This window comes from Paenibacillus ehimensis NBRC 15659, assembly GCF_004000785.1.
GTDB lineage: Bacteria > Bacillota > Bacilli > Paenibacillales > NBRC-103111 > Paenibacillus_G > Paenibacillus_G ehimensis.
Window position 1 is genome coordinate 1 of the sequence record NZ_BILX01000004.1, and the last position, 54,136, is coordinate 54,136.

The following is a 54,136-nucleotide window of genomic DNA, read 5'->3' on the forward strand; positions in this document are numbered from 1 at the left end:
CTAAATAACAGTAGTGTAGCATAGGGTTAAGCAATGAAGATGTTCAAAAACGGGGCTTCGGCCCCCAAATAATGCGGGAGGTAAGCGGTGGTATGGGGATGTGGAAAGATTTCTGGACAGGCACGTTTAGTTTAGAAGAAGTTGTCATTCTTAAAATGGCACTCGAAGAATCTATAAAAGAGTTTAAAAAAAAGCATTAAAGATATTTCTGAGTCGAAGGCCATGAATCTTACAATCGAAGATAAGGAAAGACTCATAGCCTCTTACACATCGAGAGTGGAAGAATACTCAGCTTTGAGTGAACGGATTGGAAAGGCAACAAAGTGAATAATTAAGGATTTGGGAACCGCCTGACGTGGCCCTAGCAGGCCGAAACCTACCGGTCATGCTGCCGGTTTGCCAATTTCTCACTTTTGAAGAAAAAAAGAAGGAAAAAAAACGGGAATAAGATGTGTTGCTTGGTTTTAGACATGCTATATTTATATCATCGAAGAATTGAGAAACGCCACGGAGCGCCGGAAACGGTATGTCGTGGCGTTTTCTTTTACCACAAATGTGAAAGGGTGCCGCGCAATGAATAAAGATGAATATGTACTCGTTGACTCTGCAGCACTGGTCGATTACATCTACGACCAAATGGTGGATGAAGAATTGGAGCTTAGGGAAGTAATTGAGCGCGTTCTTCAACTGGAGATGGAATATCTCGAAAGTATCGGGCTGGCCGTGAAGGTGGACGAAGCCGACACCGAAACGGATTGCATGTCATGCGGTTCATGTGATACACCTTATTGCCGTCCAGATTGACACGTAAGGGACGCTAGGACCTGATTTAATGGTACGGGTTGGTACGGTGTTTCTAACGTCTTTATACGGGCATTTTGTAGGCCTACCATCGCCAACTAGGGGTGGCATTATGGAGGTAAGGTACAATATCATCATTCATTTGCCGGAGACGGATGATAACCGGCTACAAGACATCATGAACAAACTAGATGAAAGCTATCCAGACAAAAAGGTCAATATAGCAACGATTACGAAACTGGCGCTGGCGAAATTGCTGGAGGCATACGAAACTGACCAAAAAGCGCTTATTAATGAATTCGGCAACTTTAAGGGGTGATCGAGATAAAGACAGCCGATCCATTCTATAAGTCGACACGCTGGAAACGAAAGCGAGAGAAGATACTGAGACGTGATGAATATATGTGCCAAGAGAGCAAAAGGTACGGTAAGACTGAACCGGCGACAACGGTGCATCATATCTATCCTTTGGAGCAATATCCGGAGCTGGCGCTGGTGGACTGGAATCTGCTTTCCCTTTGCGAGAAGCAGCACAATGCCATGCATGACCGGACGACAGGGGAATTGACGGAGCTAGGCAGGAAGTGGCAGGAGAAGGCAAGGGACAAGTTCGAGGAATGGAGGGAGCAGCATGGATGAAAAACAGGGAGAAGGCAATGATCATGGATAAGTGGGAGTTATTAAGAAGGTTCATCAAGCTTGAATTAGTTGAAGCACAAAATAACTACGAATCAACGATAGAAAGGCAGTTGGAACGAATTTTAAAACATATGACTTTATTGGAAGATCAGCGATTTGGAAAAGAAAGAATCACCATCGATCTGTGGAGAGAACAGGATCGAACCATTTTCCAGCAGGTACCCCCCCACCCTCAAGGCTGATTTTGGAGGGCCGTGGGGACCGGGCTGGGGCCCCTCTTCCAATAGTGCGAGGTCTGGAAAACTTTTTTCGGGAGGTGAGAGAGTTGGCGGCGAAAAAGAAATCGGGGATTAAACGCGAAACGATTGCACTCATGAAAACGCTCGGCGTATACAAGGAGCAGTATGATCCGATCATCGAAATTTACGCTGAGCTCCGGGAACAATATGCGGCACTCACGAAGCAGTTTGAGAATAGCGGATATGCTTTCGAAGTCGAGACAATGCAGGGGGGAGCAAAGAAAGCCCCGATCGTTGCGACGCTCGAATCCCTCCGAAAAGACATACTGGCGTACGCAGACCGGCTTTGCCTGAATCCGAAGATCATCGACGGAATCACTGTCGAGACGAAAAAGAAATCCGCGCTGGCTGCAGCGCTGAGTGCCATTGAAAAATGAATCCCCCAACCTCGATGTTGTGCTGGAGTACGCCAGAAGCATTGTCGAGGGCCGGAAGATCGCTGGGAAAGAATTGGTCCAAGCATGCCGACGATTCTTGAAGGATCTTGAGAACCCGGAATATGAGTTTCGGACCAAGGACCCGGAGTTTGTTGTCGGCATCATCGAGCGCACGTTCGTCCATGACAAGGGCGAAACGTTGGACGGCACGCCGCTGCGCGGGAAACCGTTCCTGCTCGAACCGTGGCAAAAATTCATCATCTACAACCTACTGGGCTTCTTCAAGGCCGGGACCAACGAACGCCGATACAAAGAGGCGTTTATTTTTATTCCCCGGAAAAACGGGAAAACCCGGCTTGTCGCCGCGCTGGCTTGGGCGCTCGCGTTACTAAGTCGCCGATCCGGTGCCACGATCTACATCACGGCGCACGCCTTGAAACAGTCCAAGCAGGCTTTCGAGTTCATCCTTTTCAATCTCAAGAGGATGGGCGAAGAAGAAAATTTCCGAATCCTGAACAACAACCAAGAACACAGCATCACCGGCGACCTGGGCGACGGATCGATATACATTGAGGCCCTTGCAGCTAACCCGGACCGGCAGGACTCGCTCAATTGCAACATCGCCATAGCGGACGAACTTCACGCCTACACACGTCCGAAGCAATACAACATCATCAAAGAGTCGATGAAGGCATACACCAATAAGCTCATGATCGGTATCACGACGGCCGGGGACGACATGAGCAGCTTCTGCTACCAGCGGCTGCAGTACTGCCAGAAGATTATGGACGGCACGAACCGGGATGAGGCCTATTTCATCTTCATCGCTAAGGCGGATCAGGACGAGCGCGGGAACGTGGATTATACCAGTGCAGAACAGCACGAAAAGGCGAATCCAAACTACGGCGTCACGATCCGGCCCGAAGACATCATGAACGACGCGCTGCAGGCGCAGAACGATCCACAACAGCGGAAGGACTTCCTTGCCAAGTCGCTCAATATCTACACGTCTGCGATGCTTGCGTACTTCGACATTCACGAGTTCCGGCTGAGCAACAAGAAGCATACATGGACGCTGGAGGAGCTGGCGCGGCTGCCGATCAACTGGTACGGCGGCGCGGACATGGCGAAGCTGCATGACTTGACGGCGGCGGCGCTCTATGGCGAATACGAGGATATCGCAATCGTCATCACGCACGCTTGGTTCCCGATCGTCGCGGCGACGGCCAAGGCGGAGGAAGACGGCATACCGCTCTTCGGCTGGATGGACGACGGTTGGCTGACGATGACCAACACGCCTATCACGAACCATGCGGAGGTTGTCAACTGGTTCGTGGCGATGAAGCGGAAAGGCTTCAAGATCCGGCAGATTGGCTTTGACAGGAAATTCTCAGCCGAGTTCTTCCGCGACGCCAAGAAGGCGGGCTTCAAGCTAGTAGACGAGCCGCAGTACTTTTGGAGGAAAAGCCAAGGCTTCCGCAGGATCGAACAAAAAGTGAAGTCTGGGAAGTTGTACTATTTGAACAGTGAGGCATACGAATACTGTGTTCAAAACGTCCATGCAATTGAAAAAACCGATGACATGATCCAATACGAAAAGGTCGATGAGAAAAAGCGCATCGACCTTTTTGATGCGTCCGTGTTTGCCTGCGTCCGGTATATCGAGGATACAGACAAAGGGAAAGCCAAGGATGATTGGCTCAAAGGAGGTGACACGACAGAGTGAGCAAAAAACGGAGACAAACACGGTCCGATCCGACGCCAATCGGGATTTTTATGGCGGGAGGCGATCCATCCATCTTGGTCCCGGAAGGATATGTACGACTTTCAGACAATCCCGAGGTGCGCATGGCCATCGATCGTATTGCGGACTTGGTCAGCAGCATGACGATTCACCTGATGCGTAACACTGACGAGGGCGACATCCGGGTGCGAAATGAGTTGTCGCGAAAGATCGACATCAATCCGTACAGCTTGATGAGCCGCAAAGAATGGATGTATTACATCGTCCACACGATGCTGCTCGAAGGCGACGGTAACAGTGTCGTCTATCCGACGACCCGCGACGGGCTGATTGACGAACTGATTCCGGTTCCGCCAAGTAGGGTGACATTCCCCACTCTACCTGAAAACGACCTTGGCCTGACAACGCGCTATCAAGTATCGATCCAAGGGCGTCTGTACAATCATGATGAGATCTTACATTTCCGAATCAACCCGGACCCGGACCGGCCTTGGATTGGCCGAGGGTATCGCCTGATTCTCAAGGACGTGGTCGGCAATCTCAAACAGGCCGCAACAACCAAGAAGGCGTTTATGGGCGATAAATGGCGGCCGTCCATCATCGTAAGTGTCGACGCGGATACGTCGGAGTTTCGGGACCAAGCAGCACGCGACAAACTGATCGAGCAATACCTTGGCGACGGCAAAAGCGGAAAACCGTGGATCATCCCGGAAGCGATAATCAAGATTGACCAGATACGGCCGCTCAGCCTGCAGGACATAGCCATACACGAATCGGTTCAAATCGACAAAAGGACGGTCGCCGCTATGCTTGGCGTTCCGGCCTTTTTTGTTGGCGTCGGAAATTTCGATAAGGAAGAGTACAACGCGTTCATTCAAACGCGGATCGGCCCGCTAGCTCTTGGTATAGCGCAGGAGTTGACGCGGAAATTGCTGTTCGCTCCGGACTTGTTCTTCCGGTTTAATGCGCGGTCGCTTTATTCGTACAGTTTGATAGATCTGGTGACGGCTGGAACGTCGCTTGTCGATCGGAACACGCTCCGTCGCAACGAGCTGCGCGACTGGATCGGCATGAGCCCAGACCCGGAGATGCATGAGTTGATCGTACTGGAAAACTATGTTCCTGCGGGTCAACTTGGCGATCAGAAAAAATTAAACCAAGGGGGAGGTGATGGCAATGGATAGGGAAATACGCCAGACTCGCAGCTTGCGGACAAAGTTAGAGACGCGCGCGGCCGATGGCGACGACATGGTCATCGAGGGTTACTTCGCCGTTTTCAACCGGCAAACGGAACTATGGCCGGGAGCCTTCGAGGAAATCGCGCCAGAAGCATTCGAGCGGACGCTCGGCAACGATATCCGGGCTCTCGCGAATCATGAAACGATGTTCGTCCTCGGCAGGAACAAGGCGGGAACGCTGGAGTTGAAAACGGACAGTCACGGCCTTTGGGGCCGGATCAAGATCAACCCAGACGACGTAGATGCCATGAACCTGTACGCGCGGGTGAAACGCGGCGATGTGGACCAATGCAGCTTCGGCTTCAACATCGTTCGAGAAGAAACGGACTGGCGCGACGATGGTACCGTGAAGTGGACGATTCGCGAGATCGACCTACATGAGGTCAGCGTCGTCACGTTCCCGGCGTATGCCGACACTGGCGTTCAGGCCCGGAAGGCCGAGGTTGCACAACACCGCGAGCGGCAACTGGAGCAGCGAAAACACAACTTGAAAGCGAGGTTAAAAGGAAATGGCTCTTAAACAATTGATGCTGGGGAAGAAAATCGAACAGCGGAAGGCGGTGCTTGCCGAACTACTGGAGCAGGAGAACGGACTGAACACCCGTTCGGCCGAACTGGAGGCTGCCGTCGAGGAGGCGAAGACCGACGAGGAAATCGCCGCCGTTGAAGAAGAAGTAACGGCACTCGAAGCTCAGAAGGCCGAGCTGGACGAAAAGAAGTCCAAGCTTGAGGGCGAGATTGCCGAACTTGAAGGCGAGCTTGAGCAACTCAATGCGAATGACCCTAGAGATCAGCAACGCTCTGCAAATACTCAAAGAAGAGGTGGGAACGAAATGACGAAAGAATACCACATCGCACAAGTCCGCAAAATGCTTGAAACTGGGGAATATTATCACCTTCCAGAGGTCCGCGATTTCTACGAGAAATTCAAGAATCTGCGCGTTGTTACCGGCGGAGAGCTCACGATTCCTAATATCGTCATTAATCGGATCATGGATATCGTCGGCGACTACACGACGCTGTATCCGCTGGTCGATAAAATCCGCGTGAGTGGTACCGCTCGTATTTTGATTGATACCGATACTGCTCCGGCGACATGGATGGAAATGAAATCGTCGCTTCCAACGGGCGACGTCGGAACGATTACAAATGTCGACTTCGACGGATTTAAAGTTGGCAAGGTGACGTTCGTCGATAATTACCTGTTGCAGGACAGCATCATCAATCTTGACGATTATGTCGTTCGCAAGATCGCTCGCGCTATTGCCAAGGCGCTGGATCTGGCAATTTTGAAAGGCGAAGGGTCGGCGAATAAGCAACCTACCGGCATCATCCCGGCCATCCCAGCTGGGAACAAGGTAACCGTCGAAGCTGATGCAAAACTGTTGGTTAACCTTCTCAAACAGGTATCGTTGGTTGATACGGGCGATGATAGTGTGGGGGAAATCGTTGCTGTGATGAAACGGCAAACGTATTACAATCGCCTGCTGGAGTATTCGATCAACGTCAATAGCGAAGGTAATGTAGTCGGGAAATTGCCGAATCTGCAACAACCAGATCTTTGTGGTTTGCGTGTCAAGTTTAACCAAAACATGCCGCTAGACGAAGTTATTTTCGGCGAATTTGAACAGTATACACTCGTTGAGCGCGAAGATATCAGCATTGATCGGTCCGAACACGTCAAATTCGTCGAGGACCAAATGGCATTCCGTGGCAAGGGGCGGTTCGACGGCAAGCCAGTGCGCCCAGAAGCGTTCGCCCTTGTCACGATCACAGAGCCGACAAACCCCTAATGGCTTTCAGCAGCCCCGAGACACAGCCCGATCTTGACGCCATGACGAAGGCCGAGCTCTTGAAATTCGCCGAGGACCATGGCGTCACAGGGGTGTCGTCTACCATGCTGAAAGCAGACATCATTTCGACCATCAAGGGGGCGATGGGATGGACGTAGCTTTGATCGTATCTATCGTGAAAGAACGTCTTGGTATCCGCATGGCGATCCGTGACGGATACTTGACCTATATTGTCAATGGGGTTGTTCGAGAGCTTGAAGACGAAAAAGGGATCGTCCTGCAGCCTGACAATGCCAACCATCTCATGTTTTGTGTGGACTTGGCCACATGGCGGTATCAAAGCCGGGACAGCACCGGCGCGATGCCGCGACACCTGCAGTATCGCCTCCATAACCTGATCATCCATTCAGGAACGGGCGGTGCTACACCATGACCTACGACTATGAGGTTACGCTGATCGGGCAGACGTTCGAAGAGGACGAGATCGGCAACCAGATTCCGGTCGAGACAAAGATGGCAATCTTGTGCGACAAGAAGTCAGCCAGCCGGAGCGAGTTCTACAATGCGGCTGCTGCTGGCTTGCGGCCGGAATTCGTGCTGGTCGTCCATGCATACGAATACAGCGGCGAACAGGTAGTCGAATTCGAGGGGAGCCGTTACCGCGTCATTCGCACGTATGCGACCGGCTTTGAGGAACTGGAACTTACCTGCGAGAGGGTGATCGGAAATGGCTGACATATCGGTTGACCAGCTGGCCGACGCGATCACAAAAGCTGTCCGGGAGTATACGGAGGACGTAAGCGAAGCGATCGACCGCAAAGTCGACGAGGTTGCGGAGAACATACGGGCGACCACAACGGCAGAAGCGCCGAAGAGGTCGGGGAAATACGCGAAAGGCTTCAAGGTCACGAAGCAGGGCAACCGCCGGTATGTGTGGAACAAGAAGGACCACCGTCGGGTGCATCTACTTGAATTCGGACATGCCAAGCTCGGCGGCGGGCGTGTTCAGGCGTATCCTCATTTGCGGCCAGCCTATGACAAGCACGTCGGCGAACTGGAGGACGGCGTTAAGCGGATTATACGCAACGGAGGCGGGACATGACGCAAGCGGAATTATACCAATCCTTGAAGTTGCTCGGCATGCCTGTAGCGTACGGCGGCTTTGAAGAACCGGCTCCGACGCCGCCGTTCATCACATACCAATTCGCGTATTCAAGCGACATAGTGGCAGATAATCAGAACTATATGGAGATCGGCAATTTTCAGGTCGAGCTATACACGACCAAGAAGGAGCCGGCTATCGAGAAGCGAGTGCAAGACAAGCTTAAGGAGCTGCGTCTGCCATATTCCAAAGTGGAAGCATGGCTAGATGAAGAGGGTATCCGGCAAATCATTTACGAAATCCAACTCATAGGAGGGTGACAGCATGTCTCAAAACAAGGTAACATTCGGCCTTGAGAAGGTTCATGTCGCATTTGTGGACCCCTCGGCCACGACTCAACCGGCATGGAAGACGCCGACCCCGATTCCAGGAGCTGTGCGCTGGACGCCGTCGACGGTTGGCGAAGAAACCGCGTTCTACGCGGACAACACAAAATATTTCGTGGCGACCGCCAACAACGGGTATACTGCCGAGCTTGAGATGGCACTTGTACCGGATGCGGTCTTGGCCGAAATGCTCGGGTGGGAGATCGACAGCAACGGTATGTTGGTCGAAATTGCGGATGCGATGCCGAAAAAATTTGCCTTACTCGGGCAGATTCAAGGCGACAAGAAGAACCGCCGATTCGTATACTACGACTGCCAAGCGTCCCGCCCGGCGAAGGAGAGGAAAACGAAAGCGGAGAACCTTGAGGTGACCACGGACGTCCTGAATACGACTATTTCCCCGATTGAGATCGGCGGTAAGATGATCGTTAAGGGTGATTTGGAACTAAGCGACACAAATGCGACAGCATATAACAGCTTTTTCAATGCTGTCTACATGCCAACATTTGGTGGAGGGAGCGGAACCTAATGCGCGAATTGAATATTGGTGAAAAAACGGTCAGAGTCAGGGCGACCCCTCTGGCTCTTCTTTTTTACAAGCAGGAATTCAAGTCGGACCTTATTGGCGATCTGCTGAAGCTGGATAAAGTCCGGCGTGATCCTAGTCAATTGGATTCCGTATCGTTCTTGCAGCTCATTTGGGCAATGGCGAAAGCAGATGCTTACGGAAAGTCTTTTCCTTCGTTTGTGGAGTGGATTGCTTCGCTGGATTCTTTCGACCTTTCGGATCAAGATGTCCTTGCTGCGGCCATGGAGGAGGCAACATCGGGCTTTTTTCGTTCCGGAGTCAAGTCCGGAGCAGCCAAGCGACGATGAAGTAAGTGATCAAATTGAGATCGACCTTCTCGCTATCGGCAAAAAGGTTGGTCTAAGTTTCGGTGAAATGAATGAGCTTCGCGTCAGGGATTTGCTTGCACTTGCAAAGGCGTATGCTGGCAATCGAGACAAGGGACCGAGAGAGGCCACGCAAGCGGACATAGACGCATTTTACGGAGGATAGGGGGCGGGACCATGGCCGAAACAATCAAAGGGATTAACGTCGTCATCGGATCGGACACGACCGGGCTATCCGCTGCCCTATCCGATGTGAACAAAAAGAGCAAGGACATTCAATCCGAGCTGAAACAAGTGGAGCAACTGCTCAGACTGGACCCGACAAACACCGAACTGGTTGCGCAGAAGCAAAAACTTCTGAGCGATGCGGTCTCGAATACAAGTGAAAAACTGGACCGCCTGAAAGCAGCGCAACAACAGGTGGCCGATCAATTTGCAAGAGGCGAGATATCCGAAGGGCAGTACCGGGCGTTTCAACGTGAGATTGCCAAAACAACGCAAGAGTTGCAGTCTTTAGAGAATCGTCTGAAAGCGGCCGGACCCGAGTTGAAGTCATTCGGAGACAAAGCTGGTGAAGTGGGGACCAAGCTGAAAGAAAGCTCCGAAAAATTCAGTGGTATCGGGGAAAAATTGTCTCTTGGCTTGACGGCCCCCATAGCCGGAATTGGAATTGCAGCAGGGAAAACGGCCGCTGATGTTGACGCTGCCGCAGGCAAGATGCAGGCCCGTCTTGGACTGACGGCAGAAAAAGCCGCAGAGCTCTCACAAGCTGGCTTGAATATTTGGAAGAACGGCTTCGGGGAATCGCTGGAGGAAGTCAACCACGCGCTAGCGACGACCGGCCAGAATATTCAGGGGTTGGACAACGCTTCGCTATCCCAGTTGACCCAAAGCGCACTCACGCTGCAGCAAGTATTTGACGCTGACGTAAACGAGACAACGCGGACGGCCTCCGTCCTGATGAAAAACTTCGGCGTTGATGGTCAGTCCGCCATGGACCTGATCACGTTGGGATTCCAGAAAGGCGGGGATTTCTCAGGGGAGTTGCTGGATACCCTTAGGGAATACGCGCCACAATTCAAGGCATTGGGGATATCGGCTGACGATGCGCTTGGGATTCTGATCAAGGGAACCGAGTCCGGCGCATTCAACCTCGACAAGGTCGGGGATGCCCTGAAAGAGTTCAACATCCGAATCAAAGACGGCAGCGACAGCACGTCTGAGGCGCTCTCAATGCTTTTTGCCCCGGATAACATCGAAGAGTTTACCCAAGCCCTCATGACCGGATCCAAGAATTCTGCGGAATACATGGAACTACTGCAGAGAGTATCCTCTGAGACTGCAGCTCAATTGGTGGCGGACTTGCAAAGCGGAGGTAAAAAGTCGGAAGATGCCTACCTGGCGCTGCAAAGCATCATGGGGGATGGGACCAAGATCCTGACCGGCCTGTCCAACGGCTCAATAAAAGGGCGGGACGCACTCGTCAGCGTGATCCAGAAACTGCGAGAGATTGAAGACCCGATTCAGCAAAACACGATCGGCGTGGCCCTTTTTGGGACGCAGTGGGAAGACCTCGAAAAAGATGTCGTTCTTGCTCTGGACGGCGGGATCGGCGCGCTTGGGGAATTTCAGGGAGCGACTGAAAAAGCCGGACAGGCCGCCCGGGATAACTTTGGCACCGAGCTTGCAAAATTCTGGCGGGACCTGCAAGCTGACCTCGTTCCCCTCGGGAAATCGATGCTTGATATGGCCCAAATCATTCTCCCACCCCTGATTGCGGCCATTCAGCAGCTGGCAAACTGGTTTTCCGGCCTGTCACCGGCAGCGCAAAGCGTTGTGGCTGTGATTGCCAGCATAGCTGCGGCGATAGGCCCCGCATTGGTCATTATCGGCCAACTCGTCAGCGCGGTCGGATCGATCATGAGTGCATTTTCTGCTGCATCTGGTGCTATAGCGGCGGCGGGCGGTGTCATGGCTGCACTGACTGGTCCAATCGGCATTGCAATCGCCGCTATTGGGGCCTTGGCTGCAGGAGCATATCTCGTCATCAAGAATTGGGACACGATCAAAGAGTTTTTCACTGGTCTTTGGGACTGGATCGACAATTTTTTCGGCGGATGGGGCGCAGAAGTCACGGCTGCCTTGTTCCCTTTTCTGGGTATACCACTCGTTATCGCGAAACATTGGGATGCGATCAAAGAAGGGTTATCCGTTCTTTGGGACTGGATCAAAGATTTCTTTTCCAAATGGGGAGACTTGCTCATTCCTTTACTTGCTCCATTTCTAGCCATCCCGTTAATGGTCGTCAGGCATTGGGAAGATATCAAAGTTGGCCTTGAAGCGGTCTGGAAATGGATCAAGGATACCGGTGTCGAGTGGTTCAATCGCACAAAAGAAGGTTTCGTGCAGATTTGGGACGGCATCAAGACATATTTCAGCGGCGTATGGGATCTGATCAAGAACATATTCGGCGGCGCAATCCTGCTGATTGTTGACCTCGTTACTGGCGATTTTGAAAAGTTAAAGTCCGATTCTGAGGCAATTTGGAACAACCTCAAGGCTGCTCTTGGGCAAATATGGGAAGGCATCAAGAAGGTATTTTCAGGGGCGCTCAGCGTGATTGAGGGGCATGTCACGACCGCTTGGAACGCCATGAAGACGGTATCTACCACGATCTGGGATGCAATCGTTGGGGGAATAGAAAAAGCGATTGAATGGATCAAGAATTTACCTTCCACCATGGTCCAGTTCGGGAAAGACATGATTCAAGGACTGATAGACGGAATCAAAAATATGACGGGCAAAGTCGGAGATGCAATCAGGGGTATCGCGGATCAGATCACCAGCGGAATCCGCAAAGCATTGGACATCCATTCTCCGTCGCGAGTGATGGAAACTCTGGGCGAGTACACCGGAGAGGGTTTTGCGATAGGAATAGGCAATACGGTGTCTGACGTACGACAACGAGCTTCCGATATGGCTGCCGCCGCCTCTGGGGTATTGGCTGGTGTATCGGCCCCGTCAGTGCAAGCCGCTGGCGCATCCACAGCGGGCGGAGGAGGAAGCATTATCAACTTCGAAGGAATGTTTGCAGGGGCTAATATCAACATTCGGAGCGATGACGATATCAGGAAGATGATGCGCGAAATTTGGAGCTTGGCCGGTCAAGCACAGCGCGGGATGGGAGGTGCGACGGTATGACGTCCATGGTCTGGCTTGGCAGCAAGTCGAACGATGATTTAGGGTTTGTCGTGAAAGGCACGTCCAAGCGTCCGGCGCTACCGGGTACCGTGGACCGCACCGTCACCATCCCCGGGCGACATGGAGCTTGGGATTACGGGGCTGATCTTAGTCCGCGTCAATTTGTGCTTGAGTGTGCATTTTTGACTCGCGATGCGTTCGTGCTCCAGCAGAAGGTGGTCGCTCTGGCAGCGCATCTGGTCGATAGCTACGGTCGGCCGCGTGACATGGAGCTACGCTTTCGGGAACGTCCTGATCAGTATTTTATTGCCCGTTTTGTCGGCTCGTTCGACATTGATCGTATCATCGGTACCGGCGTATTCTCGCTTCCCTTCACTGCCTATGATCCGTTTGCATACGGACCCGAAAAGATATACGAAACAACCATTACGACATCGCCGTTTTCGTTTGAAATCGATTCAGGCGGGAATGTTCGGACGCAGCCGGTCATTGTTCTTACAAATGTGGGGACGTCCACGATTAGGACTTTCAAAATTGTCAATGAATACTTGGTTGAATAGGAGGAGGGGCCAACTTGAACGTAAGCGATTATTTAGCCTCAAGGTTGCTTAATGGAGTCTTCCGCAACACAGCCTATACTTTCCCGGACACGGTCTATATCGCCCTGTACACGTCGGACCCGATGGCTGCAGATACGGGGCAGGAAGTGAGCGGCGGGGCTTACGTACGGAAAACTGTTACTTTTACGGCGTCGGCGCTTGAAAACGGAAAGCAAACCATCAAAAACTCGGCCGACATTGAGTTTCCGGTTGCTACGGCCGATTGGGGGACCGTCACACACATTGGGATACGAGACGCCGCCACGGGCGGGAATCTGCTGTACTTCGGCGCGCTGACCGCTCCACGGACGATCCTCTCCGGCGACCGGTTCAAACTGCTTACAAATAGCCTCGTGCTGACGCTGCGATAGGAGGGAGAGGACGATGCCACAACAAACGATGTACCCTGCAGCGGTCAATAGCCTTCAAACCGAGCTGGCCGCCGCTGTCGATGCTACACAGACGACTATCGCGGTCGCTGACGCCTCTCTGTTGCCGGCCGCGCCGAACCTCGCGGTGATCGGCAGCGATGAGACGGCAGAAACGATTCTGTATACGGGGAAGAGCGGGAACAGCCTGACGGGGATCACACGAGGATTCCAAGGCACTGCAAAGGGATGGAGCGCTGGCATAAAGGTTGCGAGGTACTTCACGGCCTATGACCACGATACATTTCGCGGGAATATACAGGACCTTGGGGCGCGTATGGATGCCACTGAATCCGCACTTCCGCTGCGCTCTATTTCACGACAAGCGATTATCAACGGCGGATTCGACGTGGCACAACGCGGGGTATCCGTCACGCAAAATGGGGGCAGTTTCGGTCCTGAAAACGCTTATGGGTATGGATTGGATAGATGGATAGGTCAGGTTTACGCGGGGGTTGGCGGCACAGGGACAGCTAGCTTTACCATGTCGCAGCAACAATTTGCGGCAGGACAAACCGCGGTACCGGGAAATCCCAAATATTTCGGAAGGCTGAGTGTAGTGGCGTTAGGCAATAAGGGCACGTCGTCCGGATTCATTAGATTTTCCCAATTTATTGAGTCCGTGTATACTTTCGCCGGGCAAAAATGTACGGCGAGCTTTTGGGCGAAATCAAGCAGCGCCCGGCAAATCGCTGTCTCTTTACATCAGTACTACGGCGATGGCGGAAGCGCGTCGCCGGCAGTATCTTGTCCCGGAGGTAGAACGATCAACCTGACGACATCGTGGCAGTTTTTTACGATTACCTTCGACGTTCCATCTATTGCTGGAAAAACTCTAGGCACTAATAAGAATGACTACTTAGGGCTTTATTTCATTCCTTACAAACAGGATGACAGCGTCGTCTCCATACCTTCCGGTGAGGTCGGCACATTCGCTACTGGTGATTTTGACTTCGCCCAAGTCCAGCTTTGCGCCGGTGACGTTGCCCTTCCGTTTCAGCCACGGAGTTTTGCGGAGGAGTTAGCGCTGTGTCAGCGGTATTTCGAAAAGAGCTACAACTATGATGTGCTCCCGGGTTCAGCAGTTCCTGAGGGATCTATACACCTTCTCGCAAGCGATAATGCTAATACAAAGTTTGTTATACCAACCGTTGGGTTCAGCGTAAAAAAACGGATTACACCGACAATAACCATTTATGATACCGCTGGAAACATTGGGAAAATAACAACAAGGGATGTTTCGGATAACCCAACACATAACGTAACACCAAGTATTGGGGCTACCAATGTTGGGACATCCGCTTTTAAAGTCAAACACCAGGGCGCGGTTGCGGGTATTTCATTCCAATGGACTGCGGACAGCGAGCTCTAAGGAGGAAAACCATGGACGGATACAAACATTACGTACGGACCGACGCGGCCGGGGTTGTCGTTCACGGCTTTTCGTCCGCGTTCGAATCGCCGGAGCCGACGGATATTTGCATCGACGAAAACGCGGGACGGCATTTTACGCTTCAACTCCGAAACGAGCGCGGCCAACTGAGATACAAGATGCAAAAAGGGAAATTGGTCGAGCGAACGCAAGCCGAACTAGACGCGGAGTGGAATACCCGCCCGGCGGAACCTCCTTCGGCGCTTGAACTGCTCGGCCGTCAATTGGTCGCTTTGGAGTTGCGCCAACTTGAGGGGAGGCAGTAGCCATGACTGATTTCGAGAGAATCAGGCTGTACTACGAATTGAAGTGGGCGACGAAGGAGCAACTGCAAAAATATGTTCAATTCAATGTGATCACACCGGAGGAATACAAAGTGATCACCGGAGAAGCCTATGTTCAATAGAACGCCTTTCAACAGAACGCCGTTCAATCGGCCATTCTCGGTAGACATCTTTGGCAGCATCATCATGAACGGTGTCGGCGGCCTTGAAGCGACGGGGAATATCGAGGTGTACGCGCAGATCGGCCTATCCGGCGTCGGGACCCTTGAAGCCAATGCCATTCGGGAGCTTTTCTTTTCAGCGGCGTTGGAGGGCGTAGGCACGCTTTCTGCTGACGCGATCCGGGAACGTATTACCGCTGCCATCATGAACGGCGTCGGCACGCTGACCGCGCTCGGCAGCCGCTATCATGTCGATTACGTCCAGTTCTCCGGTGAGTTCCGGCCCGGGGATCGGATCATCATCGACTCGAAAAAGCTGAAAATGACGCTCAACGGCGCCAACGCTCTGCACATGATGCAGGGCGATTTTTTTGACCTGAATCTTGGTGAGAACGACCTGACGTATACCGATTCGGAAACAGGCAGATCGGTCCTGATCCGGATCACCTATCGAGACAAATTTGTATAGGAGGACCGCATGCCAAAAGCAGCTGTAACGATATATGACACGAATATGCGCCGCGTGGCGCTGCTGGAGAACGCCTTTTCGATTGGATACGAGATGCCGCTCAATGCCTTGTGGACCGCATCCTTCACCCTGCCAGCGAACGACGAAAAGAATACCGAATGCAGGCCGCTGTACTTCGTTGAAATCTTCGAGGATGATATCAGGATCGATCTTTTCAGGATCACGCCGAACACGGCCCGGCGCAGCAACGACGGCCAGACGATCACGTACCAATGCGAGCACGTGCTTGCTACGCTGCTTGATGACGTGATGTTCCAATACCATACCGTCGGGAACCTGGGCGTATACACGGCCGACGTGCTGCGCTACATCCTGCAGCGCCAATCGACGCAGCGCTGGCAGCTCGGGACGGTCGCTTTCGCAAGGCAGTTTGAATACAACTGGGAAAATGAAAACCTGCTCGGCGCGCTTTTCTCAGTGCCGAAGCCGTTCGTGGAGACGTATCAATGGACATGGGACACGACGGTTTATCCTTGGCGGTTGAACCTTATTGCCCCGTCAGACCAGATTGAGGCTCGCATCCGATACGGCGTGAATCTGAAAGGGATCGAGAAGACGGTGGACCCGACGAACCTATGCACACGGCTGTACGGACTCGGGTACGGTGAGGGCGTTAATCAGCTTACGTTCGCGGAATTGAACGCTGGGAAGCCGTATATCGACGCGGATACGCAGGCCCAGTATGGCGTGATTTCCCGGATCTTCGTAGACCGCCGATTCGAGTTCCCGGACACGCTACTTGCGCGCTGCCAAGCGCTGCTCAACGAAATGAAGACGCCACGGACCACATACCGGGTTCAAGCGGCGGAGTTGTACAGGTTGACGAAAGATCCGATTGACCGGTTTCGAACGGGATCTATGATCCGAATTCAAGACGCTGAGCTGGGCGTCGACGTCACGGCCCGAGTTGTGAACGTGCGAAAAGGGGACCTGTACGGAGCGCCGGGAGACGTTGAAATAGAAATTGCCAACCGCTCGCAGGATATATCGAAAACCATCGCGGACTTGGCAAACCGGCAGCGAATCAATGAGGTGTACGCTCAGGGTGCGACGAACCTTGATTCGCACGACTTCGCGGACAACTGCGATCCACAGCATCCGGCAATCATGCGGTTCTATGTGCCGGAAGAAACCGCAAGGATTAACAAGGTAAGGCTCTCCTATCAAGTTGAGCCGTTCCGGGGATATTCAAAAGGAAACGCTGCAGGCGGTGCAACGACTCGGACTACAAGCAGTGGCGGCGGCGGGGTACAAACGTCATCTGCGGGAGGTGGCACGACGACGACCACGACTTCTGGTGGAGGGAGTACGCCGACAACATCGACCCAACCAATGCAAACGCCGACAACTACAGTAGATAGTCAAAAAATTGTATCGTCTAACCAAGGAATGTGGGGGATCGGCCAAACGTTGGTTCCTTCTGCTCTGAGTGTTGAGGGTAGACATAATCACGGTTTTAACAATGGGGATGTTTTTGTTCTTGCGGATGGAACATACAGAGTCTTCGTGGAATCTGGAGAGCATGCGCATAACATTGTTTCAACACATGATCATACTGTAACAGTACCTGCGCATAGCCATAATGTGACGATACCAGCACATAACCATACTGTAACGATACAGAGCCACAGTCATGATGTGACGATTCCAAGTCACACACACGATGTAACTATACCGGATCATAGCCACCAAGTCGATATACCGAACCATACTCATGAAATAGTACATGGTATTTTCGAAGGTCCCACCCCATCGGCACTAATGGTTCAAGTCGACGGCAACGCTATCCATGGCTTAGGGACGGGCGCAGCGGATGTGGATATCATCCCCTTTCTTGCAAAAGATGAGGGCGGTAAAGTTCGTCGTGGATGGCACGAAATAAAAATCACGCCCAATAATCTCGGGCGTGTCGTGGCTACTGTAGTAGCCCAATTATTTGTACAGTCTCGCGGTGGCGGGGATTATTGAGCGGGAATAAAACCAAGCTTTACAGCGTCCGAGTATCTGAGATAAGCCCTGCCGCTTGTAATCTTTAGCTCTACATCGCTATCGGTGTCACTTTTCAGATAAATAGTGGCAGAAGAATCTTCTACTGTGATGGCTTTTAAAGGGAATGTCAGAGTAGCGTTACCGTTAGTGATAGTTCCTTTTTCTCCATAAGTAGCTTTTACTCCATATTTTTCAGTAAGTTCTTTGATTTCTATCCATTCGTCAGCTTTTGGCGCAGTAGTATTCATATTTTCACCATCCTTTGGTTCTGATACAGCAGGTTGGGGTTCAGTTGTTTTTGTCGGCTCGCCGGTCAGACTGATTTCCCGGGTTGCTTCGTCATACTTAAGCTCGTAACCAAGCAGCCCAGCGACCTCACGGACCGGAAGATAGGACGTGCCATCCACGACAAGCGGGGTAGTTTGGAGTTGCCGTTCTTGGCCGTTCACCTTGAAGACGAATTTTGCGAAGGTAGCTTGGACAGTCTCGTTTGTTGCGGCCAGCGCCGTAGCAGCCGATCCGAGCAGCATGCCTAATGTAAGACCGATCACGAGTTTTTTCATGCTCTATCAATCCTCCTTTATTGGAATTATACACCAATCTACGGAGGTAGGGATAGATTAGTTTCGAAGTCCCGTTCTCTGCGGGACTAATTTTATTTTGTGAAGGAGGATTTTTTTTCGATGGCTCGATACGGAACAGGAAACCCGGGATATGTTGGCGCGAGTAGCGGACCGTCCATGTCACGCCCTCGTGGAAACCGCTTTGCGCTTCTTGGCGACTCAATCACGGCGCAGCATGGTGATGCGATCAGACGCAATGCAAAGGGATACTTCCATTGGGCTGCGGCGTACCTGAACCAACAAATTCGATACGCCGTACATTTTGCGACCGGAGGGTATACGACCGAACAGATCAACACGGTACATCTTCCGGCGCTGCTGGCCGTCAAAGATAAATGGGACTATTGTGCGGTGTTGGCCGGTACGAACGATGTCGGCAACGCCGTCCCGGTTCCGACGATTATCCGCAACCTTTCGAAGACTTACAAAACGATCATAGCGGCCGGACGGGTGCCGGTTGCGTGTACGTTGCCACCTCGGAACGGAGCCAGCGCATTCCAGCAAGGGAACATCATGAACACGAACACAGGCATAAAAATGCTTGCTGCAAAGCTCGGTATTCCGCTTGTTGATTTCCATGCGGCGCTGGTGAACCCCACGACGGCGGACTATACTGCCGGGTACAACGCGGACCAAATTCACCCAAATTCGTTAGGGGCGCGAGTCATGGGGAAAATGTTTGCGGATACCATGACAGGCATCGGCGCTACGGCTCCGTGGAGGGCTCCTCTTTCTGTAGCCGCGAACGATCCAGCAAACTTCCTGTCGAATCCTTTATTCACGCTGGATTCAAATTCAGACGGCGTGCCGGATCGTTGGACGGTTCATGCAGCTTCTGGCGCTACATTTTCCCTGGAAGACCCGGCAGGAGGCGAGCCGGTCGCCGGAAAATGGTTCAAATGCACCCGGGCGACGGACTCGGGCGCGACGACAACCTATCGTGTGGCTACGTTGGCAGGCGTCCAGCCGGGCGACAGGGTTGCGGCTTCCTTCAAGTTCAAGGCCACATTGGAAGGTTCTCCAGCCGGGAAGTTTGGGCTGATGATTTTCAAAGATAAGGATGTCAACACGCCGCTGCTCGGCCTCCTCCATGATTGGGACCGCGATACGCAGCTTTGTACCATATACGGCGAATTCTTGACCCCTGTTGGTGTAACCGGCTTGCAAGTGGACTGCAACTTTTCAGGCGCGGGAACCGTTTGGCTCGGCCAAATGACGTTCCGCAACCTGACGGCTGCTGGATTGAACGATTTATGATGCTCCGAGAAATCGGGGCTATTTGCATTTTCCCAAGCGTTTGGGAATTTGGCGGATAGGGAGGAGTGCGGTATATGGACAAACCAATGTTTTTCAAGACAGGCTTCGGTGTCGCCGGGGCCTTCATCTCTTGGGTCGTCGGCGGGCTTGGACTCGCCTTCACGATTCTTTTGGGCCTTATGCTTGTTGACTACATCACCGGACTTATGGCCGGCTACGTCCGGAAGGAGCTCAGCAGCCGGATAGGCATCACGGGGCTTATCCGGAAGACGTACATCATTATCCTTGTTGGCTGCGTGTATTTGGTGGAAATATCAGTTTTGAAGTCAGACGGAGTGATCGGGGACGGCGTCGTTATTGCGTATAGCGTTATTGAGTTTCTAAGCATAGTGGAAAACGGCGGAAAGCTCGGCGTACCGCTTGGACCGCTGAAAAATGTCATTGCCGCGATCAAAGGAAGAACAGAAGGAAAATGAAAAGGAGAGTGTATAGTCTATGGATTTTCAACCGTATATTTCTGACATAGCCCAAGCCTTTGTCGGGCTTCTTTCTGCTGTAGCAATCACAGCGTTCTTTTGGTTGAAGAAGCATTTCATAAATTGGATTGATTCCAAAACAACCGGCCAGCAGCGGGAGACGCTTCACAAGGTAGCAGAGGAAGCATTTGCCTTCGTGGAAACCACTATGACGGGGCAGAAGGGGGCGGAAAAGCTGAACGTAGCCATTCAATACGCAAGCACGCACTTGGGCGAAATGGGTATCAAAATGGACCCGGCTGCAATCCGCGCCGCGATTGAAAAGGCTGTGCTGTTACACAAGGCGGCGACGGGGCAGGGGGCAAAGACGGAGGCTCCAACAGATCAGCAACAGTCTGCGCCGCTGCCGGATCATGTACAACAATTGCTGGCGGCTGTGAGCGCCTTTGCAATGGCGGAAGGGCAGGGGAATAGTGTGCCGCCGACAGAGGCAGCGACCCCGCAGGCGACGAATCCAGCATCGGAAACTATGATGATACCATAGGGGGTAACAGGCACATGAAAGAGACGAGAGAAATCATCTGGAAGGGAAATGAGCATACAAACTCAAACGATCGGGGCGGCATCGTCCCGGTTGCTATCGTGAACCACATATCCGCCGGTACGATGAGCAGCATGGATAACTGGTTTCGCTCACCCGGAAACCAAGTTAGCTCCGCACATTTTGGAGTGGCGAAGGACGGGCGCATTCACCAGTATGTGAAGATTGAGCGAATGGCATGGGCAAACGGCCTCAAGACAGACCGAATTCCCTTTGCCACGGCACCGATTGTGAAAGACATTGGCATCAACCCGAACCTGTATACGGTATCGATTGAGCATGAAGGCACGGACGGCGAGCTGACGGAGGAGCAGTTCCAAGCTTCCGTTTGGCTGCATCGGTACATTCGCCAGTACGTCCGGGAGACGTGGGGGAAAGAGATTCCTTTCGATGAATATCACGTGATCGGCCATTTTCAGATTGACCCGGTACGGAAACCGAATTGCCCCGGTCCAAAGTTCCCATGGAGCCGGTTATACAAAGCATTGAAAAATGAGGAGGATGAAGACGATATGGCAATCAAAGCGGAGGATTGGTTTTGGAAACAAGCATACAACATTCTTGGTAAAGCATATAACGAAGGGAAAATCGACTGGCAATGGTGCCAGAAGGTTCTGGACAGAACGTTGACGGCCGGAGAGTATACTCATCTGTTGGCTGTGATCAATGCGCGGGCACAAGGCATTGATGTGGATGCAGATAACCCAGCTTCCGTTGCTCCCGACCGGAGGTGATTACTTATGGATCGCCCGTCCCCGTTGGCTTAGGCTGGCGGGGCTATTTTTTGCTAATTTGGAGAAAATAATGGAAATAGTACAAGCAATGTATTATGATTAATCCATATAAATAATATGGGTGGTATGTTGCATGTGGTTAGTTCGAATTCTGATTGTTTTCTTTAGTGCCTCCATAATAGTTACTCCTCCTCCAAAATCAAAAGAGGATTATTATAGAGCACTTGCGGTTTTCACACTTGCCATGACTTATGATTTTTATAAGGAGTACGTAGAGGCAAAAGAAAAAGGCAAGAGAAGATATTCATTGATTATCGGCGCGTGTATTTTTTATAGCATATTTTTTGTATTTATTGGTGTTGGTGGATTATTTGGTGCAGTTTCATTGAGTGACAATTTTGGTGAAGTTATTATCTTTCCTGATTTTTTAAATTGGACGATATCCAGATTTAATATTTCATGCCTTTTATTTATCTACCCAGCTCTAATAGCGATTCAGAATATGTTACCAGTAGATGGTAAAGAGCAAAAGGAGGTATCAACTTAATGAAGATGTTCTTATTGTGTTTATTAGTTACATTTTCATCAATGATACTAGTTGCAAATATCGGACTACTCATTAGACTTATTTATGAGGGCATCTATTCCAAATATTTGATTGCCAAAGTTATAATTATTTTTAACCGATTAATATTCATGTTACCAATATTACCTTTTATTTTTCTATATTTTTTCATGTCCAATAAGTTAAATAACTTGGATGATGAGAAAGAAGTTAAAATTACAATTTTAACTAGACTTATTTTGATTTTTAAAATCCCATCTTTATGCCTAAAAGTTGTTGAAACTTTCCCAGCAAAATACGAAGAGTTGATAAGGGATATGAAGCAAATCGATTATATTGCAAAAAAAATCCTGAACGAGCTTATGGCCGACTATAGACTTGTTGCAAAGGAAACCTATAGATCAGTGCGTATTAGAAATGCATAGTAACCTTCAGGACGCTCCCGGTTTATGCCCGGACGAATGAACACTTTCCCACTGGCTGCGGCTGGTGGGATTTTTTGCATTTCGAAACTTTTTCGCAAATGGAAGCGTACAACAAAATATGCTAGGATAATATTCCCACAAAAGGAGGCTTGCTTCATGAAAAGAAAAATTGTGTCTTGAATTGCGAACGCCCGTTCGTATATAATGGGAACATAATGGAAAACGTCCGATTGAGCCGACATAAAAAAACAACCAGACCAAAGCGGACAGGTTGATTTTTTTCATGATTTTGTTGTCTATATGGCAACAATTACCCCGCGGGAGGGAGCGGAAATTCCCCACTCTACCGCTTGTCCGTTTCGATCCATTCGTACATATCTTCCGCATGGCACCCGAGAATTCTTGCAGCCATGACCGCATGTTCGTATGTCATGTCTCGATCTTTGGATATCCATCGGGATACGGTCGAACGTTCGACTTTCATGCGCCGCGCGAATTCAGCAGGCGACATTTGATTTCCCAGCAATTCGGACAAGCGGCACCTCCCCCGAATTAGGGGCATCGGTGCAATTCCTTTCACAATATTTTTCAATCAACGGGGCGGGTGAGTATCATCGACAGAATAGAGTTAGAAAAGTATCTTGATATGTTGCAAGAAAAAGGGATCGATGTGTCAGCAGCAAAGCAATATCTTGAGCTTATTTCTTCTCGCCAAGCAGCTCCGCAGCCGCCAAAAGAATCTTCATCAAATGTTGTTTCTGCTCCTCGGTCAGTTGATGACCGTTATATGAAAGGTTATGTTTGACCAAATCCTCTATATGAATGTCATGATAAGGCTCCGAATCCGTAATTGGATCGGGGTCTTTTGCGTTTTGCGCAGCAGAATCTCCTTTCACCTTGCCCCCTTCAATGGGGTGCAAAAGCTCCTCTTGATCCCAATATCCCGCCAGAACCATCATTTCAACGAGGGAAACTTCAAGCGCATGAGCTAATTTTTTCACCGTTTCAGGCTTTGGCGTATCCCTCAAACCGTTCTCCAGCCGCGACAATTGAGCGATGCTTATTCCGGATGCCTCGGCAAGTTGAACTAAGGTGTAGCCTCGATCCTCTCTTTTTCTCTTCAAAAAAGAACCAAAATTCTCGTTCACAAGTAAAGCTCCTCTCACTCAAAACTTTATTTTTTCGCTTCTCTTGCACCGACTGAACATTTAGTACCGATGCCGAGAAACTGAAATTTACTTTTATTAACTGTCCCAAGTAATAAATATACACCAAATTTACCGCGAGGTAAAGGAATTTTAAGATAAACATTTACCAGTTGGGAAATTTGAACTAATACACGAAAAGACGCCTAAATACAAGGTTTTTTGCTGGTTTACCTTTGGGGAAATTCGGGTTATTATTTTCCCACAAGGTAAATTTACCTCAAGGGAAAATGAAAGGAGGTGTCAGCTAATGGAGTGCAGCACCCCGACGAATTTCGGTTCTTACCTCAAGGATAAGCGAATTGAAAAAGGATTAAACATTGTCCAGCTTTCTGAAACATCGGGTATGAGTGCCGCCCAAATTTCTCGAATCGAGAACGGTAAGAGGGGGGTTCCGAAACCGGAAAATATAAAAAGCCTTGCCTTGGCACTAGAAGTTCCATATGAGGAGCTTATGCGACAAGCTGGCTACTTGTAGTAGCTCATCCCGGTTAATCTAATACCAAATATGAGGAGGTATGCCATGGAGACCGGAAAATCCCTGAATATGGACATGTTTAAGATTATTGAATTGAAAAGCCGCATTAGATTTTTATTGGAAAAACGTGAACTGATGAAGCGGCTATTCCCCGAGATTCAAAAACCAATCGACGACCGTTGTTTGGAGCGTATCAAGCAATTCAAAGCCGATTATGACGCTGTCATCATTGAACGAAAGAGCCTTGAAGCAGAGCTTGCAGCCCTCGAATATATCCGCGAGGAGGTTCCAAATGAATAAACTTGTGTTCATTGAAAACAACTGTCCAGTTACGGATAGCCTGACGGTAGCGGAAGTGTTTGGGAAGCAGCACGACGATGTTCTTCGCGATGTAAGAAAGCAAATTGAAAAACTTCATGCGGCTGGCGAAATGGAATTTTCACTCCGCAACTTTGCGGAGTCAACTTATACAAATGACCGCGGTAGAGCTTACCCCAAAATAAACCTAACCGAAGACGCATTTGCAATCGTCGCTATGTCGTATGTGACGCCGGAAGCAATGAGAATGAAAGTCCGTTTTCTGGAAGAATTCAAGCGGATGCGTGAAGCTTTGCAAGCTCCTACTGTACCGCAAACCCTGCCGGAAGCTCTACGAATGGCAGCGGACTTGGCGGAGAAAAACGAATCGCTGCGGCTCCAAAGCGCACAGAAGGACCAGATCATCAGCGAACTTCAACCGAAGGCCACGTACTATGATTTGATCCTGCAAAACAAATCGGTGCTGGCAATCAGCAAGATAGCCAAAGACTACGGAATGTCGGCCAAGTCTATGAATGCACTCCTTCATGATCTTGGTGTGCAGTTTAAACAAGGCGATTGCTGGCTGCTGTATCAACGGTTTGCTGACAAGGGATATACGCAAAGCCGGACGCAGGTTATTGACGACGAACGCAGCAGAATGCATACCTATTGGACACAGAAGGGTCGGCTGTTCATCTACGAACTTTTGAAGTCCCGTCGCGGTATTCTGCCGGTGATCGAACGCGAGGAGGTCGTTGGCCAAAATGGACGAACAGCGCATTCGTGAGGTTGTACGGGAAGAGATTTCTACATTGCAAAATGAGAAAGAAGCCACGGATTTGGCGGCTTCTAGGGAATCATTTGAAAGAGAATTGGAAATTGACCGCCTTCGGCATCGGTGGCTAATCAAGAATGGTCTGTGGTTTGGTCGGAAAAGAGACGTTTGATTAATTCAACAGTAAACCGCTCCGAGTGTTTTTTTAGCTGGAGGCTGACAATTCGCAATTTATCTTCGATAGTCGGGTTTGGCATCGGATCATCTTTATTCACAAACCCCATTTCAACTAAAAACGGATCATGCTCATACAATGCACATCGAAGTTCTTCACGATACTGCTCATCTAAGTCAACGGAAAGATGAGCGGCAATTTGATCAATATCCTTTAAAGACATCTTTATCTCTCCTTATTTGTAAGATTTGGTCAGTCTGGACAACTACCAGTTTAGCAGATTAAGGAAAAAAGAGAATTGGGAACCTTTGTTCGATCACGGAGGTACTTATCATGCTTCATATCAGGATGATCGATCTATACGAGATGGCCGTTGACCCGGACGTTGATCTTGACACCCGCTATATATGCTTGAAACTCATGCGGGAAAAGCAGCGGTTAGAGCCACGCAACTATCTCAAGCTTTGGCGAAATGCTGCTTATCTCCGAAAATACAGATCACGCAGAGTTGAATGTCGAAGATGGGACTACGTTAAGAATGGAGGCGGTCAACAGTGACCCAACAAAAGCGGCTCATGAACTGCGCTACGCTGCGGGAATTGGCGCACATGGCAAGCCCGAGAGTAGCGCGAATTGCCAACAAACTATACCACGCTCAATTTGAACGGTATCTCCAGAACAGACAGGAGGCTTGATAGGATGAATGCACTTGTCCACCCTGTACACCGTCGTATGGCCGAATTGACTCTTGAGGCGCAGCGGGGAGGCGGGTTTCTAACTCTCTCTGGCCGGGAGCAGCAAGAACTATTGCATTGCCTGACCGTGAATTTGGATTTCATCGCCCGGCTTGATTCTTTGAAAGCCCTCGCCTTTCACGCTCACCAGATGGGCGACATGGATTGGCAGCAGGATATTTGCGCGAAAATCGACGAGCTTGAAGCAAAATGCAAATGAAAGGTTGATGAACAATGAAACCCGTGAAGCCAAGATACGAATCGGTAGTTCTGGATTCGGCCCACATGATAGTTGCCATTCCAAGCACACAAACGCTCAAGATTTTTGAAGACGACGGCGTCGAAGACGGGGTATACCTCCCAGCTCATAGCATCACGATCAACGGTCGCGCAAAAATCGAAGAGCTGCGGGACTTTCTGAACGAACACTTTCCGAAAGGGGTATCAGCAAATGGTCTTTGAAAACGAATCCGGCCCGGACTTCAACGGCTTTATGCCCGCAGCATCGCCGCAGCCTTCCGTTTCTATCGAGGCGTCCAAGACACGGCAATCCGAGGAAGTCAAGGCTGCTATCTTCATGGCTAAGCAGTTCCCGCGCGACGAAAAGGCGGCATTCAGCAGGATCATGACGGCATGTCAGCGCAAAACGCTTGCTGTGGAAGCTGAATACGAATTCCCACGCGGTGGATCAAAGATAAACGGCCCGTCTATCCGGCTGGCCGAAGTGCTCGCGCAATGCTGGGGCAATATCGACTACGGCGTAAATGAGCTGGAGCAGCGCCCCGGATCGTCGCTTGTCGAAGCGTATGCGTGGGATATCGAGACAAATACGCGCCGTTCTATGCGGTTTACCGTCCGTCATGAGCGCACGGCTGGAAAAACGATTAAGAAGCTTGAAGACTCGCGGGACGTGTACGAGATGGTAGCAAACCTGGGGGCCAGAAGAGTGCGGGCCTGCATCCTCGGTGTAATCCCCGGCGACATTGTTGACGCTGCGCTGGAGCGATGCCGGAAGACGCTCAAGGAGGGGTACGACAAACCGCTCTCGGATCGGATCAGAGAGGCATTGCACCAGTTCAAGGAAAAGTATGGTGTCACAACGGACATGATCGAAAAATATCTCGGCTGCGCTGCGGAATCCTTCACAGAAAACGACTTTCTGCGACTGAGCGGTGTTTGGAGGGCGCTGCGGGACGGCATGGCGAAGCGCGAGGACTACTTCACCATGAAAACCTCCGCTGATTTCGAATCCGAGGCAGCCGCCCAATTTGCCGAGCAGCAGAAGGCCGGAGCCAAGAAGAAGGGAGACGGCGACGGCAATGCAGCTGACAAATGAGAATTATCATTCCCTTGAGGCTGACCGGTACTATATGAGCAATTCCCAGTACAAAGGATTCCTCGAATGCGAGGCCGAGTCCATGGCCTACCTGCGGGGGGAGTGGCAGCGGGAACATTCGGTCGCTATGCTTGTTGGCTCGTACGTTCACGCCTACTTTGAAGGGCCGGAAGCTTTCGAACTGTTCAAGGCCTCACACCCGGAGATCATATCCAGCCGGGGCGCGACGAAAGGCGAGCTTAAAGCCGAATTCCGGTATGCAAACACCATGATCGAGACTATCGAAAACGATCCGCTCTGCATGTTCGTGTTGCAAGGCCGGAAGGAAGTCATCATGACGGCCGAATTCGCGGGTGCCCCGTGGAAGATCAAAATGGACTGCTACAACGTCGAGAACAACCGTTTTGCGGACATCAAGACCACGGACCGCATCCATAAGGAAATATGGCACCCCGGACTTGGTTACGTCAGCTTTGTCGAGGCAATGGGATACCTAACGCAGATGGCGCTATATGCGGAGATCGAGCGCCTGCATGCTGGCCGTGACGGATGGATTGAACCTATCATCGTCGCCGTGTCGAAGGAAGAGCGCCCGGACAAAGCGGTGATCGGCTTCAAGGCGTACGACATCGAGCGGGAGCTGGACGGCATCCGAAGCAACATGCAGCGGATTATAGAGGTTAAGTCCGGCATGGTGGAGCCGACGCGCTGCGAGCGCTGCGACTACTGCCGGGCCACAAAACAGCTAAATCAAATTGTCCACTATACGGACTTAATCGGGAGGTAGCATATGAGCGATATGGCGATAATTCCCTTTGAGACTTACGAAAAATTGAAACATGAGAATGAGCAACTAAAGGCTACTCTTGCCGAGTGCTTCAACAATGATGATGATTTATACGCAGAGATTAAACGATCCCAAGCGCGAATTGAAGTGTTAAAGGGAAAAATTGCAACCAAGATGTTTGAAACATGTGATAACGATAACACAAGTTTATCACGACTACTTAGTGAGTTGAGGTATGAAAAAAAATCGCTATGGAAGTTAATCAAAAGGAAAGAAATGAGAAATTTTAAGGAAATGAGAGGCGAACGTGACAATTTGAGAGGCGGAATCCTTGAAATCGTCAAGGAATGGAACAAAGACGGCGACCGGGATGTACGAAATTTTGACCACCGTTTGGAGCTTGCCGGGAAGATTGGCGAATATATTGGCTCATTGACAACCGAATAAGCGCGGGTGGTGTGGAGTGTCCAGTGAGTTCACACAGGTACCGAACAGCATATTGGAGGTTGCACCGCGCTTTAAATTTTCGGCTGCGCAGTTCTCTATTCTCCTCGTAATATGGCGGTACACGTACGGATTCCATCGGGACGACCACGATTTCGCCATATCGTTTCTAGCGCAAGCAACGGGGATGGACGGACGAAACGTGCGGCGCGAACTAAACGGCTTGCTGGATGCAAGGGTGCTCCTAGTTACACAACAGCAAACGAATAAGCAGGCCCGGAGGATTGGAATTAATCAAAATTACAATGATTGGGTGATCGAAATGCGCGACTCTGGCAAAGGTCTGGAGAGGGCGAATTTGACCTCTCAAATCGAATTTGGAGAGGGTTATTTTGACCTCTCTGGAGGGGGTGAATCTGACCTCTCTGGAGAGGGTGGATTTGACCCCCAAGAAATAAAGTATTTAAAGAAAGATTTAAATAAAAATATATATGTCGAGATTATCGATTATCTCAACATGAAAACCGGCAAGAGATTTTCTCCCAAGGTAAAGAGTAATCGTGATCTAATCAACGGCAGGTTGGCAGAGGGTAGGACCCTTGATGATTTTTTATACGTGATCGACGTGAAGTGCTCCCAGTGGTTGGGGAACGGTGATATGGAGCAATATTTGCGGCCAAGTACATTATTTCGGCCTTCTAATTTTGAAAACTATTTAAATGAACGAATGCCGAGCGACAAAAAGGCAACCGTTGCAAACTCTCGAGATAAGGACGTCGCTTTCCAACAATGGATTGAGGAGGGGAACGACCCGAATGAATTCGATTGGAGTTGACGAGGCGGAACGGTACGTGCTCGGGTCGGTGCTGCTGCGGGCCGATGTTCTGGACGAAGTTGCTTTTCTAGAGCCAAGGGATTTTGTATCGTCCCGGAATCGGATGATTTTTCAGGTCATGCGCTGGCTGTACGATCAGGACCGGCCCGTGGAGATTGCCTCTATTGCGGAGCATTTCCACAAGCGGGGGAAGTTGGAGGAATACGGCGGCGTGTCCTACTTGTCTGGACTCGTTGCAAACGTAGCATCGGCGGCCAACGTGGAATACTACGCAAACCTGCTTCGGTCGATGGCGTTCAGGCGGCGCGGGGCGGAGGCCGGACACAAGATTGCGACCATGTCCCATGAAGACTACGAGACGGACGAGGAATATTTCTCGGCGCTTGAGGCTGTTGTGGACTCCTTGCGACCAGGGCGGCTGGCGCTCATGCGGAGCTTTGCAGAGGCCCGCGACGAATATATCGAGCATTTGAAGTCGAAAGCAGCGAAATTCCTTTCCGGCTTTGGCAAGTTTGACCAATGGGCGTCGATGTGGCGGGGGTGGCTGTATGTACTGGCCGGGAGACCATCCGTAGGGAAAACGGCAAAGGCGCTGCAAATGGCGCTCGGCATTGCCCGGCAGAAGCGAGCAGTTGACGGAGTATTGAAAAACATGAAGGATGCCGGTTGCGTGCTCTTCTTCTCGCAGGAGATGGGCGAGAAAGAGCTGACGGACCGGCTGATATCCAACATGTCCGGCATCTCCTACAACCGGATTATCAGCAAGGGCGGCGAGGGTGGTTTCGAACCCGAGGAATGGGAACGGATCAACAAAGCGTATGACGAGCTTGCAGGCTTGCCATTGTTCATCATGGACAAAGCTGCAATCACGATAGAGGAAGTGCGGTCCATTGCAAGGCGGTTCGAGCGGAAGCACGGCAAGATAGCTGCTATCTTCGTGGACTATCTCCAGATCATGCGGATTGTGCAGCAGAAGGGCGAACAGCGGGACCAAGCAATAGGCCGGGTGACCGGCGCAGCGAAGCAGATGGCACGGCAGTTCGATTGCGTATTCGTCATGCTCTCGCAGATGAAACGGGAGAGCGAGACGGCAGGCGAACCGCTGCTGTCCCACCTCCGGGAGTCCGGGGCCATTGAGCAGGACGCGGACGTGGTTGAATTCCTTTGGCACGACCCCAACGATACGGAGTCCGGGGGCAAGGTGATCCAATCCACGATTGCGAAGGGCCGGAACATCGGCACGAACCGATTCCGCTATCTCTTCCAAGGATGGGTGCAGACGTTCAAGGACTTGGACAAAAAGGAGTCTGCTGCAAATGGGAAAACGAATCGAAAACGATGAGCAGTACAAAAAGGCGCTTGACTGGCTGATTACCACGGCTGCGGAACTGGCCGGACCGCTCGCTGACCCGCTGGCCGACAATACAACCAAGCGTGAACGGGAAAAGAAAATAGCCGTATATGAACGGACATCCGAGCATGTGCGGAGGTATCGGCGCTCCGAAATGGCTCGCATGTTCCCCGGACTGCGCAAGGTATATCGGCAATTGGGATGGGAGATAGACGACCCGGGAGGCACGAGCAATGGCGCGTAACCTCGCAAACGAGTGGAATCCGGCCCCCAAGCCGCAGCATGGGCGCTCCAAAAAGACGGCAAAGGAACGCGGACGCATTACGAAAGAGGTGTACGACGAGGCCGCAGCGCGCTCACAGGGACGTTGCGAATGGTGCGGATGGGCTGCCGGGTGCTTCGATCCAACGGGGCGCAGATGGGGCCTAGAAGCTGCTCATTTGATCCGCAGACGGAATTGCGATGAAACGACGGCACAAGACATAGCGATGCTCTGCGGCCCGTCCGTGAATAGCGGAACGTGTCATAACAAGGTTGATTACACCCGCGAAGGCAGGCAATGGGCCGCAAATTACAGGAAGCAGTTGAAAGCCGGGGAGCCTAGCTCCCCAAGGAGAGGATGAAACGAATGAGCGAGTTGCTAGCACTGGTGAAGTTCAACAGCGAAAAAGCGCTTGTTTTAAGAGATTCACTTCAACTGACCTATAGAAAATACGGTGATTTACTCATTGGCATGGATGAATCTGGAACTTTCATGAATCTGCTCTATTATGAAGCGCCAAATTCAGGGTTCAAGGCATTCGGCGGACGTGAGTTTGACATCACACTGGAAAACGGAGAAGTCATTCATTGCAATGGACAATACTGGCATGGCGGACGAAGAGAAGCAGAGAAAGTTCTGAACGAGGAAATCATCTCTGTGACCGTCAATGACGTTGAATCATTGAAAAAATGCTATGTATTCAGGGGTATGTTTGCAAAGAAAATCAAAGTTGAAAAATTGATCGAAGAATATGCCGGCGAATTGTTCACGTATCGTGATTACGAACTCAGTTTAGGCCCAAGGAGAGGATGAAACGGATGAACCTTCTAGACGCCTATGTAACAAGGGTGCTTGGATACGAAGAAAAGGATTGGGGTAACGGTCCTGTCAAGTTGGTAAAGGTGGAATACGACAGTTGGGGCCGTATATCGGAGACGGCGCTTGTTTTTACCGGGGAAACGAGAGAACAGAAGGCAGCGGAAGTTGTTGAAGGCTATCACTTTTTAGTTTAGGAAGGCAGTTGACACTATTTTGAGGAGAGGATGATACCAGATGAAGGCACTCAGCCTATTCAGCGGAATAGGCGGTATTGATCTGGCTTGCGAATGGGCAGGCATTGAAACTGTAGCCTTCTGCGAACGGGAGCCATTTTGCCAAAGAGTGCTACGTAAACACTGGCCGAATGTCCCCATATACGACGATGTATGTACACTCACGAAAGAGAGGTTAGATGCCGATGGAATCGGGACAATTGACATTGTTCTCTCAGGAGACCCTTGCCAACCTTACAGTCATTCCGGGGAGCGACAAGGCGAGGAAGATGACCGTTTCCTCTGGCCGGAAGTTGACCGCTTATTGGAAACCATCAGACCCCGCTGGGTATTGCGCGAAAATGTTACTGGAAACATCACATTGGGCCTCGATGGTGTGCTTACTGACTTGGAGCGTCACGGCTACACCTGGCAATCGTTTGTTATTCCAGCTGCAGCTGTCGGAGCCTTTCACCGAAGAGACAGGGTATTCGTTGTGGCCCACTCTGGTAGCTTCGGAATGGAAAGGTGTCGCACGAAACAGATACTGGGGAAGTCCAGCTTACAGATCGGACAAATTAGCAAGTCGTTTCAGGAAAATGAAGGACGATTTAACACATTTGAATCCAGATTATGCCGAAGCCTTCATGGGCTTCCCAACGGGGTGGACCGTGTTAAAGCCTTAGGCAACGCGGTGAATCCATACCAGGTATACCCCATCTTAGCGGCCATAAAACAGATCGATGATCTATTGAAGGATACCGGAGAAGGTCAATAAGCCTATTGAGGAGAGGATGATACCGGATGAAGCAAACCGTGAACGTCCTAACCGTTTCAGGCGGCAAGGATAGTACAGCGATGTGGATTTGTGCTGTAAAGGAACTAGGAATCGAGGTGCTTCCAGTGTTCTGCGATACTGGAAACGAGCACCATATCACATATCAATATATAAACTATCTCGAAAAAGAACTCGGGCCAGTAAAACGAATTAAGCCTGACTTTACAGAGCGAATCGCAAAAAAGGCTGAGTATGTCCGGAAACATTGGCCGAAAAAATTACAGCAAGATGTTCCGGGCTGTTGGATGCCGACGTTCGAACTAGATTCTGAAGAGGCTGAAATGCCTACTAGCGAACCACCTGATCCTAGCAAGTCGTACCGTGGTGTTTATGGTTGGGAATGGGTACCGGGAAGAAAGGGAATGACCCCAGAAGAGGCGGAAGCGGCTACCCAGCGGGCCATTGATCACCTAAAGCCAACAGGCAACCCATTCTTAGACCTTTGCATATGGAAGAGTAGGTTTCCATCAACAAAAGTTCGCTTCTGTACCCAATACCTAAAGGCATATCCGATCTTTGACGAGGTTTACGCTCCGCTTCTTGAACAAGGCTATCATGTTGTCAGTTGGCAAGGAGTCCGTGCCGCAGAAAGCCCGGCAAGGGCAAAGCTCCAGGAACGGGAAATGACGCCAGAAGGGTATGAAATATATAGGCCACTTCTTCAATGGAGTGCAAGGGATGTTTTTGCAATGCATAAGAAGCATGGGATTGAACCCAACCCGTTATACCTTCAGGGAATGGGGAGGGTGGGATGTATGCCTTGCATCAATGTTAACAAAGACGAGTTATTTGAAATATCAAGACGGTTCCCAGAAGAAATTGAACGCATAGCAGAGTGGGAAAGAATCGTTTCCGCAGCATCCAAACTTCAGAATAGTTCTTTCCTTCCGGCCCTTGCGTCTGATGACAAAAAAAATATATACGATTGGGTGGAATGGTCGAAAACAGCACATGGCGGCAAACAGTATGACTTGATCAAGGCAATAGAGTTTGACAATGTGCCTGTTTGCTCCAGCCAGTACGGATTGTGTGAATGAATTCGATAACCGGAGAAGGTCAATAAGCCTTCTCCCCATGGGAGGAATGGAACGGATGCGATGCATTGGCTTCGGTCAACATGAAGGAAATTGTGAAAATGAAGCAGGCACGGAAAGAACGGCGCATTGGTGCCAAAGATGCGATGATATGAGAATAGACCACATTTCAAAACGGTTCGATGAAATGGAAAAACGGATGAAAGATAACTTGAGGGAGGAATGGAACGGTGCGAGAAATTAAGTTTCGCGGCAAGCGAATCGATAACGATGAATGGGTTTACGGATATCTGATAGGTAATGACGTAATTGTCGGAAAAATAGTGGAATGGGATAGTGAATTTTTTTGTACAGAGTTTTGGTATAAGGTTGATCCCGAAACAGTAGGCCAATACATCGGACTACGAGACAGCAAGCGAACCAAGGAATACCCGAACGGGCAGGAAATTTATGAAGGGGATGTAACCAGACGTGGGGAAACCACTTACCAAATTGTGTGGATGGAAAATAGGGCTAAATTCGGAGCCAAAGTAATAAGAAGCGAATGTGTATTAGTCCGTAATCTCACGTTTCCTCTTGATCATTATGTCGATGAACACGATAGTTTGCTTGAAGTCATCGGCAACATCTACGAATACCCGGAACTGCTGGCAGGGAGGGCTTGATCAATGATCTTGAAAGAGGGCGACAAGGTGCGGCATGCGAAATATGAAAATTATGGCGTTGGAGAAGTGCGCGGTCTATCGAAGTCAGGCAAGAAGTTGAAAGTACACTGGCCAGATTGTTGGTTCTCCGCATATTACGAACCATCTTCACTCCAAAAGGTAGAGGAGGCCAAAAGCCAATGACCTATACAGAACAACAGAACGGATGGGAAGAAGAGCGTTATTCGCTGCAAGAAAGATTAATTAAGGCCGAAGTCAGCGCTGCCGAAGCATGGAAGGCATACGACAACCTTAAAGCTGAGATGGAGGCGCTGGGGGCTGAACTGAAGCGGAAGGAAAAATCGGAGAGACTAGGAGGATCCAAATTGAAACCAATGACATTTCAAATCGAGGATATTGACGGCTGCGAGTTCGTCAGAAGCACCAGATTGGGAAAAATGTTGATCTCTTGGCACCGTGATTTCGATGGCTATGAAACTGGGAAAGTTCATGTCGTATACCCGGATGCTTCCCACAGAGCAGTTACGGTCGAAGAGGCGCAACGCAAAATCGATATCGGCGAATGGATCATTTTCCGGTTAGCATCACAAGAAACTGAATAGGAGGGATTTAGATGGGAGTAAGTGCAATTGCTTTCAAGGCTAAAAACAAGGAAGGTCGCTATTTGTGTGACGGGATCGAGTGCGGCGATTGGGACGATGAGTGGCTGGATACCCTGGTTCTTTCGGACGCTACGCTGATTATCCGTAATGATTTATCCAAGCCGGATGAGTCGGATATTGAGGACTTTTATAAATTTGTAGCTGCGCTGCCTATGAGCAACGATGTTGATTTTATTAAGCGGAATTATGATCCGGTGGAAGTCGAATTGACTGACGAGCAGCTTGCGATTGTCCGCGAGCGAAACGATTGGTAATGGACAGATTTGATACAGAAATACAAGGAATAGGCGGTGTATATGGATGAAAGAAAAGTCATGGTTAGAAATAGCCATCGAAACACTGAAATCAATCAGAGACTACAGTACAGACAGGGAATCCGCAAGGGCTGCAAGTGAAGCTCTGAAGTTGATATTGAAGCCAGAGAGCGGAGGTAAATGAACATGGCTAAATGCGATTACAGAAAATGCGAGAAAGAAGCAACTGTAAGTGGATATGTATTTGCAAGAGACGGCGAAAGTCTTGCTCCAGTAAAAGTTGATGCGTGTGACACTCACAAAAAGAAAGACGGATTTTTTGAGGAGAGCGGAGGAAGCGAGACATCCGATCCGGTATCCCAAGAGAAAGGGTGAGGGGATGAACCGCGATACAATCAGGTCCTACCAAAAGCGACTGCTCAAGATGTCTCCGAAACAGTTTGTCGAGGAAATGAACATTCTCCATACAAGGGCCTACAAACTGGCCGAGAAGCATTTCATCGAGGCAATGGAGATCGAACTACAGCCAAAACAACGAAATGCCGTGATAGATCGGGCAAAACGCATCCGCGAAGAATGGGACGGCATACACGAGGTGAGCATCGAATGAAATGTCAGTATTGCTACTCTGGACCGGCTGAGGATGCAACCAAAACATGGGCGCTCATACCGTTGTGTGAACCCCACTATCAGGAGATACGGTCCGAAACTATGGACTACTACAAAAAGAGAATCACGTACGAAGATCGCAAAGCGTACCACAGAATTTCACACCGGATACCATGGAGCCGGGTAAACATGGAGGATGATTGGAAATGAGATACGTCGGGATTGACCCAAGCACCAAGACAGGATTCGTGGCGCTGGATGAAAGCGGGAAAGTAGTCGTCCAGAAGGAGCTAACCGGGGTAGGCAATTTTGACCCTAAGCGCATGACTACGCTGATAGATGAGGTTGTCGCTCATGTTAGGCCGGAGGATGCCATTTGCATAGAGGGATTCGGCTTCGCATCACAGCAAGCTATACAGCTCGGCGGCATTGGATGGGGGCTTCGGATGGCATTGTTCCGGCGTCAAACCTCATACATTGAAGCGGCCCCATCTACCGTGAAAAAATTCGCTACGGGCAAGGGAAACACCAAGAAGGAAAATATGATCATGCCAATTTACAAGCGCTGGGGCTTCGAGAATCGGAGTGACAATATCCGGGATGCATTCGTTTTGGCGCAAATCATGCGCGTCGTTCACGGCATCAGAACCGGCCATATTGACATGGACGATCTGCCAAAATACCAAATTGAAGCAATCAAACCAATGATCAAAGGGGCGAATTAACCATGAAACCAATCACTTTGAACATCGACTTTACCGAAATGAAGAAGAACAGCAAGCACCAAGTCATGAAATTCACCTTCAAGGGCGAAGACACAGAGGGCAAAGGCGAATTGCTCTATCGGATGAGCGGAAGCATAGTTGTCATGGCGCTGGAGGGCTGCGGCATTGGTAACTTCAATGGGGACTTTTTCGAGCACAAGAAGACACATCAAGGCTTTGTCAGCCAGTTCCGCATTCGGGGCGACGTGAACGATGCGGCAGCCGGGAAAATCTACTCCATGTCCGGCAGAACGGTACAGCTCTCGCTACAACCGGCGCAAATGAGCATCGATGAGTTTTACGAGGGCGACCACAATATCGAGGATGGAGAAGACGACGAGGATCAAATGACGATCGATGAAGCTGGCGAAGTGGAGGAGCAAGCAGGCGAGCAAGTGCCCAAGGAGCAGCAGGAGACGCCACAGGAATCCGCAGAAGGCCATGAACAACCGCAGGAGGAGGCCAAGCCAGAAGAGGCTCCCAGCACCGGAAAAGGCCGTTCCAGACGCCTGACGAAAAAGGAGAAAGAGGAGCAGGCCAAGGCGGAAGCCGAAGCAGCAGCACAAGCAGAGGCCGAGGCAAAGGAAGAACAGCCAGTTAGCGACGACGACCTACCGTTTTAAGCATAGCGCCCCGCTTCGGCGGGGCAATCCTCCAAACAGAGGTGAACCATGGGAAAGCAGCTTTCTTTTGATTTCCTACCTGAATTAGATCGGAGGCGCACACAGAAGGCCGTTGAGGAGGCGCTGGAAAAATACCGCCTGTACAAGTATTTGACTTTTGAAGAAAGAGAGGCCACCATCACGGCCAGCTATGAGCTTCGGGAAGGCGGCTCCTCTGGAAGAATCAGCGACCAAACGGCCAGTATTGCCACGCACAACGTGGATGCCCGGGAATATCGAAAGAGGTACTGCGAACGGGTCGAGCGGGCCGTCTCCAAGCTGCCGCCGATGGAACGATTCTTGATCAGAGAACGCTACCTCTCCGAAGATGCAGATTACATCACGGACTACAACGTATACGGATTTAAGTTTCAGCCACCGATCAGCGAGAGAAAGTATACCAAGATACGTTGGAAGGCCTTTTACAAGCTCGCGTTCATTCTTGATATTGCCGTGGAGAAAGGAGCGACCAACCTTGACGAATAAGGCAATCGAACAAGCTGTATCCGCATATCCTCGATATGGGGAGTGTGATACTAAGATGCATATAAACTTTATTATCGGAGACTCTAATGACAAAATACGCCGTCAGTGCTATAGTTATTTATTAGAAAAATTTAGGAGGGAGCACATTGATTGCAATATACGCGAGAGTCTCGACGGAAGAGCAAGCGAAGCATGGATACAGTCTCCAAGATCAGATCAGACAATGCAGGAAAAAGGCCGGGACGGCTGATATCCGGGAATATATAGACGATGGGTATTCGGGCGAGTTCTTGGCCCGACCCGGACTTGAACGGCTGCGCCAAGACGTAAGAGACGGCATCATAAAAAAAGTCATTGTATTTGATGCTGACCGCTGGAGCAGAAATCTTATGAACCAGCTCATTATTACCGAAGAGATTGAAAAAAAAGCAACTATCGAATTCGTGAATGGTGAGTATGCAAAAACACCCGAAGGCCGTCTATTTTACCAAATGCGAGGGGCTATTTCGGAGTACGAGAAAGCGAAAATTAACGAACGCACGAGTAGAGGAAGGAGGGAAAAAGCGCGTCAGGGCCGTGTACTCCGTGATTTTAGGATATACGGCTACTCTTTTGACCGTGAAACAGAACAGTTATTTATAAACCAAGCAGAAGCTGCAATCGTCAAGTTAATATTCGATTTATTCACCCAGCCTAATAACTTAGCAGAAGGTATTAACGGTATTGCTAAATACCTAACCGAATCAGGTGTGCCGACCAAACGCGGAGGAAAAGTATGGCATAGACAAGTAGTACGGCAGATTTTAATGAATCGCACTTATACTGGTGAGTTTTACCAAAACAAATGGGATACAGAAGGTATGCACGGAAATAAACAACGACCGCCAGAAGATAAGATACAAATGCGATTGCGTCCTAAAGAAGAATGGATACGCACCGAATGCCCTAGAATTATTAGCGATTATCAGTTTGAACACGCGCAAAAATTGATAGCAGACTCCAAACGGAGGTTTGCCAAAGCTTCTTTAAATCAATATTTACTTTCAGGATTGATGCGTTGTGGAATCTGCGGAAATACGATGACCGGACGGAAGTCAAGAAACTGGGGCAAAACTGTGTTTGAATATACTGATAAAAAAAATACATCTGGAGCCAAGAACAAAGGATGTGGAATGCGCATCCGCTGCGACATGTTGGACGAGCAAGTATGGGAAAGAGTTTCAAAGTTCCTTTCCGCTGGCGGGGCAGATGAATTTGAAGAGGAACAGCGGGAACAGAAGATGTTAGAAGAAGTAGAGTATGACCGAATAAAACAAGAAATAGATAATGTCCGCCTTGCAAGAAAGCGACTGGTTAAACTGTTCGCGTCCGAAGACATCGACGAAAGCGGCCAGAACGAGGTTCGAGAGCAGCTAAGGGAATTGTCTGATAAGGAGAATGCACTTAACGATAAGCTTGCAAACATACAGGAAATTTTAGATCGATCAAAAAAAATAGAGTTCAGTAGGGTGACGGCACAAGATGCGGTAAAGCATTATTTGGAGAAGAAAGATGCTCTAACTTTTGATGACAAAAAGGAACTTATCCGTATGGTAGTTCGAGAAGTACAAGTTTTCAAAGATCGGATCGATATCTATTCTTTTTAGCTACACTACTGTAATTAGACTTGAAATCCTGATGCATCTCCGCTCGCTGAAAAAGACGCGCAAGGACGTATCGCTGCACGACCCGATCGGGACGGACAAGGAGGGAAATGAGATTACGTTAATCGATATCCTCGGCACGGACTCCGACGAGGTGGTGGATAAGGTGCAGCTCAAGATCGAGAAGAGCAAGATTTACAAAAATCTGGATATTCTCGACGAGCGGGAAAAGGAGGTCGTGGTGGGCCGCTTCGGGCTCGAACACGGCGGGGAGGAGCGAACACAGCGGGAAATCGCCAAAGAGCTCGGCATCTCGCGCTCTTACGTGTCGCGGATCGAGAAGCGGGCGCTGATGAAGCTGTACCACGAGTTTTATAAGCAGAAGCGGTAAATCCTTAAGAGCCGCTAAGCACCCGGGACTTGAATCGGAGAATTACAGGCATACCGGTAACTGACACATACCAACATCGTTCAACTGCAGTAGAAGGGCAGACGAAGTTGCATTCGTGCTGCCCTTTTTCGATTGTATTTTTTATGTTAGAAAACCGGGTTTTAGGAAAAAATAACATCGATTCCTTTATCCGGAGAGGTGGGCCTTCATGGAACGCATGCAAGCTTTAATCCAGATCATCCAAGCCTCCTCGAAGGAGCTTTTGGTTCAAGAAATAAAAGCGGCCGCGGAATTCAAGCTGTACTATTATCAATCCGTTTGCGATCAAAATAAAATTGAAAAGGAGCTGATTCGGCCGCTGTTTGCCCTTCCGGAACCGGAGCTCTACGTTCGGTCCTTGTGCAAACGGTATAGGCCGGCCTCCGTTGACGAGCTGCATTCCTATTTGGTAAAGGGAAATGTCTTAGTCTTTTCTCCGTCGGACTATTACTTCTTCGAAGCGAATCAAATTTTAAACAATAAGCCGGGCGATGCGGAAATCGAAACGACGATTCAAGGGCCGCAATCTTCTTTAACCGAGGATATCGGCTCAAATCTCAATTTGATTCGTCACCGCTACAAGAGCCAAGACTTTACCATCGAACCGTACGAGCTTGGCCGCGTTTCGAAAACGCCAGCTTACCTGCTGTACGATGCGGCTTTGGTGGATAGCGCCGTGTTGTCCGAGCTGCAGCGGCGCTTGTCCCTGATTGACGCCTCTATGGTGCTGTCTACGGGCCAACTGGAGAATATGCTGAATACGACGAGGCGCAGCCTGTTCCCGACCATGATGCTGACCAACCGGGCGGACCGCATTGCATTGAATTTGTCCCAAGGCAAAATCGTGATCGTCATTCAAGGCACGCCGTTTGCCTTAATTTTGCCCGCCGTCTTTTTTGATTTCATGTCTTCCATGGACGATTTGTATTTGCCGTACTGGGTCTCGAAAGGTCTCCAGTTTCTACGGTATGTCTCTCTTTTTCTGACGATTACGCTTCCGGCTCTTTACATTGCCGTGATTTCGTTCAATCCGGGTTTTTTCCGCGTCCAGCTCACGCTGTCCATTGCCGGAAGCCGGGCCGATGTACCGTATCCTTCGTATATCGAAGTCATATTTATGCTGTTTATGACGGAGGCGTTGACGGAGGCCAGCATTCGGCTGCCCAAATTTATCGGCGGAACGGCAACGACGGTCGGCGGGCTCATTCTCGGTCAAGCGGCGGAGCAGGCCGGGCTTGTCAGCAGCATCATGATTATTGTGACGTCGGCGGTAACCATCTCGAATTTTGTCATTCCGATCAGCACAATGAGCTTTGCCGTAAGGGTGGTGCGGTATCCGTTGATTTTGCTGTCTACCCTGTACGGGTTAGTCGGGCTGATCGTCGGATTGTTTTGGGTTGCCGGTTTCCTTGTGGATCAACGAAGCTTCGGAAAACCGTACTTTAAGATCTTCTCAGGCGAACCTTCCAAAACTTTCAATACCCCTGTGCCCAAAGGAGAAAAACATCGTTGAACCGCTATTTTTATTACTCCATCCTGATGTGCATGTTGATAAACACCATTATTTATGTTCCCACCATTCTGATTGCCCATCGGAGGGAAGGGGCGATGCTGGGCTTTGGGCTGACCATCGTGGTCGGCTCTCTTCTCTCTTGGATGTTTTCGAAAGCGATGATGACCTTTAAAAGCCGGGGGCTTCCGGAAATTGTGTTGGCGCATCTGCACCCGGCATTCGGGGTGCCGCTTTTGCTTTATGTCGGGTCGATGTTTTTTGCCGCGGGCACAGTCGTTCTGGTATCTTATTCCGGCATTATTAGCCGCAGCATGGGCACGACCAGCCAGCCCGAGGTTTTCCTGATTCTGTTCTTGATCACGGTGTGCTGGTGGGCCTCCAGATCTACAAAAACCATTTTGTACTTGCTGGAGATCATCATGTTAATCAATGTGCCGCTGGCTGCGGTCATTTTTATCAAAGCCGTCACCAGCGAGTATATGAATTGGTATGCCGTATGGGAGACGGCCACCGAGAATGCGCTGAAACTGCCGAAGATGGAATTTATCGCGGCGGCTTCTTATCTTTTTACCGGTTACATCAATATGGGGATCTTGAATCGCGAGTTCCGGCAATTTCGCCCGAAATTGTTGTGGGCGATTCCCTTTTTGGGCCTCGGCGTCCTGTGCACAACGGTGTTTATCCCTGTCGGGTTTCACGGAACGGTCGGTGCCGAACATTACGTCACGGTCTGGGTGTCTACTTCAGATTCGATGCAGATGGAGCTGGGCTTTGTCGAACGCGTGATTTATTTGTACCTGATGCTTTTTTTGAGTCTTTCCCTGCTGTTTGCGTCCGTGGTTTGGCATGTCGGATATGAAATAATTCAAGGGGCGCTGCCCGGCAAATGGGTCGTTAATTCGATTCAGCTGAAACCGGTTCTTATTTTTGGGCTTTTTGCCGCAGTCACCTACGGCTATTTGACCCTTTTCAACGAAAAGCAAACGTTATCCTTGGCCACCGCTTGGTTAAGCATCCGTTTTTGGAGCGAGCTCGCTTTCGTAGTGCTCGTTTATTATTTGAGCCGAAAAGGAACGAATTTGACATGAAGAAGCCAGGGTTGTTTTTCCTCGCATTGCTTCTGCTGACAACAGGCTGCACGACCAGAGCGTTTAAGGATATCGACAAACGTTCTTTTGTCCTATCCATGGGCATCGACCCCGCCGGCGCGGGTGACGATAAGTACCGCGTCACGTTAAAGCTGGCGATTCCTCAGGCCAGGCAGGAAACGGGCCAGACCAACTCGCAAATTGTCAGTCAGGACGCATCCTCCATCCCGGAGGCGATATCTTTAATCAAATCGAAGGCCGACAAAGAGCTCGATTTCAGTCATGCCAAAGTGCTTGTGTTTGGCGAGGCGTTGGCCCAAGAGGACATAACGGAATCCATCGATTTTCTGGTCCGGAAAAGCGAGATCCAAAGAATCGCCAATCTGGCAATCGGTTCTCCCAATGCGGCCGAAGTTCTGAAAGCTTCGCCGAGATCCGAGCGATTACCAGCCGATGCCTTATTCTTGAGCTTCGGCGGGACCGGAACCGAATCCCCGTTTATTGTGACCGAATATTTGTTTGATTTCTACCGGAGAATGACGGAGCCCGGGTTAGACCCTTTTCTGCCGGTGATCAAAGCCTACGGCGATGAATTCGTCATCAAGCAAGTGGCCATATTGGACAAAAAGCGGGTCAAGCTCATGCTTTCACCTAGTGAAACCGCAATGTTTAACGCATTGGTACATAACCCTCGGCAGTTTGAGGTGTCAGTCCGGACCGCTAAGGCGAACTTTACGATGCTGGTTAAAAAATTCAACCGGTCGTTCTCCTTCGACCGCAAGGATGCCCGGAAGCTGCTTGTGAACATCTCGATGCAGGGAATCGCGGAACAATCCAGGAAGCCGCTTTTTTATGAGGATTGGTCGACATACGAACAGGAAACGGGGAAAGCGATAAGGGAGCATGTCCTGCAATTGCTCCGCAAGCTGCAAGCAAACGGAGTGGACCCGGTTGGCTTCGGGCTCATGTACCGGGCCACCCATTATAACGGGGAGAAAGGCTGGAAGATCTGGCAGGAGCTTTATCCGAGATTGACTTTTGACGTAAACGTTCGAACGGAAATGTCCGGGACCGGCGCCATCCAATAGAACGTTGAGCTTCAACCAAGTGAAATTCTCTTCGAAATATGGTTTGGCCACTGAATATTTTACTAAAATGTTTCATTTTTAGACACTAAATGACGAGAAATGCCGCTTGAAAGGGGTTGCACATGTCTATTTTCACTGTTAAAATAAAATCACGTTAAGTAAAAATATTAACTAAAAGTTGGTGGGCTTCATGGCTACAATTAAAGATATTGCGGAACGGGCAAAAGTGTCTACGGCGACGGTATCCCGTGTTCTTAATAATGATCCGAGCCTTTCGGTAAGCGAAGATACGCGAGAGCGGATATTCGCGATTGCCGAAGAGATCGGCTATAAACCTGAGCGCATCAAGCGGTTGAAGAAAGAAAACGTTTTATCGTACAAGCAGATCGGCTTGCTGCTGTGGATTTCGAGCGACGATGAAAAAGAAGACCCTTATTTTAGCTCCGTGCGTCTTAGCATCGAGAAGCATTGCGAAGCCATGGGCGTCTCCATTGGCAAGGTGTTTCGCGGCAGTAACGTCGACCAAATCACGCTGCAGCAAATGGACGGTCTCATTGTTGTCGGCTCCGTTGACGTGGACGATATCCAAAAAATTTATCCGAATTCCAATGCCGTCGTTCTCGTGAATCATCTGCTGGATAACCTGGAGTACGATTCGGTCAAGATCAATTTCCATAAAGCGATCGAAGAAGTGCTGCGGCATTTGTTTAAGCTGGGGCATCATAAGATCGGACTTATTAGCGGATGCGAATATTTATACAAGCTTGGCCCCGAGAAGAGAGGCCGAACGATTCCCGACCTGCGGCAGCTGCACTTCGAGCGGATCATGAAGGAACAAGGCTATTACCATCCCGACTATATATATAACGGCGACTGGACCACGGCAAGCGGTTACGAAAAGATGAAGGAGCTGCTGAGCAAGCCGGACCGGCCGACCGCTTGTTTCGTCAGCAGCGATCCGATGGCCATCGGCGCGATTCGCGCGCTTCATGAGGCCGGGGTCAAGGTGCCGGAGGAGATGGCGATCGTCGGCTTCGACGCTATCGAGGTGTCGGCCTTTGTCAACCCGCCGCTCTCGACGGTTAAAGTGTTTCCCGAGCTCATCGGCAAGACGGCCGTACAGCTGCTTGTGGAGCGGCTGGAAGGGCGCGAGCCTACGATGCATGTGACGATCGGCACGGAGATGGTCGTCAGGGAAAGCTGCGGCGGAAAGAAGTAAGGGCCGAAGGAGACGATTTGAAGGAGGTGATCCATGAAAAGAGGTGTGCCCGGAGACATACGAGCAAGCAATCTGGAAAGAAAGAGAAAAAAAAGGACCCGTCCACAATAAATGGAGGGCCGAAGAAAAAACAGCTATTTCTATTGTATCCCAAAGAAAGAACGGTTTCAAAACAAATTTAGGTTCTGGGGGAATCCCGAATGAAAAACGTACTTAAAGCAACGGCCGTTGGCGTAGCTGCCATTTCCATGTTAAGCGCTTGCGGAAGCGATACCGGCAACCAGGGGGCCTCTTCCGATTCCGCGGCAAAGAACGGCAAGATCGAGCTCCAATTCCTGCAATATAAGCCGGAGGCGCGAGCCACGTTCGACAAATTAATCGCGAAATTCGAGCAGCAAAATCCGAATATTCATATCGTTCAAGACAACCCGCCGGATGCGTCTACGGTGTTGAAGACCAAGGTGGCTGCGGGAGAAGTGCCGGATATCGTCGCCAACGGGGGCGACAATGTGTACGCCTCTCTGGTTAAAGCCGGGGTGCTGACCGATTTCACGAACGCTCCGGAGCTGAAAAACATACCGGACGCTTACGTCAAGATGCTTAAAGATATTTCGGGAAGCGACAAAGTTTACGCCATTCCTTATGGCGTCAATGCAGACGGCATCATTTACAACAAAAAATTGTTCAAAGAGATGAATCTGACGGTGCCCAAGACCTGGGACGAGTTCACGGCGCTTTGCAAGAAGATTCAAGAAGCGGGCAAGCTTCCGTTCTATTTCACCTTCAAGGATTCCTGGACGACGCTTCCGTCCTTCAACGCTTTTGCCGCCAGTACGCAGGGCGACGATTTCTATGCTAAACATAACGCGGGCCAAGCGACTTACACAAGCAGCTACAAAGTGGCCGCCGAAAAGTACCTGCAATTTCTTTCCTTCGGGCAAAAGGATAATTTCGGCAAGGGCTACAATGACGGCAACGTCGCTTTTGCCAATGGCGAGTCGTTGATGTATGCACAGGGCGTATGGGCGATTGCCGAGATCAAGAAAGCGAACCCGAACATCGAGCTGGGCGTCTTCCCGTATCCGGTGACGAACGACCCGAACAAAAATATGCTTGTCTCCGGCGTCGACCAGCTGCTTGCCATATCGGCGGAGACCAAGCACCCGGAAGAAGCGAAAAAATTTATCAGCTTCCTGCTGGATTCGGAGAATGCCAAGGAATACACAACCGGCGTAAACACCTTCTCCGCAGTTAAAGGGGTTACGCAGGACGATGCTTCCGTAGCGGAGCTTAAGCCGTATTTCGAAAAAGGCCAGGTGGCCGACTTTGTGGATCACTATGTGCCAAGCAGCTTGAAGCTGGACCAAATCCTTCAGGATTTGATCATGAAGAAGGATGTCGGCGCTTTCCTGCAAAGATTGGATGACGAGTGGTCCAAAGCGCAAAGCCGAAAATAATCGGACACCTTGGGGGGATGAAACAGGGAACGGCGTTTTCCGTTTCATCCCTTTATTCCGGAGAGGAGTCTTTACCCGATGAGAAAGAACATGACCCCGTATTATCTGATGGTGGTGCCGGCCCTTCTTCTGTTTTTCGCCTTCCACACCTTCCCTGTCTTGATGGGGATTTTCTATAGCTTTACGAATTGGGACGGACTTTCGAAAACGTATCAGATGGTAGGGTTGAAAAATTATATCAGCGTGTTTCAAGATCCGGTCGTCTATCGCGCTTATTGGTTTACGTTCAAATTTGCCGTTTTGACCACGATCATCGTGAACGTCATCAGCCTTGCGGTAGCCTTGGGGCTCAATTCCCGCATCAAGCTGAAAAATATGTTCCGGGCCGTCTATTTTCTCCCGAATATTCTTAGCTTGCTGATTGTCGGTTACATTTTTAACTATATTTTTTCCAATATGCTGCCGGACATCTTCGCCAAAATGCATATGGACAGCTTGGCGTTTAATATTTTGGGAAGCCGGGAATGGGCCTGGGTCGGCATTCTGATTGTCACGGTGTGGCAGGCGACGGCTTTTAATATTATTTTGTATTTGGCGGGACTGCAGACCATCCCGGCCGATCTGTACGAGGCTTCCAGTCTGGACGGCGCCGGAAAATGGAAAGAGTTCAAGCATATCACGTTTCCGCTCATCGCGCCTTTCTTCACCATCAATATGGTGCTCGCCATGAAAAATTTCCTCATGGTGTTCGATCAGATTGTGGCCCTGACGGCAGGCGGTCCGGCGCAATCTACGACTTCGATTTCGCTGCTGATCTTCAGCGACGGCTTTCAAGGCGGATCGTTCGCTTATCAATCGGCCAACGCGGTCATTTATTTTGTCGTGATTGTGATCATATCCGCCCTGCAGCTTAGGTTCTTGCAGAGAAGGGAGATGAGCCTGCAATGAGCGCCAACCGCACCAACTGGATCGTTACCTTGCTGATCGCTCTGGGATCGCTGATTGTGCTGTTCCCGCTTTATATTACGGTGATGATCGCGGTCAAGAGTCCGGAGCAAATCGCAGCTTCCGTCTTGGCTTGGCCGACCGAATGGCATTGGGAGAACTTCTCCCAGGCGATGAAGGCGACGAATTTCACGCGAGCGTTTACGAACAGCCTTATCGTAACCGCCTGCTCGGTTGTATTTACGCTGCTTACCAATTCGCTTGTTGCCTATGCCGTTTCGCGCAATATGGATAAGCCGTTTTTCAAAATGCTTTACTACTATTTTGTCAGCGCGTTGTTCGTGCCGTTCCCGATTATTATGCTGCCGATCGTCAAGGAAACGGCCAAGCTCGGGATGAACAATCACGTGGGGCTTATTATTCTGTATGTAGTGTACGGTATCGCGTTTAACATGTTCTTGTATGTCGGTTATCTGAAAAGCTTGCCGTACGAGCTGGAAGAAGCGGCGACGATGGACGGAGCGACCATTTGGGGCAGATTCTGGAAGGTCATTTTCCCGCTGCTCAGTCCGATCAATGCCACGGTCGGTATTCTGACCAGCATTTGGGCGTGGAACGACTTTTTGCTGCCGCTCATTATTTTGAGCAAGCCGAGCATGGCGACGCTGCCGCTGGCGCAGTACGTCTTCCAGTCCAAATTCAGCATCAATTATAATTTGGCGTTCGCTTCTTATCTTATGGCCTTGCTGCCGATGATCGTGATCTATTTGGTCGCGCAGCGCTGGATCATTAGCGGCGTCATCCGGGGAGCGGTGAAATCCTGACGTGAACGTCTACAAACCGGTATTTCATTTCACGGCCGACAAAGGCTGGATTAACGATCCGAACGGCCCTATCCAAGTGAATGGCGAGTACCATGTATTTTACCAGCACAATCCCTATGGGGACGAATGGGGAACGATTCATTGGGGCCATGCGAAGAGCAAGGACCTGGCGCATTGGGAGCGGCTGCCGCTTGCATTGTACCCTTCGCAGGAGCGCGGAGAAGAGCACTGCTTCTCGGGGTGCACGGTGCTTGCGGACGGCAGCCCGGTGATATTTTATACCAGTATCGGACCGGGGGAGCGCAATGCCCGGACGGGAGCGCAGCAGTGGATCGCCTTCGGCAGCGAGGATCTGATGCGTTGGGTGAAGCCCGGCATTAATCCCGTTCTGACACCGCAAATTCATGGCGATGCCGTGATTGAGGAATGGCGGGACCCGTACGTTTGGGAAATGGACGGAGCCTGGTATATGGTTTGCGGGGGGACACACCGCGGCAAAGGCTGCGCCGTACTTTACCGCTCTCCCGACCTGCTTACTTGGGAATTTCTAGGCATCGTTGCGGACGGGCCGGAAAAAGTATGGGAGTGTCCGAATCTGTTTCAATTAGGAAACAAATGGGTGCTCACGTATTCGCCGGACGACGAGGATAAGCGGGTCCGGTATAAAGTCGGGAGCTTGACGAATCAATTTCGCTTTGTCGAGGAAGCTTCCGGCATTCTGGATTACGGCGGCCGGGAAGGCTTCTACGCGGCGACGACTTGCCCGGACGAGGCGGGAAGAAGGCTTTTGTTCAGCTGGATGCCGGACAGCGCGAGGGGAAGCAGCAAGGCGATCAGCGGCTGGTCGGGAGCCCTTACGGTTCCGCGGGTATTGTCGTTGGACGAAGCGTCCGGCCGTCTCCTCATCCGGCCGGTTCCGGAGCTGCGCGCGCTGCGGGGCGAGCATGGTTCGCTGCAGCCCGGGTGGATCGAAGGCAGCGTCGAATTGCCGGTCCAGGGGAAGGCGCTGGAGCTTTCCGTCGAGCTCGATCTGAAGGATGCGGGCGGATCGTTCGGCATGGCCGTGCTCGGCTCGCCGGACGGGCAGGAAGAAACGCTGCTCTTGATCGACCTTGCGCATCGTACGTTTGTGCTGGACCGGTCGCGCTCAAGTCTGGACCCGGATGTGCATAAGCATGCGCTCGCCGCAGACCTGCCTTCGAACATAGGGGAGCGCCTCAAGCTGAATGTTTACGTCGACCATTCGACGGTGGAAGTGTTCATTCAAGACGAGAGCGCATTGTCCGCGCGCGTCTATCCGACCCGGCCGGACAGCGTTCATGTGCGTGCCTTCGCCGGGCAGGGCAAGGTGTTTGCCCATGCTTTCGACGGATGGACCATGAACCCGTGCGGCCTTGGGAAATCATTACGCGAAAAATAGACAGATAAATCTCCATACGAATACGAATCGGATAGAGAAGGAGCAGGAGCATGACGATACATTTTCGGGAAAGCGAGCAACGGTTTCATCTGCAGTCGAAAGACACGAGCTACATGATTCAATTGGTGCATGGCTACCCGGCCCATGTATATTGGGGGCCGAAGCTGAGCGAGGATGGAAATTTAACCGATATCCTGATGTTTCAGGAACGCTGTTCATTCAGTCCCAATCCGGTTCCTGAGGATAAGAGCATTTCGCTCGACACGCTTCCACAGGAATACCCGCAATATGGAACAAGCGATTTCCGTCATCCGGCCTATCAGGTTCAGCTGGAGGACGGCAGCCGGATCACGGAACTTACTTATAGATCGCATCGCATAGTTAACGGCAAGCCGGCGCTCGAAGGGCTGCCCGCCATTTATACGGAGAACGAAGACGAGGCGCAAACGTTGGAATTGGAGCTGTTTGACGCATATTCGGGGCTGACCGTTATTTTGAGCTACACGGTGTTTGAGTATTTTGACGCCATGACACGCTCTGTCAGGTTTGTGAACGAAGGAAAGCAGGCCTTGCGGTTGAACCGCGCGTTAAGCGCAAGCGTCGACTTTTTCGATTCCGACTACGACTGCTTGTATTTGTCCGGCACTTGGACAAGGGAACGGCATGTGCAAAGAAAGCCTTTAAGTCCGGGAGCCGTTCGGGTCGAAAGCCGGAGAGGCTCAAGCAGCCATCAAATGAATCCGTTTATGGCCTTGCTGCGGCCCGCCGCGGACGAAGACCAAGGCGAAGTATTCGGCTTCAGCCTGGTGTACAGCGGGAACTTTGCCGCCGAGGCGGAGGTGGACCAATTCGGGATGACACGGGTATCGATGGGGATCAATCCGTTTGACTTCGGCTGGCTGCTGGAGCCCGGCGAGTCGTTCCAAACGCCGGAGGCGGTGATGGTGTATTCCTCCGAAGGCTTGGGCGGAATGTCAAGGACTTACCATCGGCTGTATCGTACCCGTTTATGCCGGGGGGCGCATCGCGACAAGGAACGCCCTATTCTGGTCAACAACTGGGAAGCGACGTATTTTGATTTTAACGCCGACAAGATCGAGGCGATTGCGAAAGATGCGGCGGAGCTTGGCATCGAGCTGTTTGTGCTCGATGACGGATGGTTCGGCAAGCGGGATAGCGATACGAGCTCCTTGGGAGACTGGACGGTTGACCGCAATAAGCTTCCGGACGGACTTGAGGATTTGGCGGCTCGTGTCAAGAGTCATGGCATGGAGTTCGGGCTTTGGGTCGAGCCGGAGATGGTCTCTCCGGACAGCGATTTATACCGGCGTCATCCGGACTGGTGCCTTCATGTTCCGCATCGCCGCCGGACGGAAGCGCGCAATCAATTGATTCTGGATCTGTCGCGGGAGGATGTTCGCACCTACTTGTTCGAGGCGTTAAGCGGCATTTTTAGTACGGTTCCCGTCTCTTACGTCAAATGGGATATGAACCGGAACATGACGGAAATCGGCTCCGCTGAACTTGCGGCCGCACGGCAAACCGAAACGGCGCACCGCTACATGCTGGGGCTTTATGAGTTGATGGACAAGCTTGTTACGAGGTTTCCTCATATTTTGTTCGAAAGCTGCTCCGGCGGCGGCGGACGTTTCGATCCGGGGATGCTGTATTACATGCCGCAAACGTGGACCAGCGACGATACGGATGCGGTGGAACGGTTGAAAATCCAATACGGCACAAGCATGGTTTACCCCGTCAGCTCCATGGGAGCGCACGTCTCGGCCGTGCCGAACCATCAAGTCGGCCGGATCACGCCGCTTACCACGCGGGGAGACGTGGCCATGTCCGGCAATTTCGGCTATGAGCTGGATCTCACCAAGCTTCCGGCGGAGGAGAAGGACATCATTAAGCAACAGGTGGCCCTGTATAAAGAAAACCGCAGGCTGATTCAAAACGGCGACTTGTATCGCTTGAAAAGCCCGTTCAGCGGCAATGAAACGGCGTGGATGCTCGTTTCGGAGGACCGGAGGGAGGCCATGGTATTTTATTTCCAAGTACTGGGGGTTCCTAACGGGCCATTGCGCCGATTGCGGCTAAAAGGCTTGCAAACGGAATTGGATTACCGGGTCAGCGGGTTTGAAGACCATTACCGCGGTGACCGACTTATGCAAATCGGGCTGCCGATTCCGCCGCTTGACGGCGATTATAAGAGCGTATGGTTTAAGCTGACAGCGGTGAATGAATGGCGTCAGGAAGTTGAGTAAAGCCAAGAGCCGGACCAGGCGGTCCGGCCGTTTTATTTCACACATGATTATTTCGTGACATTCATCAATAAAAACGTGTATCTGGTTCCTTCTTTTTTTGTTTTCCAGTAAATCGTGACCTCTGCAAATCCTTCGCCAACGGCATCAAAATATAAAACGTTATCCTTAACTCTTAGATTGTTCACAACGGATGGCTCGTCAACTCCAATTCCAATGTCCTCCGACGAAAACTCGACTTGGTCCCCTTGAGGGGATCCGCAATAGAACCGCGATGATCCTGTATCGCCTACTTTTAAGTTAAACTCATGCTTGACAGGAATATAAATACTTTTTGTGCATTCAGATGGCTTAACGACCCCTCCATTGGCGTGTGCTGAAATGACATTGACAGATAAAAGTGTTGAGACAGCCAATGATAGTGATAAAATGGTCTTGCTTACCTTGCTAAGCTTCATAAATTATCCCTCCCAAAAGGTTTTGTTAGAATGCGCTTCGATAAAGCTTACATTCTAGTTAAAAAATACCACTAACATAATATATTATCAATATATTCCTTTAATTGTAATATTGCTGCATCAAAGTGATATTTAGGATGTAGTTTATAGGGAGGTGAAATAAAGCAATAGCGTGAAAAATAAAGTGCTGGACCGGGAAAATAAAGTTGTAGACTGGCGACGGCGTTAAGCTTGCGGAGCAGAAGACCCCCGGGTCGAAATGTCCGACTTAATTTTGAGCGTCTTTACCTAGGAAGGAGGCAGCTTATGAGGCTTCTCCGATATATTTTATTGTTCATTGTATTTATGCTTTCTTACTGGGCAGGTTTTTTTTCTTACGAAAGTACCCTTTGGTTAGTTTGGGAACTATGTTTTGTTATCCTATCATGTGTGCGCTCACCTTTATATTGCCTGCATCCTTCATCATGATTTCTTTCGGGGGCTTGAGCTTTTTCTCGGCTGAATCTCAGTTGTTTTACTCATTTTTTGCCTCTTCCGGGATCGTATTCGGTGCAGGTTTCGGGTTGATCTCGCATGTTTTCGAAGCCAAAAATTGAATGATAACAACCTCAAGGAGGTACACCTTATGGGAAACGTGATTTCCATGCCCGAAGCGCAAGAAGACGCAGCGCCTTCCCTTTCCATGTCGAACGGGCTGACCTCCGTCTTTCTGGATGTTCTGGTGCTGAGCGGTTCTCGACTCGCGAACACGGAGCGGGAGAAAGAGCTGATCATTTGGCTTGCTCAACGGGATCAGTCGGTTGTCGGGATTGGAACGGTAGGTTTTCGCTTGGAGGAAATGCCTTGGTCGGCGGACAATTTTGCCAATGAAAAGGCGTTTATGACGCGGACGATTCAGGAGGCCATGAATGAATCCGGCTGGGAGAAGCTCAGCTATACGCCGAACAAGGAGATGGTCATCGGACGATTGGCGGACTTTCGGCTGATGATCGATGCCTTGCAAGCGGAATACCTTGATCCAAGTTACTATATCGAATGGGCTGAGGTGGACGAAGAGGACGATTCTCCGACCATCCCCAGAGGATATCCCATGTGCCCAAAGCACGAAGTTTATTTGTCCTGTCACGGTTGCCTGCTGTGCAACTATGAAGGCGGCGGCTGATGTTCGTCTTCGGGCTCCTCCGAATGTCATCATGCATAAAACAAAGCAGCCCGGACTTCACTCCGAGCTGCTATCATGAACTTCCGTGCTATGCCCGGCATAGGTCGAAATATTGCTTTACATCCCGCTGAAAATCCGTGGTTGGACGTTTGGGCTCCCGTAGTTTGCATTGCTCCAAATATTCGGCGGCGAGAGCTTTGAGTTCCGGATAAGTTCTTACCGTTTCGATCAGGCAGCCGATGATTCCCAATTGGTGGGGCTCATCTTTCTTTTTTAGCTTAAAAGTGCTGCTGGAAATCAGGTGTTTGAGCCAGACCTGATATGTCAGATCGCTGTCGGGAATTGGCGTATCGAAGTACCCTTG

72 protein-coding genes and 1 pseudogene (1 of these 73 cut by a window edge) are annotated in these 54,136 nt (G+C 50.5%); 67 read left to right on the plus strand and 6 right to left on the minus strand.

The window, feature by feature from the left end; all coding sequences use genetic code 11:
* Nucleotides 1-573: 573 nt before the first annotated feature.
* The 24 genes from PEH01S_RS03120 (at nt 574) to PEH01S_RS03235 (ending at nt 17,875) form a co-directional block, all read left to right on the plus strand.
* Nucleotides 574-804, plus strand: coding sequence for a hypothetical protein (locus PEH01S_RS03120; RefSeq protein WP_127483919.1), 231 nt, complete (start codon nt 574-576; stop codon nt 802-804).
* Between the two features lie 109 nt (nt 805-913).
* Entirely contained in the window at nt 914-1,120 is a 207-nt protein-coding gene (locus tag PEH01S_RS03125; RefSeq protein WP_025849098.1) for a hypothetical protein, read from the plus strand.
* A 131-nt stretch (nt 1,121-1,251) separates the two neighbouring features.
* Entirely contained in the window at nt 1,252-1,440 is a 189-nt protein-coding gene (locus PEH01S_RS35990; protein WP_307720065.1) for a hypothetical protein, read from the plus strand.
* A 23-nt stretch (nt 1,441-1,463) separates the two neighbouring features.
* Nucleotides 1,464-1,682, plus strand: a complete 219-nt coding sequence (locus PEH01S_RS03135) for a hypothetical protein (RefSeq protein ID WP_127483920.1) — start codon at nt 1,464-1,466, stop codon at nt 1,680-1,682.
* A gap of 74 nt (nt 1,683-1,756) precedes the next feature.
* Nucleotides 1,757-2,116 carry a P27 family phage terminase small subunit gene (locus tag PEH01S_RS03140; protein ID WP_407669414.1) on the plus strand — a complete coding sequence of 120 codons (360 nt, stop codon included), beginning with the start codon at nt 1,757-1,759 and terminating at the stop codon, nt 2,114-2,116.
* The gene (locus tag PEH01S_RS03145; protein WP_164827667.1) at nt 2,106-3,842 is read left to right on the plus strand and encodes a terminase large subunit; all 1,737 of its coding nucleotides are present in this window, start codon (nt 2,106-2,108) and stop codon (nt 3,840-3,842) included. Before PEH01S_RS03140 ends, PEH01S_RS03145 begins: the two co-directional genes overlap by 11 nt.
* Nucleotides 3,839-5,044 (plus strand): phage portal protein, encoded by a 1,206-nt coding sequence (locus PEH01S_RS03150; protein ID WP_025849104.1) that lies wholly within the window; start codon nt 3,839-3,841, stop codon nt 5,042-5,044. The genes PEH01S_RS03145 and PEH01S_RS03150 overlap by 4 nt, the downstream gene beginning before the upstream one ends.
* A 22-nt stretch (nt 5,045-5,066) precedes the next feature.
* On the plus strand, nt 5,067-5,618 hold the full coding sequence (locus PEH01S_RS03155) for an HK97 family phage prohead protease (RefSeq protein WP_307720066.1): 552 nt from the start codon (nt 5,067-5,069) through the stop codon (nt 5,616-5,618).
* On the plus strand, nt 5,608-6,891 hold the full coding sequence (locus PEH01S_RS03160; RefSeq protein WP_025849107.1) for a phage major capsid protein: 1,284 nt from the start codon (nt 5,608-5,610) through the stop codon (nt 6,889-6,891). The genes PEH01S_RS03155 and PEH01S_RS03160 overlap by 11 nt, the downstream gene beginning before the upstream one ends.
* Nucleotides 6,891-7,049: a hypothetical protein gene (locus PEH01S_RS34450; protein ID WP_161782240.1), complete on the plus strand. Its 159-nt coding sequence runs from the start codon at nt 6,891-6,893 to the stop codon at nt 7,047-7,049. The genes PEH01S_RS03160 and PEH01S_RS34450 overlap by 1 nt, the downstream gene beginning before the upstream one ends.
* The gene (locus PEH01S_RS03165) at nt 7,040-7,324 is read left to right on the plus strand and encodes a hypothetical protein (protein WP_127483922.1); all 285 of its coding nucleotides are present in this window, start codon (nt 7,040-7,042) and stop codon (nt 7,322-7,324) included. The genes PEH01S_RS34450 and PEH01S_RS03165 overlap by 10 nt, the downstream gene beginning before the upstream one ends.
* Complete coding sequence (locus PEH01S_RS03170) at nt 7,321-7,626, plus strand: phage head closure protein (protein WP_127483923.1); 306 nt, start codon at nt 7,321-7,323, stop codon at nt 7,624-7,626. Before PEH01S_RS03165 ends, PEH01S_RS03170 begins: the two co-directional genes overlap by 4 nt.
* The gene (locus PEH01S_RS03175; RefSeq protein ID WP_127483924.1) at nt 7,619-7,993 is read left to right on the plus strand and encodes an HK97 gp10 family phage protein; all 375 of its coding nucleotides are present in this window, start codon (nt 7,619-7,621) and stop codon (nt 7,991-7,993) included. The genes PEH01S_RS03170 and PEH01S_RS03175 overlap by 8 nt, the downstream gene beginning before the upstream one ends.
* Nucleotides 7,990-8,313, plus strand: a complete 324-nt coding sequence (locus PEH01S_RS03180) for a hypothetical protein (RefSeq protein WP_127483925.1) — start codon at nt 7,990-7,992, stop codon at nt 8,311-8,313. The genes PEH01S_RS03175 and PEH01S_RS03180 overlap by 4 nt, the downstream gene beginning before the upstream one ends.
* A gap of 4 nt (nt 8,314-8,317) precedes the next feature.
* Complete coding sequence (locus PEH01S_RS03185) at nt 8,318-8,908, plus strand: major tail protein (RefSeq protein ID WP_127483926.1); 591 nt, start codon at nt 8,318-8,320, stop codon at nt 8,906-8,908.
* Nucleotides 8,908-9,255 carry a hypothetical protein gene (locus tag PEH01S_RS03190; RefSeq protein ID WP_127483927.1) on the plus strand — a complete coding sequence of 116 codons (348 nt, stop codon included), beginning with the start codon at nt 8,908-8,910 and terminating at the stop codon, nt 9,253-9,255. Before PEH01S_RS03185 ends, PEH01S_RS03190 begins: the two co-directional genes overlap by 1 nt.
* Before the next feature lie 195 nt (nt 9,256-9,450).
* A complete protein-coding gene (locus tag PEH01S_RS03200; protein WP_127483929.1) occupies nt 9,451-12,474 on the plus strand; it encodes a phage tail tape measure protein in 3,024 nt (1,007 codons plus the stop codon).
* Nucleotides 12,471-13,034 (plus strand): distal tail protein Dit, encoded by a 564-nt coding sequence (locus tag PEH01S_RS03205; RefSeq protein ID WP_127483930.1) that lies wholly within the window; start codon nt 12,471-12,473, stop codon nt 13,032-13,034. The genes PEH01S_RS03200 and PEH01S_RS03205 overlap by 4 nt, the downstream gene beginning before the upstream one ends.
* 14 nt (nt 13,035-13,048) lie before the next feature.
* Nucleotides 13,049-13,444, plus strand: a complete 396-nt coding sequence (locus PEH01S_RS03210; protein ID WP_127483931.1) for a phage tail fiber protein — start codon at nt 13,049-13,051, stop codon at nt 13,442-13,444.
* A 13-nt stretch (nt 13,445-13,457) separates the two neighbouring features.
* Nucleotides 13,458-14,873 (plus strand): hypothetical protein, encoded by a 1,416-nt coding sequence (locus tag PEH01S_RS03215; RefSeq protein ID WP_127483932.1) that lies wholly within the window; start codon nt 13,458-13,460, stop codon nt 14,871-14,873.
* 11 nt (nt 14,874-14,884) lie between these two features.
* Nucleotides 14,885-15,199 carry a hypothetical protein gene (locus PEH01S_RS03220; protein WP_127483933.1) on the plus strand — a complete coding sequence of 105 codons (315 nt, stop codon included), beginning with the start codon at nt 14,885-14,887 and terminating at the stop codon, nt 15,197-15,199.
* A gap of 2 nt (nt 15,200-15,201) precedes the next feature.
* Nucleotides 15,202-15,339: an XkdX family protein gene (locus PEH01S_RS03225; protein ID WP_127483934.1), complete on the plus strand. Its 138-nt coding sequence runs from the start codon at nt 15,202-15,204 to the stop codon at nt 15,337-15,339.
* Nucleotides 15,329-15,847 carry a phage distal tail protein gene (locus PEH01S_RS03230; protein ID WP_127483935.1) on the plus strand — a complete coding sequence of 173 codons (519 nt, stop codon included), beginning with the start codon at nt 15,329-15,331 and terminating at the stop codon, nt 15,845-15,847. Before PEH01S_RS03225 ends, PEH01S_RS03230 begins: the two co-directional genes overlap by 11 nt.
* 9 nt (nt 15,848-15,856) lie before the next feature.
* Nucleotides 15,857-17,875 carry a phage tail protein gene (locus PEH01S_RS03235; RefSeq protein ID WP_127483936.1) on the plus strand — a complete coding sequence of 673 codons (2,019 nt, stop codon included), beginning with the start codon at nt 15,857-15,859 and terminating at the stop codon, nt 17,873-17,875.
* On the opposite strand, the gene PEH01S_RS03240 is transcribed toward PEH01S_RS03235, so the two are convergent.
* Nucleotides 17,869-18,459 carry a stalk domain-containing protein gene (locus tag PEH01S_RS03240; protein WP_127483937.1) on the minus strand — a complete coding sequence of 197 codons (591 nt, stop codon included), beginning with the start codon at nt 18,457-18,459 and terminating at the stop codon, nt 17,869-17,871. The two genes, PEH01S_RS03235 and PEH01S_RS03240, sit on opposite strands and share 7 nt — an antisense overlap.
* 120 nt (nt 18,460-18,579) lie before the next feature.
* Between PEH01S_RS03240 and PEH01S_RS03245 the strand changes: the two genes are divergently transcribed.
* The 6 genes from PEH01S_RS03245 to PEH01S_RS03270 all read left to right on the plus strand — a co-directional run bounded on the left by PEH01S_RS03245 (nt 18,580) and on the right by PEH01S_RS03270 (nt 22,577).
* The gene (locus PEH01S_RS03245) at nt 18,580-19,776 is read left to right on the plus strand and encodes an SGNH/GDSL hydrolase family protein (RefSeq protein WP_127483938.1); all 1,197 of its coding nucleotides are present in this window, start codon (nt 18,580-18,582) and stop codon (nt 19,774-19,776) included.
* A 74-nt stretch (nt 19,777-19,850) separates the two neighbouring features.
* Nucleotides 19,851-20,252, plus strand: a complete 402-nt coding sequence (locus tag PEH01S_RS03250) for a phage holin family protein (protein ID WP_127483939.1) — start codon at nt 19,851-19,853, stop codon at nt 20,250-20,252.
* A 19-nt stretch (nt 20,253-20,271) separates the two neighbouring features.
* A complete protein-coding gene (locus tag PEH01S_RS03255) occupies nt 20,272-20,796 on the plus strand; it encodes a phage holin (RefSeq protein ID WP_127483940.1) in 525 nt (174 codons plus the stop codon).
* A 14-nt stretch (nt 20,797-20,810) separates the two neighbouring features.
* Nucleotides 20,811-21,587: an N-acetylmuramoyl-L-alanine amidase gene (locus PEH01S_RS03260; RefSeq protein WP_127483941.1), complete on the plus strand. Its 777-nt coding sequence runs from the start codon at nt 20,811-20,813 to the stop codon at nt 21,585-21,587.
* A gap of 133 nt (nt 21,588-21,720) precedes the next feature.
* Nucleotides 21,721-22,134, plus strand: a complete 414-nt coding sequence (locus tag PEH01S_RS03265; protein WP_127483942.1) for a hypothetical protein — start codon at nt 21,721-21,723, stop codon at nt 22,132-22,134.
* Complete coding sequence (locus PEH01S_RS03270; RefSeq protein WP_127483943.1) at nt 22,134-22,577, plus strand: hypothetical protein; 444 nt, start codon at nt 22,134-22,136, stop codon at nt 22,575-22,577. Before PEH01S_RS03265 ends, PEH01S_RS03270 begins: the two co-directional genes overlap by 1 nt.
* A 343-nt stretch (nt 22,578-22,920) precedes the next feature.
* Here PEH01S_RS03270 and PEH01S_RS03275 read toward each other — a convergent pair whose 3' ends face one another.
* Nucleotides 22,921-23,112: a helix-turn-helix domain-containing protein gene (locus tag PEH01S_RS03275; RefSeq protein WP_051570661.1), complete on the minus strand. Its 192-nt coding sequence runs from the start codon at nt 23,110-23,112 to the stop codon at nt 22,921-22,923.
* A 163-nt stretch (nt 23,113-23,275) separates the two neighbouring features.
* Nucleotides 23,276-23,725, minus strand: a complete 450-nt coding sequence (locus tag PEH01S_RS03280) for a helix-turn-helix domain-containing protein (protein ID WP_025853212.1) — start codon at nt 23,723-23,725, stop codon at nt 23,276-23,278.
* Between the two features lie 307 nt (nt 23,726-24,032).
* On the opposite strand from PEH01S_RS03280, the gene PEH01S_RS03285 reads away from it, so the two are divergent.
* From PEH01S_RS03285 to PEH01S_RS03295, 3 genes are read left to right on the plus strand one after another with little or no spacing between them, the layout of a single operon-like run.
* Nucleotides 24,033-24,260 (plus strand): helix-turn-helix domain-containing protein, encoded by a 228-nt coding sequence (locus PEH01S_RS03285; RefSeq protein WP_025853214.1) that lies wholly within the window; start codon nt 24,033-24,035, stop codon nt 24,258-24,260.
* 45 nt (nt 24,261-24,305) lie between these two features.
* Nucleotides 24,306-24,560 carry a hypothetical protein gene (locus PEH01S_RS03290; RefSeq protein WP_025853215.1) on the plus strand — a complete coding sequence of 85 codons (255 nt, stop codon included), beginning with the start codon at nt 24,306-24,308 and terminating at the stop codon, nt 24,558-24,560.
* A complete protein-coding gene (locus tag PEH01S_RS03295; protein WP_127483944.1) occupies nt 24,553-25,347 on the plus strand; it encodes a phage antirepressor KilAC domain-containing protein in 795 nt (264 codons plus the stop codon). The genes PEH01S_RS03290 and PEH01S_RS03295 overlap by 8 nt, the downstream gene beginning before the upstream one ends.
* Before the next feature lie 119 nt (nt 25,348-25,466).
* Here the strand turns inward: PEH01S_RS03295 and PEH01S_RS03300 are convergent, their stop codons facing one another.
* Complete coding sequence (locus PEH01S_RS03300; RefSeq protein ID WP_025853206.1) at nt 25,467-25,733, minus strand: hypothetical protein; 267 nt, start codon at nt 25,731-25,733, stop codon at nt 25,467-25,469.
* 476 nt (nt 25,734-26,209) lie between these two features.
* Here PEH01S_RS03300 and PEH01S_RS03305 point away from each other — a divergent pair, with 476 nt between their 5' ends.
* The 33 genes and pseudogenes from PEH01S_RS03305 (at nt 26,210) to PEH01S_RS03465 (ending at nt 52,155) form a co-directional block, all read left to right on the plus strand.
* Complete coding sequence (locus tag PEH01S_RS03305) at nt 26,210-26,464, plus strand: DUF7667 family protein (protein ID WP_127483945.1); 255 nt, start codon at nt 26,210-26,212, stop codon at nt 26,462-26,464.
* Between the two features lie 14 nt (nt 26,465-26,478).
* Entirely contained in the window at nt 26,479-26,706 is a 228-nt protein-coding gene (locus PEH01S_RS03310) for a hypothetical protein (protein ID WP_127483946.1), read from the plus strand.
* Nucleotides 26,696-27,580, plus strand: coding sequence for a hypothetical protein (locus PEH01S_RS03315; protein ID WP_127483947.1), 885 nt, complete (start codon nt 26,696-26,698; stop codon nt 27,578-27,580). The genes PEH01S_RS03310 and PEH01S_RS03315 overlap by 11 nt, the downstream gene beginning before the upstream one ends.
* A complete protein-coding gene (locus tag PEH01S_RS03320; RefSeq protein ID WP_127483948.1) occupies nt 27,564-28,367 on the plus strand; it encodes a PD-(D/E)XK nuclease-like domain-containing protein in 804 nt (267 codons plus the stop codon). The genes PEH01S_RS03315 and PEH01S_RS03320 overlap by 17 nt, the downstream gene beginning before the upstream one ends.
* 3 nt (nt 28,368-28,370) lie before the next feature.
* The gene (locus tag PEH01S_RS03325; protein WP_127483949.1) at nt 28,371-28,814 is read left to right on the plus strand and encodes a hypothetical protein; all 444 of its coding nucleotides are present in this window, start codon (nt 28,371-28,373) and stop codon (nt 28,812-28,814) included.
* A gap of 16 nt (nt 28,815-28,830) precedes the next feature.
* Nucleotides 28,831-29,646 carry a conserved phage C-terminal domain-containing protein gene (locus tag PEH01S_RS03330; protein WP_127483950.1) on the plus strand — a complete coding sequence of 272 codons (816 nt, stop codon included), beginning with the start codon at nt 28,831-28,833 and terminating at the stop codon, nt 29,644-29,646.
* Nucleotides 29,627-30,988: a replicative DNA helicase gene (locus PEH01S_RS03335; protein ID WP_127483951.1), complete on the plus strand. Its 1,362-nt coding sequence runs from the start codon at nt 29,627-29,629 to the stop codon at nt 30,986-30,988. Before PEH01S_RS03330 ends, PEH01S_RS03335 begins: the two co-directional genes overlap by 20 nt.
* The gene (locus PEH01S_RS03340) at nt 30,963-31,241 is read left to right on the plus strand and encodes a hypothetical protein (RefSeq protein ID WP_025850924.1); all 279 of its coding nucleotides are present in this window, start codon (nt 30,963-30,965) and stop codon (nt 31,239-31,241) included. The genes PEH01S_RS03335 and PEH01S_RS03340 overlap by 26 nt, the downstream gene beginning before the upstream one ends.
* Nucleotides 31,231-31,620, plus strand: a complete 390-nt coding sequence (locus PEH01S_RS03345; RefSeq protein ID WP_127483952.1) for a hypothetical protein — start codon at nt 31,231-31,233, stop codon at nt 31,618-31,620. Before PEH01S_RS03340 ends, PEH01S_RS03345 begins: the two co-directional genes overlap by 11 nt.
* Nucleotides 31,621-31,625: 5 nt before the next feature.
* Complete coding sequence (locus PEH01S_RS03350; protein WP_127483953.1) at nt 31,626-32,072, plus strand: hypothetical protein; 447 nt, start codon at nt 31,626-31,628, stop codon at nt 32,070-32,072.
* A gap of 5 nt (nt 32,073-32,077) precedes the next feature.
* Nucleotides 32,078-32,272, plus strand: coding sequence for a hypothetical protein (locus PEH01S_RS03355; protein WP_127483954.1), 195 nt, complete (start codon nt 32,078-32,080; stop codon nt 32,270-32,272).
* Nucleotides 32,273-32,312: 40 nt separating this feature from the next.
* Nucleotides 32,313-33,068: a DNA cytosine methyltransferase gene (locus tag PEH01S_RS03360; protein WP_127483955.1), complete on the plus strand. Its 756-nt coding sequence runs from the start codon at nt 32,313-32,315 to the stop codon at nt 33,066-33,068.
* Nucleotides 33,069-33,094: 26 nt separating this feature from the next.
* Complete coding sequence (locus tag PEH01S_RS03365) at nt 33,095-34,165, plus strand: phosphoadenosine phosphosulfate reductase domain-containing protein (protein WP_127483956.1); 1,071 nt, start codon at nt 33,095-33,097, stop codon at nt 34,163-34,165.
* Nucleotides 34,166-34,392: 227 nt separating this feature from the next.
* Nucleotides 34,393-34,827, plus strand: coding sequence for a YopX family protein (locus PEH01S_RS03370; RefSeq protein WP_127483957.1), 435 nt, complete (start codon nt 34,393-34,395; stop codon nt 34,825-34,827).
* Nucleotides 34,828-34,830: 3 nt separating this feature from the next.
* Nucleotides 34,831-35,010 (plus strand): hypothetical protein, encoded by a 180-nt coding sequence (locus PEH01S_RS03375; protein ID WP_127483958.1) that lies wholly within the window; start codon nt 34,831-34,833, stop codon nt 35,008-35,010.
* Nucleotides 35,007-35,429, plus strand: a complete 423-nt coding sequence (locus PEH01S_RS03380) for a hypothetical protein (RefSeq protein WP_127483959.1) — start codon at nt 35,007-35,009, stop codon at nt 35,427-35,429. Before PEH01S_RS03375 ends, PEH01S_RS03380 begins: the two co-directional genes overlap by 4 nt.
* 11 nt (nt 35,430-35,440) lie before the next feature.
* The gene (locus PEH01S_RS03385) at nt 35,441-35,743 is read left to right on the plus strand and encodes a hypothetical protein (RefSeq protein WP_127483960.1); all 303 of its coding nucleotides are present in this window, start codon (nt 35,441-35,443) and stop codon (nt 35,741-35,743) included.
* A gap of 186 nt (nt 35,744-35,929) precedes the next feature.
* On the plus strand, nt 35,930-36,118 hold the full coding sequence (locus tag PEH01S_RS03390) for a hypothetical protein (RefSeq protein WP_127483961.1): 189 nt from the start codon (nt 35,930-35,932) through the stop codon (nt 36,116-36,118).
* 4 nt (nt 36,119-36,122) lie between these two features.
* Nucleotides 36,123-36,353, plus strand: coding sequence for a hypothetical protein (locus PEH01S_RS03395; RefSeq protein ID WP_127483962.1), 231 nt, complete (start codon nt 36,123-36,125; stop codon nt 36,351-36,353).
* Between the two features lie 205 nt (nt 36,354-36,558).
* Nucleotides 36,559-37,077, plus strand: a complete 519-nt coding sequence (locus PEH01S_RS03400) for a crossover junction endodeoxyribonuclease RuvC (RefSeq protein ID WP_127483963.1) — start codon at nt 36,559-36,561, stop codon at nt 37,075-37,077.
* Nucleotides 37,078-37,079: 2 nt separating this feature from the next.
* Entirely contained in the window at nt 37,080-37,739 is a 660-nt protein-coding gene (locus PEH01S_RS03405; protein WP_127483964.1) for a hypothetical protein, read from the plus strand.
* A 48-nt stretch (nt 37,740-37,787) separates the two neighbouring features.
* On the plus strand, nt 37,788-38,264 hold the full coding sequence (locus PEH01S_RS03410; RefSeq protein WP_127483965.1) for an ArpU family phage packaging/lysis transcriptional regulator: 477 nt from the start codon (nt 37,788-37,790) through the stop codon (nt 38,262-38,264).
* A 146-nt stretch (nt 38,265-38,410) separates the two neighbouring features.
* Nucleotides 38,411-39,910: a recombinase family protein gene (locus PEH01S_RS03415; RefSeq protein WP_127483966.1), complete on the plus strand. Its 1,500-nt coding sequence runs from the start codon at nt 38,411-38,413 to the stop codon at nt 39,908-39,910.
* A gap of 13 nt (nt 39,911-39,923) precedes the next feature.
* Nucleotides 39,924-40,298: pseudogene (locus tag PEH01S_RS03420) on the plus strand (sigma-70 family RNA polymerase sigma factor); the annotation flags it as partial.
* Between the two features lie 208 nt (nt 40,299-40,506).
* Nucleotides 40,507-41,850, plus strand: a complete 1,344-nt coding sequence (locus tag PEH01S_RS03425; protein WP_025850988.1) for a spore germination protein — start codon at nt 40,507-40,509, stop codon at nt 41,848-41,850.
* Nucleotides 41,847-42,938 carry a hypothetical protein gene (locus PEH01S_RS03430; RefSeq protein ID WP_127483968.1) on the plus strand — a complete coding sequence of 364 codons (1,092 nt, stop codon included), beginning with the start codon at nt 41,847-41,849 and terminating at the stop codon, nt 42,936-42,938. Before PEH01S_RS03425 ends, PEH01S_RS03430 begins: the two co-directional genes overlap by 4 nt.
* On the plus strand, nt 42,935-44,026 hold the full coding sequence (locus tag PEH01S_RS03435) for a Ger(x)C family spore germination protein (protein WP_127483969.1): 1,092 nt from the start codon (nt 42,935-42,937) through the stop codon (nt 44,024-44,026). Before PEH01S_RS03430 ends, PEH01S_RS03435 begins: the two co-directional genes overlap by 4 nt.
* A 190-nt stretch (nt 44,027-44,216) precedes the next feature.
* Nucleotides 44,217-45,245 (plus strand): LacI family DNA-binding transcriptional regulator, encoded by a 1,029-nt coding sequence (locus PEH01S_RS03440; RefSeq protein ID WP_025850985.1) that lies wholly within the window; start codon nt 44,217-44,219, stop codon nt 45,243-45,245.
* A 200-nt stretch (nt 45,246-45,445) separates the two neighbouring features.
* Nucleotides 45,446-46,702 (plus strand): ABC transporter substrate-binding protein, encoded by a 1,257-nt coding sequence (locus tag PEH01S_RS03445; protein ID WP_127483970.1) that lies wholly within the window; start codon nt 45,446-45,448, stop codon nt 46,700-46,702.
* Between the two features lie 78 nt (nt 46,703-46,780).
* On the plus strand, nt 46,781-47,650 hold the full coding sequence (locus PEH01S_RS03450) for a carbohydrate ABC transporter permease (RefSeq protein WP_025850983.1): 870 nt from the start codon (nt 46,781-46,783) through the stop codon (nt 47,648-47,650).
* Nucleotides 47,647-48,471 (plus strand): carbohydrate ABC transporter permease, encoded by an 825-nt coding sequence (locus PEH01S_RS03455; protein ID WP_025850982.1) that lies wholly within the window; start codon nt 47,647-47,649, stop codon nt 48,469-48,471. The genes PEH01S_RS03450 and PEH01S_RS03455 overlap by 4 nt, the downstream gene beginning before the upstream one ends.
* A 1-nt stretch (nt 48,472) precedes the next feature.
* Nucleotides 48,473-49,891: a glycoside hydrolase family 32 protein gene (locus PEH01S_RS03460; protein WP_127483971.1), complete on the plus strand. Its 1,419-nt coding sequence runs from the start codon at nt 48,473-48,475 to the stop codon at nt 49,889-49,891.
* Between the two features lie 50 nt (nt 49,892-49,941).
* On the plus strand, nt 49,942-52,155 hold the full coding sequence (locus PEH01S_RS03465) for an alpha-galactosidase (protein ID WP_127483972.1): 2,214 nt from the start codon (nt 49,942-49,944) through the stop codon (nt 52,153-52,155).
* 47 nt (nt 52,156-52,202) lie between these two features.
* Here PEH01S_RS03465 and PEH01S_RS03470 read toward each other — a convergent pair whose 3' ends face one another.
* Nucleotides 52,203-52,610, minus strand: a complete 408-nt coding sequence (locus tag PEH01S_RS03470) for a hypothetical protein (protein ID WP_025850979.1) — start codon at nt 52,608-52,610, stop codon at nt 52,203-52,205.
* Nucleotides 52,611-53,235: 625 nt separating this feature from the next.
* Here PEH01S_RS03470 and PEH01S_RS03475 point away from each other — a divergent pair.
* Nucleotides 53,236-53,772 carry a hypothetical protein gene (locus PEH01S_RS03475; protein ID WP_127483973.1) on the plus strand — a complete coding sequence of 179 codons (537 nt, stop codon included), beginning with the start codon at nt 53,236-53,238 and terminating at the stop codon, nt 53,770-53,772.
* An 88-nt stretch (nt 53,773-53,860) separates the two neighbouring features.
* On the opposite strand, the gene PEH01S_RS03480 is transcribed toward PEH01S_RS03475, so the two are convergent.
* On the minus strand, nt 53,861-54,136 hold the 3' portion of the coding sequence (locus PEH01S_RS03480; RefSeq protein ID WP_127483974.1) for a hypothetical protein. It continues 237 nt past the right edge of the window; 276 of the gene's 513 nt are visible here — the last part of the coding sequence; its start codon lies off the right edge, out of view — the gene reads right to left on this strand; its stop codon occupies nt 53,861-53,863.

Bases quoted from the DNA above. Each gene is read 5' to 3' on its own strand.
- PEH01S_RS03120 (WP_127483919.1), top strand. From the start codon at position 574: ATGAATAAAGATGAATATGTACTCGTTGACTCTGCAGCACTGGTCGAT.
- PEH01S_RS03125 (WP_025849098.1), top strand. From the start codon at position 914: ATGGAGGTAAGGTACAATATCATCATTCATTTGCCGGAGACGGATGAT.
- PEH01S_RS03135 (WP_127483920.1), top strand. From the start codon at position 1,464: ATGGATAAGTGGGAGTTATTAAGAAGGTTCATCAAGCTTGAATTAGTT.
- PEH01S_RS03160 (WP_025849107.1), top strand. From the start codon at position 5,608: ATGGCTCTTAAACAATTGATGCTGGGGAAGAAAATCGAACAGCGGAAG.
- PEH01S_RS34450 (WP_161782240.1), top strand. From the start codon at position 6,891: ATGGCTTTCAGCAGCCCCGAGACACAGCCCGATCTTGACGCCATGACG.
- PEH01S_RS03165 (WP_127483922.1), top strand. From the start codon at position 7,040: ATGGACGTAGCTTTGATCGTATCTATCGTGAAAGAACGTCTTGGTATC.
- PEH01S_RS03170 (WP_127483923.1), top strand. From the start codon at position 7,321: ATGACCTACGACTATGAGGTTACGCTGATCGGGCAGACGTTCGAAGAG.
- PEH01S_RS03175 (WP_127483924.1), top strand. From the start codon at position 7,619: ATGGCTGACATATCGGTTGACCAGCTGGCCGACGCGATCACAAAAGCT.
- PEH01S_RS03180 (WP_127483925.1), top strand. From the start codon at position 7,990: ATGACGCAAGCGGAATTATACCAATCCTTGAAGTTGCTCGGCATGCCT.
- PEH01S_RS03185 (WP_127483926.1), top strand. From the start codon at position 8,318: ATGTCTCAAAACAAGGTAACATTCGGCCTTGAGAAGGTTCATGTCGCA.
- PEH01S_RS03190 (WP_127483927.1), top strand. From the start codon at position 8,908: ATGCGCGAATTGAATATTGGTGAAAAAACGGTCAGAGTCAGGGCGACC.
- PEH01S_RS03200 (WP_127483929.1), top strand. From the start codon at position 9,451: ATGGCCGAAACAATCAAAGGGATTAACGTCGTCATCGGATCGGACACG.
- PEH01S_RS03205 (WP_127483930.1), top strand. From the start codon at position 12,471: ATGACGTCCATGGTCTGGCTTGGCAGCAAGTCGAACGATGATTTAGGG.
- PEH01S_RS03215 (WP_127483932.1), top strand. From the start codon at position 13,458: ATGCCACAACAAACGATGTACCCTGCAGCGGTCAATAGCCTTCAAACC.
- PEH01S_RS03220 (WP_127483933.1), top strand. From the start codon at position 14,885: ATGGACGGATACAAACATTACGTACGGACCGACGCGGCCGGGGTTGTC.
- PEH01S_RS03225 (WP_127483934.1), top strand. From the start codon at position 15,202: ATGACTGATTTCGAGAGAATCAGGCTGTACTACGAATTGAAGTGGGCG.
- PEH01S_RS03230 (WP_127483935.1), top strand. From the start codon at position 15,329: ATGTTCAATAGAACGCCTTTCAACAGAACGCCGTTCAATCGGCCATTC.
- PEH01S_RS03235 (WP_127483936.1), top strand. From the start codon at position 15,857: ATGCCAAAAGCAGCTGTAACGATATATGACACGAATATGCGCCGCGTG.
- PEH01S_RS03240 (WP_127483937.1), bottom strand. From the start codon at position 18,459: ATGAAAAAACTCGTGATCGGTCTTACATTAGGCATGCTGCTCGGATCG.
- PEH01S_RS03245 (WP_127483938.1), top strand. From the start codon at position 18,580: ATGGCTCGATACGGAACAGGAAACCCGGGATATGTTGGCGCGAGTAGC.
- PEH01S_RS03250 (WP_127483939.1), top strand. From the start codon at position 19,851: ATGGACAAACCAATGTTTTTCAAGACAGGCTTCGGTGTCGCCGGGGCC.
- PEH01S_RS03255 (WP_127483940.1), top strand. From the start codon at position 20,272: ATGGATTTTCAACCGTATATTTCTGACATAGCCCAAGCCTTTGTCGGG.
- PEH01S_RS03260 (WP_127483941.1), top strand. From the start codon at position 20,811: ATGAAAGAGACGAGAGAAATCATCTGGAAGGGAAATGAGCATACAAAC.
- PEH01S_RS03265 (WP_127483942.1), top strand. From the start codon at position 21,721: ATGTGGTTAGTTCGAATTCTGATTGTTTTCTTTAGTGCCTCCATAATA.
- PEH01S_RS03270 (WP_127483943.1), top strand. From the start codon at position 22,134: ATGAAGATGTTCTTATTGTGTTTATTAGTTACATTTTCATCAATGATA.
- PEH01S_RS03285 (WP_025853214.1), top strand. From the start codon at position 24,033: ATGGAGTGCAGCACCCCGACGAATTTCGGTTCTTACCTCAAGGATAAG.
- PEH01S_RS03290 (WP_025853215.1), top strand. From the start codon at position 24,306: ATGGAGACCGGAAAATCCCTGAATATGGACATGTTTAAGATTATTGAA.
- PEH01S_RS03295 (WP_127483944.1), top strand. From the start codon at position 24,553: ATGAATAAACTTGTGTTCATTGAAAACAACTGTCCAGTTACGGATAGC.
- PEH01S_RS03300 (WP_025853206.1), bottom strand. From the start codon at position 25,733: ATGTCTTTAAAGGATATTGATCAAATTGCCGCTCATCTTTCCGTTGAC.
- PEH01S_RS03305 (WP_127483945.1), top strand. From the start codon at position 26,210: ATGAATGCACTTGTCCACCCTGTACACCGTCGTATGGCCGAATTGACT.
- PEH01S_RS03310 (WP_127483946.1), top strand. From the start codon at position 26,479: ATGAAACCCGTGAAGCCAAGATACGAATCGGTAGTTCTGGATTCGGCC.
- PEH01S_RS03315 (WP_127483947.1), top strand. From the start codon at position 26,696: ATGGTCTTTGAAAACGAATCCGGCCCGGACTTCAACGGCTTTATGCCC.
- PEH01S_RS03320 (WP_127483948.1), top strand. From the start codon at position 27,564: ATGCAGCTGACAAATGAGAATTATCATTCCCTTGAGGCTGACCGGTAC.
- PEH01S_RS03325 (WP_127483949.1), top strand. From the start codon at position 28,371: ATGAGCGATATGGCGATAATTCCCTTTGAGACTTACGAAAAATTGAAA.
- PEH01S_RS03335 (WP_127483951.1), top strand. From the start codon at position 29,627: ATGAATTCGATTGGAGTTGACGAGGCGGAACGGTACGTGCTCGGGTCG.
- PEH01S_RS03340 (WP_025850924.1), top strand. From the start codon at position 30,963: ATGGGAAAACGAATCGAAAACGATGAGCAGTACAAAAAGGCGCTTGAC.
- PEH01S_RS03345 (WP_127483952.1), top strand. From the start codon at position 31,231: ATGGCGCGTAACCTCGCAAACGAGTGGAATCCGGCCCCCAAGCCGCAG.
- PEH01S_RS03350 (WP_127483953.1), top strand. From the start codon at position 31,626: ATGAGCGAGTTGCTAGCACTGGTGAAGTTCAACAGCGAAAAAGCGCTT.
- PEH01S_RS03355 (WP_127483954.1), top strand. From the start codon at position 32,078: ATGAACCTTCTAGACGCCTATGTAACAAGGGTGCTTGGATACGAAGAA.
- PEH01S_RS03360 (WP_127483955.1), top strand. From the start codon at position 32,313: ATGAAGGCACTCAGCCTATTCAGCGGAATAGGCGGTATTGATCTGGCT.
- PEH01S_RS03365 (WP_127483956.1), top strand. From the start codon at position 33,095: ATGAAGCAAACCGTGAACGTCCTAACCGTTTCAGGCGGCAAGGATAGT.
- PEH01S_RS03375 (WP_127483958.1), top strand. From the start codon at position 34,831: ATGATCTTGAAAGAGGGCGACAAGGTGCGGCATGCGAAATATGAAAAT.
- PEH01S_RS03380 (WP_127483959.1), top strand. From the start codon at position 35,007: ATGACCTATACAGAACAACAGAACGGATGGGAAGAAGAGCGTTATTCG.
- PEH01S_RS03385 (WP_127483960.1), top strand. From the start codon at position 35,441: ATGGGAGTAAGTGCAATTGCTTTCAAGGCTAAAAACAAGGAAGGTCGC.
- PEH01S_RS03390 (WP_127483961.1), top strand. From the start codon at position 35,930: ATGGCTAAATGCGATTACAGAAAATGCGAGAAAGAAGCAACTGTAAGT.
- PEH01S_RS03395 (WP_127483962.1), top strand. From the start codon at position 36,123: ATGAACCGCGATACAATCAGGTCCTACCAAAAGCGACTGCTCAAGATG.
- PEH01S_RS03400 (WP_127483963.1), top strand. From the start codon at position 36,559: ATGAGATACGTCGGGATTGACCCAAGCACCAAGACAGGATTCGTGGCG.
- PEH01S_RS03405 (WP_127483964.1), top strand. From the start codon at position 37,080: ATGAAACCAATCACTTTGAACATCGACTTTACCGAAATGAAGAAGAAC.
- PEH01S_RS03410 (WP_127483965.1), top strand. From the start codon at position 37,788: ATGGGAAAGCAGCTTTCTTTTGATTTCCTACCTGAATTAGATCGGAGG.
- PEH01S_RS03425 (WP_025850988.1), top strand. From the start codon at position 40,507: ATGGAACGCATGCAAGCTTTAATCCAGATCATCCAAGCCTCCTCGAAG.
- PEH01S_RS03435 (WP_127483969.1), top strand. From the start codon at position 42,935: ATGAAGAAGCCAGGGTTGTTTTTCCTCGCATTGCTTCTGCTGACAACA.
- PEH01S_RS03440 (WP_025850985.1), top strand. From the start codon at position 44,217: ATGGCTACAATTAAAGATATTGCGGAACGGGCAAAAGTGTCTACGGCG.
- PEH01S_RS03445 (WP_127483970.1), top strand. From the start codon at position 45,446: ATGAAAAACGTACTTAAAGCAACGGCCGTTGGCGTAGCTGCCATTTCC.
- PEH01S_RS03450 (WP_025850983.1), top strand. From the start codon at position 46,781: ATGAGAAAGAACATGACCCCGTATTATCTGATGGTGGTGCCGGCCCTT.
- PEH01S_RS03455 (WP_025850982.1), top strand. From the start codon at position 47,647: ATGAGCGCCAACCGCACCAACTGGATCGTTACCTTGCTGATCGCTCTG.
- PEH01S_RS03465 (WP_127483972.1), top strand. From the start codon at position 49,942: ATGACGATACATTTTCGGGAAAGCGAGCAACGGTTTCATCTGCAGTCG.
- PEH01S_RS03470 (WP_025850979.1), bottom strand. From the start codon at position 52,610: ATGAAGCTTAGCAAGGTAAGCAAGACCATTTTATCACTATCATTGGCT.
- PEH01S_RS03475 (WP_127483973.1), top strand. From the start codon at position 53,236: ATGGGAAACGTGATTTCCATGCCCGAAGCGCAAGAAGACGCAGCGCCT.